The 57,671-nt window shown below is 39.6% G+C and carries 52 protein-coding genes and 1 pseudogene (1 of these 53 running past the window's edge); 49 read left to right on the forward strand and 4 right to left on the reverse strand.

What is annotated here, in order from left to right; genetic code table 11:
- The 13 genes and pseudogenes from MLE14_RS12425 to MLE14_RS12485 form a co-directional block, all read left to right on the forward strand.
- Positions 1-192: pseudogene (locus tag MLE14_RS12425) on the forward strand (group II intron reverse transcriptase/maturase); the annotation flags it as partial.
- Positions 193-369: 177 nt separating this feature from the next.
- Positions 370-759 carry a transcription antitermination factor NusB gene (nusB, locus tag MLE14_RS12430; protein ID WP_243298701.1) on the forward strand — a complete coding sequence of 130 codons (390 nt, stop codon included), beginning with the start codon at positions 370-372 and terminating at the stop codon, positions 757-759.
- Between the two features lie 15 nt (positions 760-774).
- Positions 775-1,623 (forward strand): bifunctional methylenetetrahydrofolate dehydrogenase/methenyltetrahydrofolate cyclohydrolase FolD, encoded by an 849-nt coding sequence (gene folD / locus MLE14_RS12435; RefSeq protein ID WP_243298702.1) that lies wholly within the window; start codon positions 775-777, stop codon positions 1,621-1,623.
- Between the two features lie 118 nt (positions 1,624-1,741).
- Positions 1,742-3,103: an exodeoxyribonuclease VII large subunit gene (gene xseA / locus MLE14_RS12440; protein ID WP_243298703.1), complete on the forward strand. Its 1,362-nt coding sequence runs from the start codon at positions 1,742-1,744 to the stop codon at positions 3,101-3,103.
- Positions 3,087-3,323: an exodeoxyribonuclease VII small subunit gene (xseB, locus tag MLE14_RS12445; protein WP_243298704.1), complete on the forward strand. Its 237-nt coding sequence runs from the start codon at positions 3,087-3,089 to the stop codon at positions 3,321-3,323. Before xseA ends, xseB begins: the two co-directional genes overlap by 17 nt.
- Entirely contained in the window at positions 3,320-4,213 is an 894-nt protein-coding gene (locus MLE14_RS12450; RefSeq protein ID WP_243298705.1) for a polyprenyl synthetase family protein, read from the forward strand. Before xseB ends, MLE14_RS12450 begins: the two co-directional genes overlap by 4 nt.
- 177 nt (positions 4,214-4,390) lie before the next feature.
- Positions 4,391-6,283, forward strand: a complete 1,893-nt coding sequence (gene dxs / locus MLE14_RS12455; RefSeq protein ID WP_243298706.1) for a 1-deoxy-D-xylulose-5-phosphate synthase — start codon at positions 4,391-4,393, stop codon at positions 6,281-6,283.
- A gap of 3 nt (positions 6,284-6,286) precedes the next feature.
- Positions 6,287-7,114 carry a TlyA family RNA methyltransferase gene (locus MLE14_RS12460; RefSeq protein WP_243298707.1) on the forward strand — a complete coding sequence of 276 codons (828 nt, stop codon included), beginning with the start codon at positions 6,287-6,289 and terminating at the stop codon, positions 7,112-7,114.
- A 100-nt stretch (positions 7,115-7,214) separates the two neighbouring features.
- Positions 7,215-7,664 (forward strand): transcriptional regulator AhrC/ArgR, encoded by a 450-nt coding sequence (gene ahrC, locus MLE14_RS12465; protein ID WP_243298708.1) that lies wholly within the window; start codon positions 7,215-7,217, stop codon positions 7,662-7,664.
- A 15-nt stretch (positions 7,665-7,679) separates the two neighbouring features.
- Complete coding sequence (recN, locus tag MLE14_RS12470; protein WP_243298709.1) at positions 7,680-9,395, forward strand: DNA repair protein RecN; 1,716 nt, start codon at positions 7,680-7,682, stop codon at positions 9,393-9,395.
- A gap of 537 nt (positions 9,396-9,932) precedes the next feature.
- Positions 9,933-11,216, forward strand: a complete 1,284-nt coding sequence (spoIVB, locus tag MLE14_RS12475) for a SpoIVB peptidase (protein ID WP_243298710.1) — start codon at positions 9,933-9,935, stop codon at positions 11,214-11,216.
- A gap of 264 nt (positions 11,217-11,480) precedes the next feature.
- Positions 11,481-12,272 (forward strand): sporulation transcription factor Spo0A, encoded by a 792-nt coding sequence (gene spo0A, locus MLE14_RS12480; protein ID WP_243298711.1) that lies wholly within the window; start codon positions 11,481-11,483, stop codon positions 12,270-12,272.
- A gap of 178 nt (positions 12,273-12,450) precedes the next feature.
- Complete coding sequence (locus MLE14_RS12485; protein WP_243298712.1) at positions 12,451-13,185, forward strand: glycerophosphodiester phosphodiesterase; 735 nt, start codon at positions 12,451-12,453, stop codon at positions 13,183-13,185.
- A 55-nt stretch (positions 13,186-13,240) separates the two neighbouring features.
- On the opposite strand, the gene MLE14_RS12490 is transcribed toward MLE14_RS12485, so the two are convergent.
- Entirely contained in the window at positions 13,241-13,471 is a 231-nt protein-coding gene (locus MLE14_RS12490) for a DUF2627 domain-containing protein (RefSeq protein WP_243298713.1), read from the reverse strand.
- A 236-nt stretch (positions 13,472-13,707) separates the two neighbouring features.
- On the opposite strand from MLE14_RS12490, the gene MLE14_RS12495 reads away from it, so the two are divergent.
- From MLE14_RS12495 to MLE14_RS12545, 11 genes are all read left to right on the forward strand, one after another.
- Positions 13,708-15,768, forward strand: a complete 2,061-nt coding sequence (locus MLE14_RS12495; protein ID WP_243298714.1) for a sigma 54-interacting transcriptional regulator — start codon at positions 13,708-13,710, stop codon at positions 15,766-15,768.
- A 238-nt stretch (positions 15,769-16,006) separates the two neighbouring features.
- Positions 16,007-17,104: a Leu/Phe/Val dehydrogenase gene (bcd, locus tag MLE14_RS12500; protein WP_243298715.1), complete on the forward strand. Its 1,098-nt coding sequence runs from the start codon at positions 16,007-16,009 to the stop codon at positions 17,102-17,104.
- A gap of 62 nt (positions 17,105-17,166) precedes the next feature.
- Positions 17,167-18,588 carry a dihydrolipoyl dehydrogenase gene (gene lpdA, locus MLE14_RS12505; RefSeq protein WP_243298716.1) on the forward strand — a complete coding sequence of 474 codons (1,422 nt, stop codon included), beginning with the start codon at positions 17,167-17,169 and terminating at the stop codon, positions 18,586-18,588.
- A 28-nt stretch (positions 18,589-18,616) separates the two neighbouring features.
- A complete protein-coding gene (locus MLE14_RS12510; RefSeq protein WP_243298717.1) occupies positions 18,617-19,615 on the forward strand; it encodes a thiamine pyrophosphate-dependent dehydrogenase E1 component subunit alpha in 999 nt (332 codons plus the stop codon).
- A 12-nt stretch (positions 19,616-19,627) separates the two neighbouring features.
- Positions 19,628-20,611, forward strand: a complete 984-nt coding sequence (locus tag MLE14_RS12515; RefSeq protein WP_243298718.1) for an alpha-ketoacid dehydrogenase subunit beta — start codon at positions 19,628-19,630, stop codon at positions 20,609-20,611.
- A gap of 26 nt (positions 20,612-20,637) precedes the next feature.
- A complete protein-coding gene (locus tag MLE14_RS12520) occupies positions 20,638-21,912 on the forward strand; it encodes a dihydrolipoamide acetyltransferase family protein (RefSeq protein ID WP_243298719.1) in 1,275 nt (424 codons plus the stop codon).
- A gap of 132 nt (positions 21,913-22,044) precedes the next feature.
- Positions 22,045-22,473, forward strand: a complete 429-nt coding sequence (locus MLE14_RS12525; RefSeq protein WP_243298720.1) for an OsmC family protein — start codon at positions 22,045-22,047, stop codon at positions 22,471-22,473.
- Between the two features lie 212 nt (positions 22,474-22,685).
- Positions 22,686-22,985: a DUF4212 domain-containing protein gene (locus tag MLE14_RS12530; RefSeq protein ID WP_243298721.1), complete on the forward strand. Its 300-nt coding sequence runs from the start codon at positions 22,686-22,688 to the stop codon at positions 22,983-22,985.
- On the forward strand, positions 22,982-24,667 hold the full coding sequence (locus MLE14_RS12535; RefSeq protein WP_243298722.1) for a sodium:solute symporter family protein: 1,686 nt from the start codon (positions 22,982-22,984) through the stop codon (positions 24,665-24,667). Before MLE14_RS12530 ends, MLE14_RS12535 begins: the two co-directional genes overlap by 4 nt.
- A 74-nt stretch (positions 24,668-24,741) precedes the next feature.
- Positions 24,742-25,173 carry a hypothetical protein gene (locus tag MLE14_RS12540; protein WP_243298723.1) on the forward strand — a complete coding sequence of 144 codons (432 nt, stop codon included), beginning with the start codon at positions 24,742-24,744 and terminating at the stop codon, positions 25,171-25,173.
- 22 nt (positions 25,174-25,195) lie between these two features.
- The gene (locus MLE14_RS12545; protein WP_243298724.1) at positions 25,196-26,788 is read left to right on the forward strand and encodes a long-chain-fatty-acid--CoA ligase; all 1,593 of its coding nucleotides are present in this window, start codon (positions 25,196-25,198) and stop codon (positions 26,786-26,788) included.
- Between the two features lie 108 nt (positions 26,789-26,896).
- On the opposite strand, the gene MLE14_RS12550 is transcribed toward MLE14_RS12545, so the two are convergent.
- Complete coding sequence (locus tag MLE14_RS12550; protein ID WP_243298725.1) at positions 26,897-27,610, reverse strand: NAD-dependent protein deacylase; 714 nt, start codon at positions 27,608-27,610, stop codon at positions 26,897-26,899.
- Between the two features lie 192 nt (positions 27,611-27,802).
- Here MLE14_RS12550 and MLE14_RS12555 point away from each other — a divergent pair, with 192 nt between their 5' ends.
- The 13 genes from MLE14_RS12555 (at position 27,803) to MLE14_RS12615 (ending at position 42,445) form a co-directional block, all read left to right on the forward strand.
- On the forward strand, positions 27,803-29,572 hold the full coding sequence (locus MLE14_RS12555; RefSeq protein WP_243298726.1) for a methylmalonyl-CoA mutase family protein: 1,770 nt from the start codon (positions 27,803-27,805) through the stop codon (positions 29,570-29,572).
- On the forward strand, positions 29,572-31,725 hold the full coding sequence (gene scpA / locus MLE14_RS12560) for a methylmalonyl-CoA mutase (RefSeq protein ID WP_243298727.1): 2,154 nt from the start codon (positions 29,572-29,574) through the stop codon (positions 31,723-31,725). Before MLE14_RS12555 ends, scpA begins: the two co-directional genes overlap by 1 nt.
- Positions 31,726-31,909: 184 nt before the next feature.
- A complete protein-coding gene (meaB, locus tag MLE14_RS12565; protein ID WP_243298728.1) occupies positions 31,910-32,929 on the forward strand; it encodes a methylmalonyl Co-A mutase-associated GTPase MeaB in 1,020 nt (339 codons plus the stop codon).
- A gap of 228 nt (positions 32,930-33,157) precedes the next feature.
- A complete protein-coding gene (locus MLE14_RS12570; RefSeq protein ID WP_243298729.1) occupies positions 33,158-33,595 on the forward strand; it encodes a BrxA/BrxB family bacilliredoxin in 438 nt (145 codons plus the stop codon).
- Between the two features lie 161 nt (positions 33,596-33,756).
- Complete coding sequence (locus MLE14_RS12575) at positions 33,757-34,749, forward strand: aromatic acid exporter family protein (protein WP_243298730.1); 993 nt, start codon at positions 33,757-33,759, stop codon at positions 34,747-34,749.
- Between the two features lie 45 nt (positions 34,750-34,794).
- Positions 34,795-35,337: a L,D-transpeptidase gene (locus MLE14_RS12580; RefSeq protein ID WP_243298731.1), complete on the forward strand. Its 543-nt coding sequence runs from the start codon at positions 34,795-34,797 to the stop codon at positions 35,335-35,337.
- A gap of 228 nt (positions 35,338-35,565) precedes the next feature.
- The gene (locus tag MLE14_RS12585) at positions 35,566-37,695 is read left to right on the forward strand and encodes a BglG family transcription antiterminator (RefSeq protein ID WP_243298732.1); all 2,130 of its coding nucleotides are present in this window, start codon (positions 35,566-35,568) and stop codon (positions 37,693-37,695) included.
- A gap of 25 nt (positions 37,696-37,720) precedes the next feature.
- Entirely contained in the window at positions 37,721-38,164 is a 444-nt protein-coding gene (locus MLE14_RS12590; protein ID WP_243298733.1) for a PTS sugar transporter subunit IIA, read from the forward strand.
- Positions 38,161-38,424, forward strand: coding sequence for a PTS sugar transporter subunit IIB (locus tag MLE14_RS12595; protein WP_243298734.1), 264 nt, complete (start codon positions 38,161-38,163; stop codon positions 38,422-38,424). Before MLE14_RS12590 ends, MLE14_RS12595 begins: the two co-directional genes overlap by 4 nt.
- A gap of 23 nt (positions 38,425-38,447) precedes the next feature.
- Complete coding sequence (locus MLE14_RS12600; RefSeq protein WP_243298735.1) at positions 38,448-39,743, forward strand: PTS ascorbate transporter subunit IIC; 1,296 nt, start codon at positions 38,448-38,450, stop codon at positions 39,741-39,743.
- A gap of 82 nt (positions 39,744-39,825) precedes the next feature.
- Complete coding sequence (locus tag MLE14_RS12605) at positions 39,826-40,818, forward strand: phosphotriesterase family protein (RefSeq protein ID WP_243298736.1); 993 nt, start codon at positions 39,826-39,828, stop codon at positions 40,816-40,818.
- Between the two features lie 13 nt (positions 40,819-40,831).
- Positions 40,832-41,575 carry a creatininase family protein gene (locus MLE14_RS12610; RefSeq protein ID WP_243298737.1) on the forward strand — a complete coding sequence of 248 codons (744 nt, stop codon included), beginning with the start codon at positions 40,832-40,834 and terminating at the stop codon, positions 41,573-41,575.
- 135 nt (positions 41,576-41,710) lie between these two features.
- Positions 41,711-42,445, forward strand: coding sequence for an SIS domain-containing protein (locus MLE14_RS12615; RefSeq protein WP_279326830.1), 735 nt, complete (start codon positions 41,711-41,713; stop codon positions 42,443-42,445).
- Between the two features lie 238 nt (positions 42,446-42,683).
- On the opposite strand, the gene prli42 is transcribed toward MLE14_RS12615, so the two are convergent.
- Entirely contained in the window at positions 42,684-42,779 is a 96-nt protein-coding gene (gene prli42 / locus MLE14_RS12620) for a stressosome-associated protein Prli42 (RefSeq protein ID WP_243298738.1), read from the reverse strand.
- A gap of 177 nt (positions 42,780-42,956) precedes the next feature.
- Between prli42 and mce the strand changes: the two genes are divergently transcribed.
- The 5 genes from mce to MLE14_RS12645 all read left to right on the forward strand — a co-directional run bounded on the left by mce (position 42,957) and on the right by MLE14_RS12645 (position 48,026).
- On the forward strand, positions 42,957-43,352 hold the full coding sequence (gene mce / locus MLE14_RS12625; RefSeq protein ID WP_243298739.1) for a methylmalonyl-CoA epimerase: 396 nt from the start codon (positions 42,957-42,959) through the stop codon (positions 43,350-43,352).
- Between the two features lie 20 nt (positions 43,353-43,372).
- Positions 43,373-44,923: an acyl-CoA carboxylase subunit beta gene (locus tag MLE14_RS12630; RefSeq protein WP_243298740.1), complete on the forward strand. Its 1,551-nt coding sequence runs from the start codon at positions 43,373-43,375 to the stop codon at positions 44,921-44,923.
- Between the two features lie 265 nt (positions 44,924-45,188).
- Positions 45,189-46,304, forward strand: coding sequence for a tripeptidase T (locus MLE14_RS12635; RefSeq protein ID WP_243298741.1), 1,116 nt, complete (start codon positions 45,189-45,191; stop codon positions 46,302-46,304).
- Positions 46,305-46,324: 20 nt separating this feature from the next.
- Positions 46,325-46,762: a chemotaxis protein CheW gene (locus MLE14_RS12640; RefSeq protein ID WP_243298742.1), complete on the forward strand. Its 438-nt coding sequence runs from the start codon at positions 46,325-46,327 to the stop codon at positions 46,760-46,762.
- 82 nt (positions 46,763-46,844) lie between these two features.
- Positions 46,845-48,026: a DNA polymerase IV gene (locus tag MLE14_RS12645; RefSeq protein WP_243298743.1), complete on the forward strand. Its 1,182-nt coding sequence runs from the start codon at positions 46,845-46,847 to the stop codon at positions 48,024-48,026.
- A gap of 46 nt (positions 48,027-48,072) precedes the next feature.
- On the opposite strand, the gene zwf is transcribed toward MLE14_RS12645, so the two are convergent.
- The gene (gene zwf, locus MLE14_RS12650) at positions 48,073-49,572 is read right to left on the reverse strand and encodes a glucose-6-phosphate dehydrogenase (RefSeq protein WP_243298744.1); all 1,500 of its coding nucleotides are present in this window, start codon (positions 49,570-49,572) and stop codon (positions 48,073-48,075) included.
- A 261-nt stretch (positions 49,573-49,833) separates the two neighbouring features.
- Here zwf and MLE14_RS12655 point away from each other — a divergent pair, with 261 nt between their 5' ends.
- The 7 genes from MLE14_RS12655 to MLE14_RS12685 all read left to right on the forward strand — a co-directional run.
- Complete coding sequence (locus tag MLE14_RS12655; protein ID WP_243298745.1) at positions 49,834-50,535, forward strand: ABC transporter ATP-binding protein; 702 nt, start codon at positions 49,834-49,836, stop codon at positions 50,533-50,535.
- Positions 50,536-50,547: 12 nt separating this feature from the next.
- On the forward strand, positions 50,548-52,812 hold the full coding sequence (locus MLE14_RS12660; RefSeq protein ID WP_243298746.1) for an ABC transporter permease: 2,265 nt from the start codon (positions 50,548-50,550) through the stop codon (positions 52,810-52,812).
- 80 nt (positions 52,813-52,892) lie between these two features.
- On the forward strand, positions 52,893-53,813 hold the full coding sequence (gene rnz / locus MLE14_RS12665; RefSeq protein ID WP_243298747.1) for a ribonuclease Z: 921 nt from the start codon (positions 52,893-52,895) through the stop codon (positions 53,811-53,813).
- A 311-nt stretch (positions 53,814-54,124) separates the two neighbouring features.
- On the forward strand, positions 54,125-54,832 hold the full coding sequence (locus MLE14_RS12670; protein WP_243298748.1) for a response regulator transcription factor: 708 nt from the start codon (positions 54,125-54,127) through the stop codon (positions 54,830-54,832).
- Complete coding sequence (locus MLE14_RS12675; protein WP_243298749.1) at positions 54,822-56,243, forward strand: sensor histidine kinase; 1,422 nt, start codon at positions 54,822-54,824, stop codon at positions 56,241-56,243. The genes MLE14_RS12670 and MLE14_RS12675 overlap by 11 nt, the downstream gene beginning before the upstream one ends.
- 191 nt (positions 56,244-56,434) lie before the next feature.
- Positions 56,435-57,385 carry a hydroxyacid dehydrogenase gene (locus tag MLE14_RS12680; RefSeq protein ID WP_243298750.1) on the forward strand — a complete coding sequence of 317 codons (951 nt, stop codon included), beginning with the start codon at positions 56,435-56,437 and terminating at the stop codon, positions 57,383-57,385.
- Positions 57,386-57,499: 114 nt separating this feature from the next.
- Positions 57,500-57,671, forward strand: the 5' portion of a protein-coding gene (locus tag MLE14_RS12685) for a UxaA family hydrolase (RefSeq protein WP_243298751.1). 170 nt of this gene lie beyond the right edge of the window; the window shows 172 of its 342 coding nt (coding positions 1-172); it begins with the start codon at positions 57,500-57,502; its stop codon lies off the right edge, out of view.

Consider the following 57,671-nt stretch of genomic DNA (forward strand, 5'->3'; position numbering starts at 1 on the left):
ACGAGGATTAAAAGACTGATTACCTTAGGGGTTCCACCACATAAAGCATACGAATGGGGGAATTCTCGGAAGAAATACTGGAGAATCGCTTGTAGTCCAATCTTAAACAAAACCCTCCATAACTCCTATTGGAGAAATCGAGGGTTGAGAAGTCTAGCGGAACGATATGAATTTTTGCGTCAATCATCATAATTGAACCGCCGTATACCGAACGGTACGTACGGTGGTGTGAGAGGTCGGGGGTTAGTCACCCCCTCCTACTCGATTGAGCAGATAAAAGTCACTCATTGACAAGTTTTCTTTAGTTCTTTTCATATGCTATGATAGTGTCTATGTAAAAATAATTTTCATTATTGAGAGGTACGGTATATGAAAAGGAGAACAGCACGGGAAAAAGCATTGCAGGCACTTTATCAAATTGAAGTAAGTAAAGCGTCCGCAGATGAAGCGATTGAAAACATTTTGGAAGGAGAAGAATCAGACGATTATTTAACCTTTTTAATAAATGGTGTAGTAACCCATCAGTCTGAGATTGATTCCACAATCGAAAAGCACTTGCAAAAATGGAGACTAGACCGCTTAAGTGTAGTCGACCGAAATTTATTACGTCTAGCCACTTTTGAGCTTCTACATAGTGAAAGTGTACCTTCTAATGTTGTACTGAATGAAGCGATCGAAATTGCCAAGATATACGGGGATGATAACTCCAGTAAATTTATCAATGGCGTTTTGTCCAATATAAAGCAGAATAATGAATGAAGAGGGGGAAACATGATGACTGCAGAAATTATAAGCGGTACTGCAATTGCACAGGAACTGCGGAATCAATTATTATCCGACATCAAAAGCCTAGCTAATCAAAGCATTGTGCCAGGATTGGCTGTAGTTTTAGTTGGGAATAACCCAGCGTCCAGAACCTATGTTAAAAATAAACAAAAGGCTTGTGAAAAGCTAGGGATTGAGTCGCGATTAGTGGAACTGGAAGAAGCAGCATCCGAACAAGAACTGCTAGAGGTTATCAAAGAATTAAATAATGATAAGGCAATCGATGGAATATTGGTTCAACTTCCGCTTCCCCCTCACATCGATGAAACGAAAGTAATAGAAGCCATTTCTCCGGAAAAGGATGTAGATGGATTTCATCCGATTAATATTGGCAGGATGATGACAGGGCAAGCTTGCTTTTTGCCATGTACGCCATTTGGAATTATAAAAATGTTTGAATCAATCGATTATTCGTTGTCTGGCAAACATGTAGTGGTAATAGGCAGAAGTAATATTGTTGGCAAACCGATGGGACAACTTTGCTTAAGCAAGAATGCAACAGTAACATATTGTCATTCGAAGACTCCAGACTTAAAAGAGTTTACCACTCAGGCGGATGTAGTGATTTCAGCGGTTGGAAAAACCGGATTAATTACAAAAGATCATATTAAAGAGGGAGCCGTTGTCATTGATGTTGCGATGAATCGCGATGAAAACGGGAAGCTTTGCGGGGATGTCTTATTTGATGAAGTTAAAGAAAAAGCAAGCTACATTACCCCTGTCCCTGGCGGAGTAGGGCCGATGACGATAACTATGCTCCTTTATAATACAGTTCAATCAGCTAAAGCAAAGCTATAAGTGAATCTGCAGTCATCACTAAATAATATGGGGTGACTGCTTTCTTTTTGTTTTATATAATGAAGACAAGCCAATTATAGGATTTTAGTCTTAATAGCATGCCTTAAAGGAGCTTTTTATGGCACAAACAAAGTATTTAACAGTTTCTGCATTAACTAAATACATAAAACGAAAATTTGATTTTGATCCTTATCTTCAGGATTTTTATCTTAAAGGTGAGATTTCCAATTTAAAAAAACATTCGAGCGGACATCTTTATTTCACATTAAAGGATGACCAGGCAAGGCTGCTTGCTATTATGTTCGCAAGTCAAGCCCGGAGTGTCCCATTCACTCCCGAGAATGGAATGAGCGTTTTAGTAAGAGGGGAAATTTCAGTTTACGAAGCAAACGGGCAATATCAAATGTATGTGAAAGAAATGAAGCCAGATGGAGTAGGCTCACTGTTCTTGGCATTTGAACAATTAAAAGAAAAGCTTGAAAAGGAGGGGTTATTTTCTCAGGAGAGAAAGAAAAAAATCCCTCTTTTCCCTAAAACCGTTGGGGTCGTAACTTCACCGACCGGGGCAGCGGTGCGTGATATTATAACGACGATTCAAAGACGTTTTCCAATAGGGAAAGTAATTCTTTTTCCTGCACTTGTGCAAGGAGAACAGGCGCCACCTTCGATTGTAGAGGCGATTGAAAAGGCTAAGAATTATAAGGTCATTGATGTTTTAATTGTCGGCAGAGGCGGAGGCTCGATTGAAGAATTATGGGCCTTTAATGATGAAAGGGTTGCAAGGGCGATTGCCTCCTCTCCGATTCCGATTATTTCGGCAGTTGGGCACGAAACTGACTTTACAATCAGTGATTTTGTTGCAGATCTTCGTGCCCCCACGCCAACTGGGGCGGCTGAATTAGCGGTACCATTGCTTGAGGATTTATATCAGAGGATTCATGATAAAAAATTAAGGCTAACCAGGGCTATCGGAAACAAACTGAAGGTGGATCGGATTCATTTAGGAAAATTGACGAATTCATATGCCCTCCGATCACCCAGAAGACTGTATATACAAAAGATGGAAAAAATGGATCGCCTTCATGAAACCTTGCATCGGGAAATGCAAAGACTTATTGGAAGCAATCATGACAAGCGCGCAGTCTTACAAAACCGATTGCTCCGTTCTGCACCATTAGCAATGATAAAACGAAAAAGTATTGAACGGGAAGTTTTACAAAGAAACTTGCAAAGAAATATGCTGGTACATTTAGAAAAACAAAAGCAAACTTTTTCAGTCGTATTGCACACGTTACAAGCCTTAAACCCACTCTCTATTCTTGAAAGAGGATATAGTGTCACATATAGTGAAACCGGCCAGCTTGTAAAAAGCATTCATTCAGTAGAAAAGGGAGACACCATTAGAGTGAATGTAAAAGACGGGATTTTACATTGTGAAATTCATGAAAAGGAGAATATAGGTCATGAAGGAAGATCGTAAATTTACATTTGAAGAAGCCATGCATGAATTAGAGAAGATAGTGGAGAGACTTGAGGAAGGGGAAGTTCCGCTAGAGGAAGCCATTTCTATTTATAAAAAAGGCATGGAATTATCTAAGTTTTGCCATGATCAGCTTAAACTGGCAGAAGAGCAAATGGTCAATATTATGACTGAAGAAGGAGAGTTAAAACCATTCACCGTAGAGGAGGAAAATCGTTGAAGTGCCTTGAATTTGACCAATTTTCACTAAAGGCTAAAAAAATACTTGAAGCAGAGCTTTCAACGATTATGGATGAAATAAAGTGTCCTGGCATTTTAAAAGAAGCCATGCATTATTCATTACAAGCTGGAGGAAAAAGGATCAGACCATTGTTATTATTTGCAACAATGGATTCGCTTGAGGCGGATTGGCAGAAAGGTGTGAAAGTTGCCGCAGCCATCGAAATGATTCATACCTATTCTTTAATTCATGACGATTTACCGAGTATGGATGATGATGATTTAAGAAGAGGAAAGCCTACCAACCATAAAGTATTTGGAGAGGCTATTGCAATCTTAGCGGGTGATGCACTTTTAACGCAAAGTTTCCGGGTCCTTTCCGCACTTGACTCGGCCCTCTTTTCAGATCGCCAAAAGCTTGAAATAATTGCCTGCTTGTCCCAATCAGCAGGTGCGGAAGGAATGGTTGGCGGACAAGTAGCTGATTTATTAGGAGAGGAGCAACAAGTTTCGTTAGAGGAGCTCGAATCCATTCATATTCATAAAACAGGAAAGCTTTTAGCTGCCTGTGTGGAGGCAGGATGTATTCTTGCAGATGTGAATGAACCAATCCGCCAATTATTCCGAAGTTTTTCATATCATTTAGGTCTTTCCTTTCAAATAAGAGATGACATTTTGGATCAGGTCGGTGACGAGCAAACGATTGGAAAACCTGTAGGAAGTGATCTTTCGAATAAGAAAAGTACTTATCCATCTATTCTTACGCTAAAGGGCGCAGAAGAAAAATTGTCATATCATATTGATGCAGCGAAAAGTGCATTGCAAAAGATTGGCGGAAATCCTCATTATCTAAATATGATTACGGATCTAGTTGCAACAAGAGATCATTAATAATAAGTTCTTGATTTCCCCATGCATTTTCGTTGTAAACGTCTATTTCTTGTAGAATATGTATAGAACGTTATAATAAAGAAAACAACAAATTGTTCAAATGGGATAAAAGGCAGATTATTAATTTCTTTGACCTTATTCAAATGAGGTTAAATCTGATGAAAGTGAGTGTTAACATTGGATCTCTTCAATATAAAGGATCCTTCTTTTCTAAAGTCGATGACAACGTCAGAGTTGGAAGCGCTTAGTAAAGAGATCCGAACTTTCCTCATTGAAAATTTATCGAAAACGGGCGGACACATTGGGCCCAATCTTGGTGTGGTTGAGCTTACGATTGCTCTTCACAAATGCTTTGACAGTCCTAAAGATAAATTGATATGGGATGTAGGGCACCAATCGTATGTACATAAAATACTGACGGGCCGTGCCAAAGATTTTGAAACCTTAAGGCAATATAAAGGGTTAAGCGGTTTTCCTAAAAGAGATGAAAGTGAACACGACGTGTGGGAAACTGGGCATAGCTCTACTTCTCTTTCGGCTGCAATGGGAATGGCCATTGCCCGTGATTTGAAGAAAGAAAAAAGCTTTATTATTCCGATTATCGGAGACGGTGCCCTAACAGGCGGGATGGCGCTTGAGGCACTCAATCATATTGGGGCGGAAAAAAAGAACATCATTGTGATTTTGAATGACAATGAGATGTCGATTGCGCCAAATGTAGGAGCCTTGCATAATATTTTAGGAAGACTGAGAACGGCTGGAAAATATCAATGGGTTAAAGATGAATTAGAATACGTTCTGAAGAAAATTCCTGCAGTCGGTGGACGCTTAGCATCTACAGCAGAGAGAATTAAGGATTCATTAAAATACTTGGTAGTTTCAGGGATATTTTTTGAGGAATTAGGATTTACGTATCTCGGCCCCATTGATGGTCATTCATATCATGATCTGTTTGAAAATATTCAATACGCGAAAAAAACAGAAGGACCTGTTTTACTGCATGTTATTACGAAAAAGGGTAAAGGTTATCAGCCTGCAGAAGCAGATAAAATTGGGACCTGGCACGGTACAGGACCTTATAAAATTGAAACAGGCGATTTTGTTAAGCCGACTGCAATTGGACCAGCATGGAGTAAGCTAGTTAGTGAGACAGTTCGAAAATTAGCAAGAGATGATAAAAGAATTGTCGCTATTACTCCTGCCATGCCGGTAGGCTCGAAACTTGAAGGATTTGCAAGCGAATTTCCTGACCGTATGTATGATGTCGGCATTGCGGAACAACATGCTGCAACAATGGCAGCAGGTCTTGCTACGCAAAATATGAAGCCCTTTTTAGCGATTTATTCTACGTTCCTGCAACGGGCTTATGATCAGCTTGTTCATGACATTTGCCGTCAAAATTTAAATGTTTTTATCGGCGTTGACCGGGCTGGGTTAGTCGGAGCCGATGGCGAAACACACCAAGGTGTCTTTGATGTTGCCTTTTTAAGAAATTTGCCTAATATGGTTTTAATGATGCCTAAAGATGAGAATGAGGGACAGCACATGGTTTATACTGCATTACAGTATAACGATGGTCCGATAGCGATGCGTTTCCCGCGCGGAAATGGTATAGGTGTTCCGTTAGATAAGGAATTGCAGATGATTCCGATTGGCACTTGGGAAGTATTAAAAGAGGGTAAGGATGCTTGTATATTAACCTTCGGCACCACTATTCAAATGGCGCTCGAAGCAGCTGATAGCCTTGCCAAACAGGGTATATCCGTGAAAGTGGTAAATGCACGTTTTATCAAACCGCTTGATCACGATATGCTTATGGAAATTTTGAGGGAAGAAATACCGATTTTAACGATTGAAGAAGCTGTCTTGCAAGGCGGTTTTGGAAGTGCCGTATTAGAATTTGCTCATGATCATGACTTTCATAATGCAAAAATCAGCCGAATGGGGATTCCGGATAAGTATATTGAGCATGGCAGCGTGTCAAAACTGTTGGAAGAAATCGGTCTAACTGCTGAGCAAGCGGTTAATCTATTAGCAAACATGATTCCACAAAAACAAAAAAGGGCGTAAGGAATGACTGAAAAAAAAGAAAGACTAGATGTGCTATTAGTCGAGCAAGGTTTGTTTGAAACTAGAGAAAAAGCGAAGCGGGCTATTATGGCGGGCCTGGTTTATTTAAATGAAGTAAGATTGGATAAACCTGGGGAAAAGATTCCGGTGTCTTCCAATCTTTCAGTAAAAGGAAATGTTATGCCCTATGTGTCAAGGGGCGGTCTAAAGCTGAAAAAAGCAATAGATAGCTTTGGATTAAATGTAAATAATAAAATTATGATTGATGTGGGCTCCTCCACCGGCGGGTTTACCGATTGCGCCCTTCAAAACGGAGTGATTTTGTCCTATTGTATTGACGTAGGATATAATCAGCTGGCGTGGAAGCTTCGCTCAGATGATCGTGTTGTGGTTATGGAAAGAACCAATTTTCGTTACGTTAAAAAAGAGGATTTAAAAGGTCCCACTCCTAATTTTGCAACGATTGATGTGTCCTTTATATCCCTCACACTGATTTTGCCTGTACTCAAAACATTAATTGAAGATGGGACAAATATTGTGGCACTGGTTAAACCTCAATTTGAGGCTGGAAAAGATCAGGTTGGCAAAAAAGGCATCGTACGAGATGTAAAGATTCATGTTGAAGTAATTGAAAAAATTATCGATTTTGCCCTGAATGAAGGCTATAGCGTGAACGGACTGACATTTTCCCCAATCACGGGAGGGGAAGGAAATATTGAATTCTTGCTCCTGCTTCATTGGACAAGGGAAGAAAGTAAGAATAATCTCACAGTCCCTATAGCAGAAGTCGTCCGACAAGCACATGAAACACTAAAAGGAGCTTCATCTTGAGGCTTCTTTTTTATCTTTCCATATACCTATCTTATCCATTTTTCTTCTTTATGATATGATGGTGAAAAATAGAGTCCATTAAAAATGAGGTGTTAAAGGGTTGAATAAGGGTCAGAGACAAATCAAGATAAGAGAATTTATATCCAATCATGAAATTGAAACACAGGATGAATTAGTAGATCTTTTGCGGGAAGCTGGCTTTAATGTAACGCAAGCTACTGTATCGAGAGATATTAAGGAACTCCATTTAGTGAAGGTTCCCTTAATGGATGGGCGCTACAAATATAGCCTTCCTGCCGATCAGCGATTCAATCCGCTTCAAAAACTTAAGCGAACATTAATGGATGCATTTGTGAAAATCGATTCAGCAGGTCATTTTATCGTTCTGAAAGCATTGCCAGGGAATGCACAGGCTATTGGTGCATTAATTGATAATCTAGACTGGGAAGAAATTATGGGAACGATCTGCGGAGATGATACATGTCTGATTATTTGCCGAAAACCGGAAGATACAGATATCATCTCGAAGCGATTTTTAGATATGCTGTAAAAGAGGGTGACCCAGTTGTTAGCCGAATTAACGATTCGAAACTTTGCGATTATAGACGAATTAACATTTTCATTTAAAGAAGGACTGACGGTATTAACAGGAGAAACAGGAGCAGGAAAATCTATCATTATTGATGCCATCGGTTTACTTGCAGGCGGAAGAGGTTCGACTGAGTTTATCCGTTATGAAGCTGAAAAGGCTGAACTAGAAGGTCTCTTTTTTGTGGAGCCAAACCACCCTGTTTGTGCAAAGCTAACAGAATATGGCTGCCCGGCCGAAGAAGGCAATATTATTTTAACGCGTGATATTTATAAGAATGGGAAAAGTGTGTGCCGGGTAAATGGAAAACTTGTTACCATTGCTTTGTTAAGGGAAATCGCTGCTTCGCTTATTGACATTCACGGCCAAAATGAGCATCAAATTTTATTAAATGAAGATAAGCATCTTTCTCTGCTTGATCAATATGGCGGACAAGAAATAGAAAAAGCATTACATGCTTACCAAGAGTTATTTGCAAAGTTTGAAAAAACCCAAAAACAATTAAAGCAATTAAGTCAAAACGAACAAGAAAACGCACATCGTATAGATTTATTACAGTTTCAGCTAAATGAAATTCAAAGTGCCAATTTAGCCCCAAATGAAGATGAAGAATTAAAGCTCGAAAAACAAAAGCTGATCCATTTTGAACAGCTATTCAAGCAGCTGCAGCTTACCTACGATGCCCTGCAGGGAGAACAAAAAGGAATGGATTGGCTCGGCCTAGCGATGTCGGAATTAGAACAGGTTCAAACGATTGACCCGAAAGCAAAGGAATGGTATGACACTGTAGCTAACGCTTTTTACAGCCTTGAAGATGTCGTACGTTCTGTTCGTGATCATATTCATAATTTTGAATTTGATGAAGAACGATTAAATGAAGTTGAAAGCAGATTGAATGAAATTAGCCAATTGAAGAGAAAATATGGGAAAAATGTATCGGAAATTGTGGAATATGCAGCCTCGATTGAAGATGAGCTAGACCGATTGCAGAACCGTGAAACACATATTGAAGAACTGACAAAGCATTTGCGTTCAATTGAATTAGATTTAGCCATTGAAGCAAAAAACTTACAGGAAATCCGGGAAAAATACGCAAAGCAGCTGACAGATGATATTCATCAGCAATTAAAGGATCTCTACATGGACAAAACGAAGTTTAAAGTTAAATTTAACCCATCTGCCCAGTATACAAAATATGGACAAGGTTCAGCGATATTTCTGCTTTCCCCAAACCCGGGCGAGCCATTAAAACCATTATCGAAGGTTGCTTCTGGGGGAGAATTGTCACGAATCATGCTGGCCATTAAAAGTATCTTCTCTAAACATCAGCATATTACTTCGATTATTTTTGATGAGGTTGATACAGGAGTCAGCGGAAGAGTAGCACAATCCATGGGTGAAAAGATGTATGAGCTTTCCGTCGATTCACAAGTACTTTGTATTTCGCATCTTCCACAAGTTGCAGCAATGGCAGATTCTCACTATTACATCGCTAAAAATATTGAAAATGAACGAACGACTGCGGAAGTGAAAATTTTAGCATGTGAAGAAAGAATTGATGAGATTGGCAAGATGATGTCGGGTACTGAGATTACTGAAGCTACCAGGCAGCATGCGAAAGAATTAATTGCATATGGGGAACGATATAAACAAGCATTTCTTCAAAATAGAAAGAAATCGGTTCAGGTTTAAGAAAAAGCCGCTATTATCAAGTGGCTTTTTGTTTTACCTAAAGGTCGTACGTCCCTTATACAGCTAATCATTTCGCTCCGCATTTTCTCTTTCCAGCTTCGAGGCTTAGATGCTTGATATGTCTATCTTCTGCATGGCAAAAACGCGCCATTACGAGGTTTGTCTTGTGCTTGTCGCCTCTAAACAAAGCCCCTCCGCTTTTCTTTGTCCAGCTTCGGGACTTAGAGGCTCGAGTCACAAGCCAATCCTCTGCGTGGCAAAAATCACGCCACTACGAGGCTGGTCTTGTTTGTCGCCTCTAAACAAAGCCCCTCCGCTTTTCTTTGTCTAGCTTTGGAGTCTAGCCCCTCGAGCACTTCAGCTCCTCCTTCAGAAGCAAGAAAAACGCTTCTTTGGAGGGGCCTCCAGTGCTTTTCGGGGCTGTTCAAGACTCCTCCGCTTTTCTTACTATATCCAGTTATAATTGGGTGGGTCAAAGGCAACATTAAAAATGTAGCCATTCCAAATTGTCATCTAAAGAAGCGAGGAGAGTGTGAAATGAAACGTGAGATATTTAGAATAGCAACAGGAATTCTTCTCCTTGTTTCTTTACTAGCCCTTAACTTCTTTAAGCCCTTTCAAGAATATTTATCAGTTCCACAGCAATTAACCCTGTTTCAGGGAAGCGAAGAAACATTTACGGTTTCAGCCCCTGTTTCAGTAAAGCCTGCCTCTGATGATACCGTTTCTGTTTTCAAACAACAGAACCACTTAACTGTTCAAGGTAACCAACCAGGCACACAAGAGGTCGTCTTTGAATTAGCTGGTCTGCCCATTAAACGTGTGGGAGTCAATGTATTAAAGGATTTTAAAGTAATTCCTGGAGGACAATCAATAGGTGTAAAGCTTAATACACTCGGGGTATTAGTAGTCGGATACCATCAAGTCGATACAAATAAGGGGAAAGTATCGCCTGGTGAACTTGCAGGAATCCAAGTCGGTGATATTATAACCAAGATCAACGGTGAGAAAATTGAAAAAATGTCTGATGTTGCTCCTTATGTACAGGCTGCCGGGGAAAAGGGAAAACCATTGGAGTTAGAAATTAAAAGGGAAAAGGAAACGGTTAAGACTCAATTAATGCCGCTCCAAAATAAAGGTGAATCCAATTATAAATTGGGTCTTTATATTCGTGATTCAGCAGCGGGAATCGGAACGATGACTTTTTATGACCCTAAAACAAAGAAATATGGAGCACTTGGACATGTGATCTCAGATATGGATACAAAAAAACCAATTGTAGTTGAAGATGGTCAGATTGTCCGCTCTACTGTCACTTCGATTGAAAAAGGAAAAGGCGGAGACCCAGGGGAAAAGCACGCCAGATTTACGTCTGAACATCAAGTCATTGGTAATATTACTCGAAACAGCCCATTTGGCATTTTTGGTAAATTAAACAATGATATTGAAAACGGAGTTATGGATAAAGCGATACCAGTGGCACTTTCTCACCAGGTAAAAGAAGGTCCTGCGAAAATTTTAACGGTAGTTGAAAATGATGAAGTTGAACTGTTTGACATAGAAATTGTAAGCACAATTCCACAAAAGTTTCCTGCAACGAAAGGGATTGTCATTAAAGTAACTGATAAACGCTTGTTAGAAAAAACTGGCGGTATCGTACAGGGGATGAGCGGAAGTCCAATTATTCAGGATGGAAAGTTAGTCGGTGCTGTCACTCACGTTTTTGTAAATGACCCTTCAAGCGGGTATGGTGTTCATATTGAATGGATGCTGAATGAGGCAGGAATCAATATATATGAAAAAGAAGAAAAAGCAAGTTAACAGGCGTTCAAGGCGCCTGTTTTTTTTGCCCAATAAAAGAGCATATGCATCCTTAGATAAAGATTTTTCGACAATTACACATGATAACAGGGTGTCAAATATCGAAATGGGTCGAAAATAGAAGAAAACAAGAGAAAAGAGGAGATTTAGACTATTTTTTAACATTTTTTCAAAAAAAGAAAGGATTTTTTATTGCATTGTCGAAATTGTCAGTTAGAATAGAAATCAAGTGATATTTTTTGACAAAGTTGAGGAGGAACACAGTTGAAGAAGATTAAAGTTTGCATTGTGGATGATAATAGAGAGCTAGTAGGCTTAATTGAAGAATACGTCTCCGAACAGGAAGATATGGAAGTTGTGGGAGTTGCTAATAATGGCCAAGACTGTCTGCAGCTTTTGGAAGAAACTGAAGTAGACGTTTTAGTATTAGATATTATAATGCCGCATTTAGATGGATTGGCTGTGTTAGAAAAGTTAAGAGAAAGTAAAAGATCACCATTCCCAAATGTCATTATGCTGACAGCTTTTGGCCAGGAGGATGTTACTAAAAAAGCGGTTGAATTAGGAGCGTCTTACTTTATTTTAAAACCATTTGATATGGATAACCTCACGAATCATATCCGCCAGGTTGCCTCCAAAATGAGTGTGAACATGAAAAAGTCAGTAGGACAATCAAGACCTTCTCAATCTGAATCAAAAGGTAAAAATTTAGAAGGAAGTATTACCAGCATTATTCATGAAATTGGAGTTCCAGCCCATATTAAAGGATATTTATACTTAAGAGAAGCAATTTCTATGGTTTATAACGATATTGAACTGCTTGGATCGATAACAAAGGTGTTATACCCAGATATTGCGAAAAAATATAATACAACAGCAAGCCGTGTAGAACGGGCTATTCGGCATGCCATTGAAGTGGCTTGGAGCAGAGGAAATATTGATTCGATTTCATCTTTGTTTGGCTACACAGTAAGTATGTCTAAAGCCAAGCCAACTAATTCCGAGTTTATTGCAATGGTAGCAGATAAGCTTCGCCTCGAACATAAGGCTTCTTGAATTGATTTCCAGTGAAATAAACTCTGCTAATCAGTTTATATGGAGTTGACGTGTAAGGTCTTTTCCTCTCATCATTATCTAGAATAAGTAATGTTGAACTTTCTAGGTTGATGCAGGTGGATCAGACCTTTTTTACTGTACTACTTTTTCGTATGACGGATACATGAGGAGGTGGAGCATGACGCTTATTTTTGCGCATAGGGGATCAAGTAAGTCGGAACCCGAAAATACAATGCCTGCTTTTAAAAAGGCATTAAAAGACGGAGCAGATGGGATTGAATTAGATGTACAGTTGACCAAGGATGGAGAAGTTGTTGTTATACATGACGAAAAAGTAGATCGGACCACAAACGGAAAGGGCTATGTAAAAGATTATTCTTTACAGGAATTACAGAAGCTCCATGTAAAAAGTCAGTTTCCCGTTTTACATAAGGTGACAATCCCCACTTTGATCGAAGTCTTTGAATGGTTAAGCAGAAATAATTTGCTCGTTAATATCGAATTAAAAAATGGGGTGTTCCTGTATCATTCTTTGGAGGAAAAAGTGATACAGCTGATTCGGCTGTACCGTTATGAACAAAGGGTCATTCTTTCCTCGTTTAATCATTATAGTATCGTCCATTGCTATCAGTTAGCTCCAGATATTGAAACTGCGCCGATTTATAAAAGCGGTATTTATATGCCCTGGGTCTATGCTCAAAGCATCCGTGCCAGAGGATTACATCCCCACTACTTAGCAGCACCAGATTTGATGGTTAAAGAAAGTTTAAAAAATGGAGTCTCCGTTCGCCCTTGGACTGTTAATAAAGAAAAAGATATAAAACGTTTGCTTGCAATCGGATGTTCAGCCATTATTACGGATTACCCTAAAAAAGCAGTTGAATACCGAAACCAAATAAAAAAACTTTTATAAATCGCCATAAATAAAAAACGACCCTGACAGATGGGTCGTTTTCCCTTTTTCATTGTTATCGGAAACGGTTTTGAACTTTTCGATTTTTTTTATCGCGTCGAAAGATGAAACCTGCAATAAAGCCAATACCACCTACTGTAAGGATGAGTCCTAATAAAAATTGGAGCCATAGAAAGGGAATCGGTTCGTGTAATATCGCGAAAACCGTATCTCGCATCCATTTGATTCCAACCCCAGCCAAAATCCCAGGAATCACTAAAATGATTAAAGCCACGATTCGGTCCATTTTATATCTCCTCATATGTAAAGCTTTAGCTAAAATGCCTATTCGCTGGTTATCAGACATGTTAATAAACAATGCTGTTTAACAGTCTGGATTTAAAATCTTTAATACATTTTTTAGCCAAGTTTTCTTTCATCTTATCATAGGAAGGGTGAAAAATCATTTGTAAACTTTTTGTCTTTTCATTAAAATGAAGGATATGAAAGAATTTGCAAACCTTAATAAAGGTGTGAAAGAATTTGCAGAACGTTATGATTGTTGGAGCTGGAAAGGGTGGAACTGAACTTCTTAAGATTTTGCATGAGACTGAAATTTTTACAGTAGCGGCGGTCATTGATGTGAATCGCGATGCTCCTGGAATGGTTTTAGCCCGTCAGCTTGATATCCCGGTTTTTTCAGACTGGCGCCCACATTTAACAAGTAAAATTGATATTGTGGTCGAAGTAACCGGGAAAGAGGACGTTTTTAATGAAATACGAGAAAAACGCAGTAAAGAAACAGTTGTCATTCCGGGAAGTGTAGCCTTTATTATCACGAAATTAATCAATGAAAAAAAGGATTTAATTCAGCAGTTACAGCATGAATCCGATTTACGGGATTTGATATTTAATTCAACCAATGATGGAATGATCGTCATTGATGTTGATTCGAGGATTGTCCTATATAATAAAAGTGCCGAGAAAATGGTTGGAGTCAAAAAAGAGGATGCCCTCGGCGTACCTATTCAGAACGTAATACCAGACAGCGGACTGCCTAGAATATTAACTACCAAGAAGAGCGAAGTAAACAAGGAACAAGTTTTACAAAACGGACTCAAAATCATCACTACCAGAATTCCAATGATTGATTCTCAAGGAAAGTTATATGGAGCGTTTGCTGTATTTAAAAACATAACTGAGGTTGTTCATTTAGCAGAAGAAATCACAAACTTAAAAGAAGTTCAAACGATGCTTGAAGCCATTATTCTCTCGAGCGATGAAGCTATTTCAGTGGTAGATGAACAGGGAAAAGGAATTCTTATTAATCCGGCCTATACCAGGCTTACGGGGTTATCGAAAGAACAAGTGATTGGCCAGCCGGCCACGGCAGATATTTCAGAAGGGGAAAGCATGCATCTTAAAGTCTTGCAAACGCGAAAACCGATTCGCGGAACAAAGATGAAGGTCGGCCCAGGAAAAAAAGAAGTGGTTGTTAATGTCGCTCCTATAATCGTTGACGGAAAGTTAAAGGGCAGTGTTGGTGTTATTCATGACATGTCCGAAATTCAGGCATTAACCAATGAATTAAATAAGGCAAAGCAAATCATTCGCTCATTGGAAGCCAAATATACGTTTGATGATATAATTGGACAATCGGAAGAAATGCAAATTGCGATTGAACAGGCAAAATTGGCGGCACGAACACCAATTACCATCCTCCTGAGAGGGGAATCAGGAACCGGGAAAGAGTTATTTGCCCATGCTATACATAATGATAGTAACCGCAAATTTAATAAATTTGTAAGAGTAAATTGTGCAGCGATTTCTGAGTCATTGCTTGAGAGTGAACTTTTTGGCTATGAGGAAGGGGCCTTTTCAGGAGCGAAAAGGGGAGGCAAGAAAGGTCTTTTTGAGGAGGCTCATAACGGGAGTATTTTTTTAGACGAAATCGGTGAATTATCCTTAAATACACAAGCGAAACTATTAAGAGTCCTTCAAGAGCATGAAATTATTCGAGTGGGGGGTACAAAGCCCATCCCAATTAATGTCCGTGTCATTGCTGCCACTAATCTCAATTTAGAAAAAGGGATGGCTGATGGCAGATTTCGGGAAGATTTATATTACCGGCTTAATCGAATGCCTATTCATATCCCGCCTTTACACCAAAGGAAACAAGATATTCCTTTACTGTGTGAGCGGCTATTACAAAAAATCAATCAGGAATACGGACGAAATATTGAAAATGTGAGTGAAGCGGCACTAGACAAGCTCATGGAGTATAACTGGCCAGGGAATGTCAGAGAGTTAGAAAATGTATTAGGACGAGCGGTTATTTTTATGAAATTTCACGAGAAAGTCCTGAAAGCATCTCATATCCCGACATTAGGAAACAAAGAAACAACTGCTTTCCATTCAGGTATAAACGGTGAATCAGCTGGCCAAAAAAATAAAAAATTAATCGATCTTTTAGATCAATATGAGAAAATGGTTGTTTTAGAGCGTCTGGAAAAATGTAATGGCAATAAAACAGCCTGTGCCAAATCGTTAGGCATTTCAATCAGAAATTTATATTACAAGTTAGAGAAATGGGAGCTTGAATAATTTTGCCTGCAATTCATTTCATGGTATGCAAAAAAATGCATGATTTGAAATAATTAAAATGAAGCGCTTTCATTTTTAGCGGTTGGCACGAAACTTGCAATAAAATATACGCAGAGAATTTTTTTATGAAGTTTTTCGTTTCATAAACGATTTCCTCGGGCAAAAGGATCATTCTAACAAACTGTACTATGTTTGTTTAGATAAAAATCAGGACACACAGATTGAAGGAGGAATTTGCATGGAAATTTTTAAGTATATGGAAAAGTATGATTACGAACAATTGGTATTTTGTCAGGATCAAGCGTCAGGATTAAAAGCCATTATAGCTATTCATGATACAACATTAGGCCCTGCTCTTGGCGGAACAAGAATGTGGACGTATGAAAATGAAGAGGCAGCAATTATTGATGCGCTTCGGCTCGCAAAAGGAATGACTTACAAAAACGCTGCTGCGGGATTAAATTTGGGCGGCGGTAAAACAGTTATCATAGGTGATCCAAGAAAAGATAAAAATGAAGAAATGTTTCGGGCTTTTGGAAGATTCATACAAGGTTTAAATGGCCGTTATATTACAGCTGAGGACGTAGGAACAACTGTTGAAGATATGGATTTAATCCATGAGGAAACTGATTTTGTTACGGGCATATCACCTGCTTTTGGTTCATCCGGCAATCCATCACCTGTGACAGCATATGGTGTCTATCGCGGAATGAAGGCTGCTGCTAAAGAAGCTTTTGGTTCAGACTCGTTAGAAGGAAAAGTGGTAGCTGTTCAAGGCGTGGGAAATGTCGCCTACACATTATGTAAATATTTACATGAAGAAGGGGCTCAGCTGATTGTAACGGATATCCATAAAGATGCAGTTCAACGAGCAGTTGAAAATTTTGGAGCTAAAGCAGTTGATCCAAATGAAATTTATTCAGTTGAATGCGATATTTTTGCCCCATGTGCATTAGGAGCCATTATTAATGATGAAACAATCCCGCAATTAAAAACAAAGGTTATTGCAGGAGCTGCTAATAATCAATTGAAAGAGACCCGCCATGGAGACATGATTCATGAAATGGGGATTGTGTATGCGCCAGATTATGTTATCAATGCGGGCGGTGTCATCAATGTGGCTGACGAACTTTATGGGTATAACCACGAACGTGCGATGAAAAAGGTAGAGCAAATTTATAACAATATAGAAAAAGTATTTGAAATATCAAAACGTGATAACATCCCAACTTATATGGCTGCTGACCGTATGGCAGAAGAACGGATTGAAAAACTGAAAAAGTCAAGATCAACCTTTCTGCAAAATGGTCAACATATTTTAAGCAGACGGAAGTAGGACTAGGCAAGGTCCCATTGCCGAGAGAATGAAGCACGTTATTTTTAAGGAGAGTGATAATAGTGGCTACAGAATATGATCTTGTGATTTTAGGCGGAGGGACTGGCGGTTATGTTGCGGCAATTCGTGCTTCACAGCTCGGTTTAAAAACAGCAATTGTGGAGAAAGGGAAGCTCGGTGGAACGTGCCTGCATAAAGGCTGTATCCCTTCTAAAGCACTTTTAAGGAGTGCTGAAGTTTATCGCACAGCTAGAGAAGGCGATAAATTTGGGGTTGAAATAAATACTGTGACACTAAACTTTGCCAAGGTACAAGAAAGAAAGGCTTCAATTGTTTCCCAGCTTTATAAAGGAGTTCAGCACCTGATGAAACAGGGGAAAATTGATGTGTATCAAGGTTTTGGAAGAATTCTCGGTCCTTCTATATTTTCTCCAATGCCAGGATCGATTTCGGTTGAATATGAAGAGGGAAAAGAAAGTGAAATTTTAATTCCTAAAAATGTAATTATTGCAACTGGTTCAAGGCCGAGAACTCTCCAGGGACTTGAAGCTGACCATGAATATGTGCTTACTTCAGATGAAGCGCTTGAACTCGAACAATTGCCAAAATCTATTATCATTGTTGGAGGCGGTGTAATCGGGATCGAATGGGCATCGATGCTTCACGATTTTGGGGTTAAGGTTACTGTTCTGGAGTATGATGATCGCATTATACCAACTGAAGACGAAGAAATATCAAAAGAAATGCACAGGTTAATGAAGAAAAAAGGCGTTCATATCATTACAAAAGCGAAAGTCCTTCCTGAAACGCTTATTAAAGATAACGGAGTTCGAATTGATGCGGAAGTAAAAGGAGAGCAACATACTTTTACAGCGGAAAAGATCCTCGTTTCAGTCGGAAGAGAAGCAAATGTAAATGGAATTGGACTAGAGAATACAGAAATTAAGGTTGAAAAAGGTGTTATTGTAACGAATTCTTTTTATCAGACGAAAGAATCTCATATTTATGCTATCGGTGATTGTATTGGCGGCCTTCAGCTCGCCCATGTAGCCAGTCATGAAGGTATTGTGGCAGTTGAGCATATCGCTGGGAAATCACCTGATCCTTTAAATTATAATCTTATTTCAAAATGTATATATAGCAGTCCAGAGGTTGCTTCTGTTGGTCTCACTGAGCAACAGGCTAAGGACCAAAACTATAATATAAAAGTAGGGAAATTTTCTTTCAGAGCCATCGGAAAAGCTTTGGTTTTCGGTGAATCTGACGGTTTTGTCAAAATTATAGCCGATCAGGATACAGACGATATTCTCGGTGTTCATATGATTGGGCCACATGTTACCGATATGATTTCAGAGGCTGGATTAGCTAAAGTACTAGATGCGACGCCTTGGGAGGTTGCTCATACGATTCATCCTCATCCAACCCTATCAGAAGCAATTGCCGAAGCTGCTTTGGCTGTAGATGGCTTAGCACTGCATGCTTAAATTTCATTTAATAAAGGGGGTAATTCGAATGACTGAAAATCGCCACAAAAGATTAGGACTTTCTGATGAAACAGTTTTAGAGATGTATGAAACGATGCTCCTTGCAAGACGATTAGACGAAAGACAATGGCTGTTAAACCGATCTGGAAAAATTCCGTTTGTAATCTCATGTCAGGGTCAAGAAGGTGCACAGGTCGGGGCTGCTTTTGCTCTGGACCGTGCAAAAGATTATGTGCTTCCTTATTATCGTGATTTAGGTGTTGTTCTTTCGTTCGGAATGACAGCAAAGGAAGTCATGCTTTCCGCTTTTGCCAAAAAAGAGGATCCAAATTCCGGTGGCCGGCAAATGCCAGGACATTTCGGACAAAAGAAAAATAGAATTGTTACCGGGTCTTCCCCTGTTACCACTCAGGTTCCACACGCTGTAGGAATAGCATTAGCAGGGAAAATGGAGAAAAAGGACTTTGTCTCATTGGTTACTTTCGGAGAAGGTTCTTCCAATCAGGGAGATTTTCATGAGGGTGCTAACTTTGCCGGTGTTCATAAATTGCCTGTTATTTTTATGTGTGAAAATAATAAGTATGCGATTTCCGTACCGATTGAGAAGCAACTAGCCTGTGAAAAGGTTTCGGATCGGGCGATTGGCTATGGAATGCCGGGTATCACTATAGATGGAAATGACCCACTTGAAGTTTATGCAGCTGTGAAGGAAGCCGCTGAACGAGGCAGACGCGGTGAAGGACCTACTCTGATCGAAGCTGTTTCCTATCGTTTAACTCCTCACTCCAGTGATGACGATGATCGCAGCTACCGTGCGGCTGAGGAAGTTTCAGAGGCAAAAACAAAAGATCCTATTCTCACTTTCGCTGCGTATTTAAAAGATGCGGGTGTCATGGATGAAGAAAAAGAAAAGGCCATTCAGGAAAAAGTGATGCAAATAGTAAATGAAGCCACAGATTATGCAGAGAATGCACCATATGCCGAACCAGAACATGCATTAAAGTATGTTTATGCAGAAGCGGAATAGGGGGAAAGGAAAATGGCTGTAATTTCATTTATTGATTCAATAAAAATGGCAATTAAAGAAGAAATGGAAAGGGATCCAAAGGTTTTTGTACTAGGAGAAGATGTAGGCAGAAAAGGTGGCGTGTTTAAAGCAACTGAAGGTTTATACGAAAAATTTGGAGAAGAGCGTGTCATTGATACCCCTTTGGCTGAATCTGCGATTGCTGGTGTTGCGATTGGAGCAGCGATGTACGGGATGCGACCGATTGCCGAAATGCAATTTGCTGATTTTATCATGCCAGCCGTGAATCAGATTATTTCAGAAGCGGCCAGAATCCGCTACCGGTCTAATAATGACTGGAATTGTCCCCTTGTTGTGAGAGCTCCATTTGGCGGCGGAATTCATGGTGCTTTATATCATTCTCAATCGGTGGAAGCCGTGTTCGCTAATCAGCCAGGTTTAAAAATTGTCATCCCATCTACTCCTTACGATGCAAAAGGACTCTTAAAAGCAGCAATTCGAGACGAAGACCCTGTTCTCTTTTTTGAACATAAACGTGCCTACCGCTTAATTAAAGGAGAAGTTCCTGAAGACGATTATGTTTTACCGATTGGAAAAGCAGATATTAAACGTGAAGGCGAAGATATTACTGTCATTACATATGGTCTTTGTGTCCACTTTGCGCTTCAGGCAGCGGAAAGACTCGCTGAGGACGGAATCTCGGCACATATTTTAGATTTAAGAACCGTGTATCCGCTGGATCGGGAAGCGATTGTTGAAGCGGCTTCTAAAACCGGAAAAGTATTGCTTGTGACAGAGGATAACCTGGAAGGCAGTGTGATGAGTGAGGTTTCTGCGATTATTGCAGAGGAATGCTTATTTGAATTAGATGCTCCGATTAAACGGTTAGCAGGTCCGAATGTTCCTGCCATGCCTTATGCACCAACTATGGAGAAGTTCTTTATGGTAAATCCTGAAAAAATTGAAAAAGCGATGCGAGAATTAGCTGAATTTTAAAATTTGTAGCAAAGGAGGTTAAGTACATGGCAATAGAACAAATGAAAATGCCTCAGCTCGGGGAAAGTGTGACAGAAGGGACGATTTCCAGATGGCTTGTATCTGTCGGAGATCATGTGAATAAATACGATCCCATTGCCGAGGTGATGACAGATAAAGTAAATGCAGAAGTGCCTTCCTCCTTCACTGGAATCATTAAAGAATTAGTGGCAAATGAAGGAGATACACTGGCGGTTGGCGAAATCATCTGTACCATTGAGGTGGAAGACGGAGCAGCTGACCAGGTTTCTGGCGCGGAATCTGAAAATAAGCTGACTGAGGAAAAAGAAGCTGAATCCAATGGAGAAGAAGCTTCTGCACCGAATAAAGCTAGATATTCACCCGCTGTTTTGAAACTATCGCAAGAGCACGGAATTGATTTAACTCAAGTAAAGGGCTCTGGAGCGGGCGGACGTATTACACGTAAGGATTTACTGAAAATCATTGAATCTGGAAATATTCCTGTTCCTGGGACAGCTCCGTCCACTCAAGCCCAAGTCAAAACGCAAGAAATGGATAAACCACAGCCAGCTGCAGCTCCTGCACCAACAGCAGCCCCTGGTGACATCGAGATTCCTGTAACTGGAGTTCGTAAAGCGATTGCGGCTAATATGGTGAAGAGTAAACATGAAATTCCGCATGCTTGGACAATGATGGAAGTAGATGTAACAAATCTCGTTGCTTACAGGGATTCGATTAAACAGGAATTTAAGCAAAGGGAAGGTTTTAATTTGACCTATTTTGCTTTCTTTGTAAAAGCTGTGGCGCAGAGCCTAAAAGAGTTTCCGCAGATTAATTCGACTTGGGCAGGAGATAAGATCATCCAAAGAAAAGATATTAATATCTCGATTGCGGTAGCAACGGAGGATGCCCTGTATGTCCCAGTCATTAAACATGCCGATGAAAAATCTATAAAAGGAATCGCAAGAGAAATTAATGAACTGGCTGCAAAGGTTAGGACAAATAAGCTAACAGCAGATGATATGAAGGGCGGAACCTTTACTGTCAATAACACCGGATCATTTGGTTCGGTTCAATCGATGGGAATTATAAATCACCCGCAAGCTGCCATTCTGCAAGTAGAATCCATTGTTAAACGGCCAGTTGTTATGAATAATGGCATGATAGCTGTTAGAGATATGGTTAATATTTGTATGTCATTGGACCATCGCGTGTTAGATGGATTAATATGCGGCAGATTCCTGCAGCAGGTGAAAGAAGTTTTGGAAAATATTGATTCGAAGACAACGTCTGTTTATTAAGAAATATACGATAGGCACCGCTAAAGCCTATCGTTTTTTGTTTTTCGATTTGATTAAGAAAAAGATTCAAACAATAAGACATAATAATCAGGGAATAGTATACAGAAACATCATTTAAAAGGAGGAGTAATGATGGAGTTTACCGTAAAGTGGAATGATAAAATGTCTTTTAGCGGACAAACTACTTCTGGCCACGAAGTCAAAATGGATGCTGCCGAGGAAGTAGGCGGAGAGAATGCAGGTCCCAGGCCAACTGAACTTCTTCTCAATGCAGTGGCCGGATGTACAGGGATTGATATTATTTCCATATTGACGAAAATGAGGCTCCGGCCTACTGCGTTTCAAATGGACGTTAAGGGGGAGCGGGCTGATGATCATCCTAAACGGTTTACAGCGATTCATATCCACTATGCTCTAGATGGAGACTTACCTGAAGATAAAGTCATTCGTGCAATACAATTATCAAAGGATAAATATTGTTCAGTTTCCCATTCACTTAGTGCAGAAATTAGTGTCAGCTATTCTATTAATGGTACCAAAGGGGACAAAACAATCGAATAAAAAGCTCCCGAAAAAGCAGGATGTCAGATTTTGATATCCTGCTTTTTGCCTATTCATGTGTGCAAGCACTTACATTTTTTAGAATATTTAGTAATTAGATTTAATACCTATTAATAGATATGTAGACAGGGGGTGAGATTGTCCGTTCCTGATTACTAGGATTTGTTGGTGTCCCTTTGTGTTTTAAGAAACATAATGTGGAGGTGTTAAGCGTGAGCAATGAACAGTTAAGCGAAAAACAGAAGGTGTATTGGAAAAAGAACCTTCGCTTGATTACTTCGTTACTGGTGGTTTGGTTTTTGGTTTCATTATTCGCGGGAATTATTTTAGCTCAGCCGCTCGGTAATATTTCGTTTTTCCAATTGCCCTTATCATTTTGGTTTGCCCATCAGGGATCCATTATTGTGTTTATCATCCTTATCTTTATATATGCCGTCAAAATGGACCGGCTTGACAAGGAGTTTGGAGCAGAAGAAGTGATTTTGACAAAAGAGAAGGGGGATGAGTCATGAGCGTTGAAGCACTGACACTCACCCTGGTTTTGATTACGTTCGCCATTTATCTGTACATAGGATGGTGGGCAAAAGTTAAAGACACCAGTAATTTTTTTGTAGCAGGTAAAGAAATTCCGGCTGTGGCGAATGGTGCTGCGATTGCCGCTGACTGGATGTCTGCCGCATCCTTTATCTCTATGGCTGGGTTAATATCATTTCTGGGATATGATGGAACTATTTATTTAATGGGCTGGACAGGCGGATATGTGTTGCTTGCACTGTTACTGGCTCCTTATCTTCGTAAGTTTGGGCGGTATACAGTTCCCGATTTTATCGGTGACCGTTACTACTCAAATGGAGCAAGAGCAGTTGCGGCTATTGCGACCCTATTTATTTCATTAACCTATGTAGCCGGACAAATGCGCGGGGTTGGAATTGTTTTTAGCCGTTACTTACAAGTTGATATTGCTATGGGAGTATTAATAGGAATGGCAATAGTTGCCTTTTTCGCCGTATTAGGCGGCATGAAAGGGATTACCTGGACACAAGTCGTTCAATACTTCATTCTAATCATCGCTTTTATTATTCCTGCAGTTGCTATTTCCCTGCAATTAACAGGTATACCGATTCCTCAAATTGCATTTACCTTTTCCGATATCGCCCAAAGGTTAAGCAGTTTACAAGTCGAACTTGGGATGGCTGAATTTTTAGCTCCGTTCCAAAATTTATCAGGCCTTAATGTTTTTGCTGTTACATTGGCTTTGATGCTTGGTACAGCAGGTCTTCCTCACGTTATCGTCCGTTTTTATACCGTTAGGGATGTTCGTTCCGCACGCTGGTCAGCTGGGTGGGCATTAATTTTTATTGCATTACTGTATACAACAGCACCAGTGGTGGGTGTGTTTGCAAAATTTAACTTGATTGAAAGTTTACATGATCAGCCGATTGCTGATGTTAGGGAAATTAGCTGGGTAAGTAAATGGGAGGAAACAGGTCTGCTCACATTAGATGACAAAAATGGAGACGGGGTCCTTACATTTGCAAATGCTACTTCACCAGAAAATGAAGTACAGATTGATCAGGATATAATCGTTCTTTCTACACCGGAAGTGGCTGACTTATCTCCTTTTGTCATTGCATTGGTGGCAGCTGGAGGATTAGCAGCAGCCCTGTCAACGGCGTCCGGATTATTGCTCGCGATGTCTAGTGCCATTTCACATGATTTATATTACCGGATATTCAGACCTGGTGCTAGTGAAGAACAGCGGTTAAAGGTAGGCCGAATCATGATATTCCTGGCTGTTCTTGTTGCAGGCTACTTTGGCATAAATCCGCCGGGCTTTGTTGGTGAAGTTGTAGCCTTTGCTTTTGGACTTGCAGCATCCAGTTTATTTCCAGCTATTTTACTGGGTATTTTCGACAAACGCATGAACCGGGAAGGGGCAACCTGGGGAATTATCGTTGGTTTGGTCTTTTCATTAACAATGATATTACTGATGCGTTCCGTTCAAATTTTTGGTACCGAAACTCAATTAGTAGAAAGTTTCTTCGGTATTAATGCGCAAGGAATTGGGGTTGTAGGGGCATTGCTTAACTTTATCGTAGCTTTCTCAGTGTCCAGAGCAACAAAAGCTCCGCCAGAAGAAATTTCAAAAATGGTTGAAGATATACGGGTTCCTCGCATTACAAATGAGGAATAACATTTGACTTTTAAGAAAGGGGAGGGCAGACCCTCCCTCTCCATATACATTTCATAACAGGAAGGATAGGAATCATGACTATTTTCATTCTTTTAGGTCTAGTTATAGCTTTATATATTCTACATCCCTATCTCAGTATCATGGTCCTGAAAAAAGTAATGGGAATTACGCTGTTTATAGAAGCTTTTTATTTAATTGGCCATTATATGTCGGGCTGGCCATTCCCGACACCAGAAGTGATTTTAGAAATTGCGATAGTAGTTGCTTCAGGGGTTGCTCTGGGTGTTATCTTTTCAAGGATCTGGCCATTGCCGGAAAATAAGGGATTTGAGCGAATCTTTCGAACGGTGTTAGTTGTTGTCCCTTCGCTTGGAATTGGTATAGGCTTTCAAGTTTTGCTTCAGGGGCAATATGCAACACAAGCACTTTATCTTGTTTTTGCCTTATCCGCTTGGCTTGGATCTGGCCATTTTATCAAAAGAGCAGAAGCATCCGTCAAATTTTAAAATGGAAGGGAGTAAATGAAAAATGATTACCCCATTAACTCCATTAGATTGGAAACGAAGAGCGGTTAAATATTATCCGAAAAAAGTAGCGGTTATCGACGGAGAGAAGCAATTTACCTATGAAAAGTTTGGCAACCGGGTAGACAGGCTGTCTGTTGCCTTGCATAAAACGGGGATCAGAAAGGGCGATCATGTGGCTGTTATGCTGCCAAACACTCATTATATGCTGGAGTGCTTCTATGGAATCAGCCAGCTCGGGGCCGCAATGGTACCATTAAATTACCGCTTATCAGCCAACGATCTGGAATACATCATTAATCATAGCGATGCGAGGATGCTAATCGTTGATGCACAATTTGCGGGATCCATTGAAAAAGTTGCTGATCACCTCTCACTTGAACAAATCATAATTGTCTCTGCAGAAGATTATCAAACTTCATTAGAGGGGATTGATTATGAAGCTTTTCTTGAAAATACGGCTGAAAATGAAGCTCCGCCGGAAGTGGAGATTGATGAAAACTTGCTTTTAACAATCAACTATACAAGCGGAACAACATCAAAACCAAAAGGGGTTATGCTCACCCATCGGGCTAATTATTTGAATGCAGCTAATTTTATGTATCATCTTCAGGTCAAACATGATGACGTCTACCTCCATACGCTTCCGATGTTCCATGCTAATGGATGGGGCGGCGTATGGGCGATTACAGCAGCAGGAGCAACCCATGTCTGCTTAAGAAAAGTAGCACCTCCAGTTATCCTGGATTTATTTGAAACAAAAAAGATTTCGCTTTTGTGCGGTGCACCTACTGTAATTAATATGCTCGTCAATGATCCAAAAGCAAAAGAAACCCATATCAAAACGAATCCGCGCATGGCAACAGCAGGAGCCCCTCCGGCAGCAGCGCTTATCCAAAAAGCTCAAGACATTCTGGGATTAAATATAATCCATGTCTATGGGCTAACGGAGACCTCTCCATTTATCCTTTATTGTGAATGGAAAAAAGACTTTGACACAATGTCCCCAGATGAACAAGCTACAATCAAGGCTAGACAAGGGATCGAATTAGCCTTTAATGGGGAGACAAAGGTTGTTCGTCCGGATGGTGAAGAAGTAGCATGGGATGGAGAAGAGCTGGGAGAAATTATCACACGGGGAAATGTAGTGATGGCGGGGTATTATAAAAATCCGGAAAGGACAGCTGAAGCCATTAAAGACGGCTGGTTTTATACAGGAGATTTGGCTGTCACCCATCCGGACGGATATATTGAAATTCGCGACCGTGCTAAAGATTTAATTATTTCTGGCGGTGAAAATATTTCTTCCACAGAAGTAGAGGGTGTCCTATATAAGCATCCAGCAGTCAGGGAAGTGGCTGTGATTGCAATCCCAGATGAAAAATGGGGTGAGGTACCGAAGGCGATGATTGTGCTGCAGCCAGATGTCCATGTTACCGAAAATGAAATCATCGACTATTGCCGTTCCAATATGGCTCACTATAAAACGCCAAAGGCAATTGAATTCGTGGATTCCCTTCCGAAAACTGCGACAGGAAAACTCCAAAAATATGTTTTAAGAGAAAGGCATTGGAAAGGGAAGAAAAAAGTCAATTAAAGAGTGAGGGGTGGGATTGGATATATATCGATCCCACTTTTGTTTTTCTAAACATAAAAATAGATAAAATTGGTTCATAATAGCCCGGATTCAAGCTCGCTCATAATCTTACATATCAAGTTCTTGATCCAATTCCTTCAGCAGCTCACCAATTTTTCGATCATGAAATACCAGATCTGCATAAAAATCTAGAGCAGTGGGCTCCTGATTCACGATAACAAGCTTCGCCCCATTTTCTTTTGCAAAAAGCGGGAGCTGATTGGCAGGCGTTACAGAAAGGGACGAACCAAGTACAATGAATAGTTCAGCTTTCTCCGTCTCCCTCAAAGAAAAATTAAAAGCTTCCTCTGGCAAGGCTTCACCGAATAGTACGATGGATGGACGCAGGATTCCGCCACACTTACAATAATAGTCCTCCTTGATATATTCTTCACTGCTGTATTCCTTGCCGCAGGACTGACAGTGAAGTTTTTGCAAAGTCCCATGCAGTTCTGCTACACGCTTTGAGCCGGCGAGCTGATGAAATCCGTCTACATTTTGCGTAATAATCGATTGTATGATCCCGATATCTTCCCATTTTGCTAGGATATAATGCCCTCTATGAGGTTTATATTCCTTTACTCCGAGTACGCGGGTCCGATAAAATTCAATAAAGTCTTGAACATTTTCATTCAAAGCCTGTATACTGGCAATTTGACTGGGATCCTTTTGCTTCCACAGTCCTCTTGAGGAACGAAAATCCGGGAGACCGCTCTCCGTCGACATGCCAGCCCCCGTGAAAATAACCGTATATGCTGAATCGAGAATCCATTGTTTTAGCATAATCATCCACCCTGTCAAAAAAATGTATCAGGAATATTTGCTATTTCATATGTAAAATTTATCATACCAAAAGCAAGAGGGAAACGATACGAAAGCTATTAGAGTTTTTGTAAAATTTATATTAAAATAAAAATATGCAATTATCATTTTTGTAAGCGATTCCACAGATGGAAGGGAGGACCTTCTTCTCTATTGAAGAAGCAATTGATTATGAGTAAATTAATGAAAAACTCATTCCCGGCTTTACCCGTAGAAGCATGGGAAACGCTTTCTCTAAAGACTTTAAATAAGGAAACTCTTGAAGATTTGCAAACCAAAACATATGAAAATATGATTCTTTCGCCATTATATACCTCAAATGACAAGGGGATGGAGGGAGCACAGATTCCACCAGGGTTAGCCCCTTTTATTAGAGGAGTAAGGGATGCAAGTGTTTTAAATAGACCGTGGAAAATAGCACAATGGGTTACTTCTTTACCAGCGGGACTTGACGATATCAAAACGCTTGAACAAAAAGGGCAGGATGTGATTTCCTTTCAAACTAGTTTATTTTCAGAATCAGAGCTCGAGTATTGGAAAGAAATCTTGGCTCAATTACCACTAAAGGAAGTATTTATAGAATTGGACGAAGAAGAGCATGACTGGCTTACAAACTATGATTTTTTACATTCTACAAAGGGGTTTATAGGCTTTGATCCTATTAAATATATGATTGAGAGCGAAAGCAGCCAGGATAACCTAAAGCAATACTATGCAGTGCTGTCTAATGGGATTAAGCTTTCTTCTGCTGATCAGAAAAATATTTTAATAGATAATACGATATTTCATAATAGCGGAGCGGACATTATTACTGAGCTTGCAAGTGTATTAGCAGTAGCTGCTGAGCATATAGACCGGCTTGAGGGAGCGGAAGCAACTGCAGATTCGATTTTATCTAAAATGATTGTTCGAATCGGAGTAGGAGGCAGCTTTTTCTTGGAATTGGCTAAAATAAGGGCTCTTCGCTACCTTTGGTACAAATTTACTTCAGCATACGAGCTTAAGAATGAAACCTGTAAAAAAATCACAATTGCGGCAGAAACGTCACTTGTGACCAAAACAATTTATGACCAATATGTCAATGTCCTTCGCTCAGGCAATGAAGCTTTTGCGGCGGTTACAGCAGGCGTGGACTATCTCACTATTACGCCATTCGATGTGTGTCTACAAGAAAAAACAGAACTGGCCGTTCGGATTGCAAGAAATACACATCATTTATTAGCCGAAGAATCCCACATCAATCGGGTATTGGATCCAGCAGGCGGCTCATGGTATGTGGAATCCTTAACAAAAGAAATAATTGAAAAAGCCTGGGAGCTTTTTATTGAAATCGAAGAGCGCGGCGGTATTCTTGCTTGCATCGAAACCGGGTGGATGCAACATCTCATTAAAAATACCAGGGAAGCAAAAATCCAAGCCGTTAAAGAGAGAAGAATGGAGATTATCGGTACGAATATGTACGTAGATGTAAATGACCGGAAACCAGATGAAAAGCTGCCTTCATCAGGCACACGATTAGGATTTCCATCCTTCCGCTTATCTGAAGCTTTTGAAAGGTGGAGACTGTACTTCGACCGGCATCCGGTTAAGGTTGCGATTATCGGTTTAGGAAACATCAAAGATTACAAGGTGCGCCGGGATATGGCAAGAAATTGGTTTGCTTCTGTCGGTATTAGAACCGATTTCTTTGCTGGAGTTGATTCGTTCAGCAAAACTATCGAAAAGTATAAGGCTGTTTGTATTTGCGGAACAGATGAGTCTTATGAAACGTGGGATATAGAATATGGGGACATTGCCAAAAAATTTCCAGTATTTGCTGCAGGCAGACCCCGTAAAACTGACTCCATGATTGCCTGGATTTATCCTGAACTTGAGGCTGACCACATTGTCAGCGGTTTTGCAGCAGAAGGTGAGGTTTTATAATGACTAAACCAAATTTTAAAAATGTAACAATAAATAGTAATGAATTTCAAGAACTCATGAACCAAGAAGTTCAATCCACAATGTCTCATGAAAATATTTTAATTAAAAAATATTATACGGTGCAGGACATAGAACATCTGCAGCACCTACATGATCTTCCGGGGCTGCCTCCTTATACGAGAGGACCCTATCCAACGATGTACGTCACTAAACCGTGGACAATTCGGCAGTATGCCGGTTTTTCCACAGCAGAGGAGAGCAATGCTTTTTATAAGCGGAACTTAGAGATGGGGCAAAAAGGACTTTCTGTTGCCTTTGATTTGCCAACTCACCGCGGTTATGATTCTGATCATCCCCGTGTTGTAGGAGATGTAGGGAAAGCTGGGGTAGCTGTTGATTCGATTATAGATATGAAAATATTGTTTGATGAGATTCCCCTCGATAAAATGAGTGTCTCGATGACGATGAATGGGGCCGTATTGCCGATTATGGCTTTCTATATTGTTACAGCAGAGGAACAAGGGGTCGCTCTTAAAGATTTATCCGGTACGATTCAAAATGATATTTTAAAAGAATATATGGTCCGCAATACTTATATTTATCCGCCAGACGTATCAATGCGGATCATCTCAGATATTTTTGCCTATACAGCAAAACATATGCCAAAATTCAACTCCATCAGTATTTCTGGCTACCACATGCAAGAAGCAGGCGCTCCAGCAGATCTCGAACTCGCCTATACCCTTTCCGATGGACTTGAGTATGTCCGAACAGGATTAAAAGCTGGAATTGATATAGATTCATTTGCCCCAAGACTGTCATTTTTCTGGGGAATTGGCATGAATTATTTTATGGAGGTAGCAAAGCTTCGGGCTGCCAGAAGAATTTGGGCGGAGCTGATGAAGCAGTTTGAGCCGAAAAATCTTAAATCGCTAGCTTTAAGAACGCATTCTCAAACCTCGGGCTGGAGTTTAACAGAACAGGATCCATTTAACAATATTATCCGTACTTTAATAGAAGCACATGCTGCAGTAATGGGTCATACTCAGTCTTTGCATACTAATGCCTTAGATGAAGCAATTGCGCTTCCGACTGATTTTTCAGCAAGAATTGCCCGTAACACCCAATTATATTTACAAAAGGAGACATATCTGTGCAATGTGATTGATCCATGGGGCGGGTCTTACTATGTTGAAACTCTAACAGATGAACTGATGAGAAAAGCCTGGGAGCATATTGATGAAATTGAACGTCTTGGCGGTATGACAAGGGCGATCGAAGCAGGTCTTCCCAAGCTGAGAATTGAAGAAGCTGCAACAAAGCGGCAGGCAAAAATTGATTCTGGAACAGAAGCGATCATTGGCGTAAACTGCTATAAAGTAGAGAATACGGATCCCTTTGAAATTTTGGAAATCGATCAGGAAGCAGTGAAGCAAAAACAAATAGAAAAGCTTAAACAACTAAAGGCAAGCAGAAATCAAGAACGAGTTGCAGAAGCCTTAGAACGTATTACACAGGCAACTGCAACAGGGGAAGGAAATTTGCTCGAGCTGGCAGTTGAGGCTGCGCGGGCACGTGCCACACTTGGTGAGATTTCGATGGCTATTGAAAAAGTGACCGGCCGGCACCGGGCTGTGATTAGGAGTGTTTCTGGCGTGTATTCATCCAATTATGAAAATGAGGAAAGCATGCAAAAAGTCATTCAAATGACTGAGGAATTTTTACAGCTGGAAGGCAGAAGACCAAGGATGCTGGTGGCGAAAATGGGTCAAGACGGACATGACCGGGGAGCAAAGGTAATTGCCACAGCATTTAGCGATCTTGGCTTTGATGTCGATGTAGGTCCGTTATTCCAAACCCCTGAAGAAACGGCGAAACAAGCCGTTGAAAATGATGTTCATGTCATTGGGGTAAGCTCACTGGCTGCAGGGCATAAAACATTGCTTCCAAAGCTTGCGAGTGAACTAATAAAACTAGGAAGAGAAGATATCATGATTGTTATTGGCGGAGTGATCCCTGTCCAGGACTATCCTTTCTTGCTTGAAAATGGAGCATCCCACATTTTTGGTCCTGGAACAGTCATTCCAGTTGCAGCAGAAAAAATTTTACATGAAATTTACGTCCGATTAGGCTATGAAAAGGTAGATGAATAAAGGACCGACACGAAAATATCAAGCCATAAATTGTACGGATCGGTCAATAAACGGAACGAATCGGTCCATAAATGGACGGAACAGTTCTTAAACTGCACGGATCGGTCCATAAAACAGCTCGGAACCTCACACGAACAGATCGCATCAAGAAAGGAGGAGAGGTAAGATTTTAAGCGATGATAAAATGCCAAAATATCGAAAAGTAAAAGATCAAAAGCTAGAAGTTTGTGACTTGAAACAGGCGATATTAGCCGGGGATCGAAAAATATTAGCCCAGGCCGTAACCTTGGTTGAAAGTCAGGCGCCAGATAAACAAAAGCAGGCACAAGAATTGCTGCAAGAACTCCTCCCCTTCACCGGAAACTCGATTCGAATCGGCATTACGGGAGTACCCGGAGCGGGTAAAAGTACTTTTATCGAGGCGTTAGGATTAAAACTATGTGAAAAAGGTCATCGTTTAGCTGTTTTGGCAGTGGACCCCAGCTCAAGTGTAAGCGGCGGAAGCATTCTAGGGGACAAAACCAGAATGGAGGAGCTCTCCAAGCATCCAAACGCATTTATCCGCCCTTCTCCTTCGGGGGGGACACTTGGCGGAGTTCACCGCAAAACAAGAGAATCGATCATTCTCTGCGAGGCAGCCGGGTTCGATATTATTTTTGTTGAAACCGTTGGGGTTGGTCAAAGTGAAGTGATTGTCAGAGAACTGGTTGATTTCTTCCTTCTTCTCGTGATTACCGGGGCAGGTGATGATCTGCAAGGTATGAAAAAGGGAATAATGGAATTAGCAGATGCCATCGCAGTCAACAAAGCCGACGGAGAGAATGAACGACAGGCAGAATTAACGAGGAAGGAATACAACCAGATTTTGTCCATGGTGCAGCCTGCAACACAAGGTTGGAAAACAAGAGCATATACATGTTCGGCCCTTCATCATAAAGGGTTAGACGAATTATGGGAGGTTATCCTGGCATTTATAGAAACGACCAAAGCATCCCAGGTTTTTTATGACCGGAGAAAGTTACAATCCAAACAATGGCTTTTGCAATCCATTCGGGATGAATTAGAGACACGATTTTATACGAGTCCAGAGATTCGCTTACTTGTTCAAGAGTATATAAAACAGGTAGTGGAAGGGAAAGTAACGGTAACACAAGCAGTTAACTCCCTCTTTTCAAAGTATGAAGATAATATCCTGAAAAAATAAAAATGGGATAGCGCATTCGCTATCCCATAGATCCAGGGAGTTTAGGGGTATGGATCTAGATGTAGTTTTAGGATACCCATTTTCTAAAATGTCTAAACCTCTAAAACATAAAAATTTGAAATTTAGAGCAAGAACTTGTTATGATTATGATAAAGTCCGTAATAGTTATCGAAATTTTGGAAGTAATGTTAGTGGATTTTGATTAATCTCTAAAAAGGAGAGAATGATATGAACATCGATTTTAATCTTTTGATGAATGATGTAGTTCGTCAAGCTCGCGAAGAAATTGTAGCAGCGGGATATACTGAATTAAGAACACCTGATGAAGTTCGGGAAGCCTTTAGTAAAAAAGGAACCACTTTAGTGATGGTCAATTCTGTATGCGGATGTGCAGGCGGCATTGCAAGACCTGCTGCCAGTCATGCTATTCATTATGATAAAAAACCGGATCAGCTAGTCACTGTTTTTGCCGGTCAAGATAAAGAAGCAACGGAAACAGCAAGAAGCTATTTCGAAGGCTATCCTCCATCTTCCCCTTCCTTTGCGCTTCTAAAGGACGGAAAAATCTTAACCATGGTAGAACGCCATGAAATTGAAGGCCATGACCCAATGTCCGTTGTCGCCAAGCTTCAAGAGTATTTTGATAAATATTGTGATGAAGTATAAGGTGCAGCTCCCAAATATCGTCGGACAGATGTGTTTGACAAATAAAAGTTCCACAGAAAAAATCTGTGGGACTTTTTATTTTGTGGTATTCTTGTAGCAGATTAGACAAGAATATTGATATTGTTAGAGCAGGGCATATTTTATAATTTGAGGGGTAACACATGTTTAAAATTGGTTATCGTACAATCAAGACAGCGGTGGGTGCCGTGGTATCAATCATGATAGCTCAACTGTTTCAGCTGGAGAATTTTGCTTCAGCCGGGATCCTCACCATTTTATGTATTAAGCCAACCAAACGGAAATCTCTTAAAGCTGCCATAGATCGATTTGTAGCTTGTTTTATTGCTTTATTATTCGCAAGTCTCTTTTTCGAATTGATTTCTTATCATCCGATTGTAATCGGAATTTTATTATTAGTCTTTATCCCTGTCACAGTAAAGTTAACCGTTCAGGACGGTATCGTAACGGCAAGTGTTATTATTTTACATGTATACATGGCTGAAAAAATAACGGTGTCCTTTCTATTGAATGAGGTTTTTCTTATTGTCATAGGCCTGCTTGTCGCACTTCTGTTAAATCTTTATATGCCATCTCTTGATAAAAAACTATTAGAAATTAGGGATGAAGTGGAACTCCATATTTCAAACATTCTGCGTAATATTGCCAACTATCTGAAAATCAATGATGAGGGTTTGCTTGCAAGTGAAATTACGGGACTGGATCAGGCAATTCAGCGAGGCAAAGCGTTAGCTTTTAAAGATTATGAAAATCGTCTTCTCCAAGAGGAGAATCTTTATTTTACTTATTTTGCTATGAGGGAAAAGCAATTTCATATTATTGAGCGTGTTCTTCCATTATTAGCATCGTTCCAGTTTAATACGTCCCAGAGAATCAAAGTTGCCGATTTTATTCAGGAATTAAGCGACCATGTTCATTCGGGTAATACAGCCCATCATTTTTTGTATAAATTGTACCGGTTAAAGCACGATTTTGATCAAATGGAGCTTCCGAAAAGCCGCCAAGAATTAGAAGAACATGCCGCTCTTCTGAATTTTGTCAGAGAAATGGAACAATATTTACAAATTAAAAGCCATTTTAAAGGTTTATATGATCCTGGCCAAAAGATGCGGAGAAAAAAAGAAACAGCGGAGTGAATGGAATCTGAATTGTTCATGCACACTATAAATAGGTGATGGACTATGAAAATACTCCTTGCATTCATATTAGCTGTTATGTCACCAATATGGCCGATTGGAGAGAATCCATTGCCGGGTGACCCCTTTATCATCGTTAATAAAAAGTTCAATAAACTCGCTTTTGTACTTGATGAAAAAATTGAAGTCTATCCAATCGCTACTGGGAAAACCGAAGATTTAACGCCAGAAGGACTATTTACAGTGACTGTAAAAGCAATTAACCCTTATTATCGAAAATTAAATATTCCTGGGGGCCATCCGAAAAACCCTTTAGGAAGCAGATGGATTGGGTTTGATGCATTGGATACAATCGGAAGAACCTACGGAATTCACGGTACCAATCGTCCTGAATCGATTGGCATGTATGTTTCCAACGGCTGTATTCGGATGAGAAAAGAAGACGTGGAGTCCTTATTTGATCGAGTTCCAATTGGAACAAAGGTGCTGGTTGTTTCCACCTATAAATCATTTTATGATTTAGCCGTTGAAGCTGGGGCAATCATGGATGAATCGCAAAAATTAAAGTGGCCATTAGTGATGAATTGATACTCACTAATGGCCACTTTTTTAATGAAACCACTACAAAACCAAGGTTCCCTGTTTGAATTTGAATAAAAAAGATTAATCGATTCAGTCCAATTTTGCACAAAACAATTGCGCGGGATTTGGTCTTTTAAATAAAGCATTACAAGCAGTATAGTATATGTAAGCCATTTACCTATTAAAAAGTGAACACTTTTTTGCACATACTAAAGTGCAAAGGAGGTATGAAACATGTCATTAGATAAACGAAGTATTGCGATTTTATCGTATCTTGTAGATGCAAAATCCTATGTGTCTGTAAAGGAACTGATGGAAAAATTCAAGATTTCCAGGCGAACAATATACTACGATATCGAAAAGGTTAATGGCTGGTTAAAAGAAAATAAATTAGAACCGGTTAAACATGTAAGAGGGGAAGGGTTTAAACTCGAGGAACATACATCCTTACAAATTCCTGAAAAAATTGAATTATTCAGGACTTGGCAATATGAATATTCTGCAAAGGAACGAAAAGCTTGGATAGCCCTATATTTACTGGGAAGTGATACTTCATTTTATTTGGATGATTTAATGGAGAGGACTCGTGTCAGCCGAAATACTACACTAGATGATTTAAAGGTATTAAAAGAGGAGATAGAAAGATTTCACTTGTCCTTAGAATTTAATCGTAAAACAGGTTATACCATTATAGGAGCAGAGGATGAAAAGCGAAAAGCAATCGTATATTATTTGTCCCGTGTCCTCCCTAATGAAGGCTGGCAGACATTGCTGGCAAAAATACCTTTTATTTTGAATCGTACCGATACAAATCTAGAAGATCATGCAGATCTTTTTAGCGCAGAAGAAATGAAAGCGGTGCAGCAAATTGTCGCAGAAAGCGAAAAAGATCTTCATATACAATTTACAGATGAATTTTTCTATAGCTTGACCTTACGCTTAATGTTTTTTGCAAGAAGGTTAACGCAAGGAAAAAAAGTAAAAATCAATGAGGTAGAAAAAGAAGTCCTTAGTGAAACGAAGGAATATCAAGCTGCTAACAGACTATCGAAAAAACTGTCGATTGTGTTAAATGTAGATTTCCCAGAAGATGAAATTTTTTATATAACGAAACATTTACTAAGCTCAAGGGTTCAATTTTCTGAGCGATTATCTTCGGAATGGGAGAAATCTGAGACTCAAATCTTAGCAGAAGTTGTTTCTAATATGGTAACTGACTTTCAGAAGTATGCATGTGTATTTTTTAAAGACAAAGAACTATTAGAAAAAAATTTACTGGTTCATATAAAACCTTCCTTTTATCGAATTAAATATGGTCTTGAAGTAGAAAATCAGATAGCTGAATCATTGAAAGAGAAATATCCAGATATTTTCCTTCTTACTAAAAAGGTAATTCATCATCTTGAAAAAGTCGTTGGGAAACGTGTTCATGAAAATGAGATTGCTCTTATTGCTATGTACTTTGGCGGTTGGATGAGAAGAACTGGGGTCAAACCGGCAAATCGGAAAAAGGTCATCATTGTTTGTGCAAGCGGATTAGGAACTTCAAAGCTGCTTGAGTCACAGTTAGAGGGACTTTTTTCTACTATTGATATTATTGGAAGCGTTTCACTGAGGGAATATGAAAAAAACGATTATAATGTAGACTTTATTTTTTCAACAACACCCGTACAAAAGAAAAATAAACCTGTTTTCATAGTTAGCCCGATTTTAACAGATGCGGAGAAGGAAAGCCTTTTAAAAAAAGTAAACGCTTTATTGGACACAAATGTATTGCAGAAGCAGAATTCTGTGGATGCATTGATGGAAATCATAAAAAAACATGCAACCATTAGTGATCAAGCAAATTTGGAAAAAGAGTTGAGACAATATTTAACAAAGCCAAAATCCAAATTGCAAGCTGCTGCTAAACCATCATTACAAAACTTACTCCAGAGAGAAATGATCCAATTGGAAAAAGAAGTCACGGACTGGCAAGAAGCGATCCGAGTCGGTGCGATTCCATTATTAAAAACGAATCATATACTTGAGAATTATGTAGATGCGATGATTGATTCCGTTATCAAAAATGGTCCATATATAGTGGTTGCGCCAAAGGTAGCAATTCCACATGCCAATCCTGAGGATGGAGTAAAAAAATTAGGAATGAGCTTACTATGTTTAGAAAAAGGGGTTCGTTTTTCTGACTCACCAAAACATGATGTGCAGGTAATGATAGTTCTGGCTCCCATTGATGGAGAAACCCATTTAACCGCTTTATCACAATTAACCAAAATGTTTTCAGAGCCAGAAAATCTAAAGGAAATCATTCAATGTCGTTCCGTCGAGAGAATACTTGAAATAATAGAAGCCTATTCGAATTAATGTAAAGAAAAGGAGTAACTATTTTATGAGGTTTTTAGATGAAAGCCTAGTTGCCTTAGATGTGGAAGTAACATCTTCATACGAAGCTATTAAAGCTGCGGGAGCTTTGTTAGTCAATGAAAGGGTTGTTGAAGAAACCTATGTTGAAGCGATGCTTCAATCCTATCAAAAGAACGGACCATATTTTGTATTAGCGCCTAAGGTTGCTTTACCTCACGCAAGGCCAGAGGATGGAGTAAAGGAGGCATCTGTGTCATTTATTCGGCTCAAAAATCCAGTCGAATTTGGAAGTAAATTGAATGACCCGGTTAAATTTGTGTTTGCGCTAGGAGCTTCTTCAAGTGATGAACATATTCAAATATTACAAAAACTAACATTACTGCTGAATGATCCAACTAATCTAGAACAATTGGAACTAGCTATAAGTTATCAGGATATTAAAAAAATTATCGGAGGGAAACAAGGATGAAAATTTTATGTGTATGCGGATTAGGTCAAGGAACTAGCTTAATTTTAAGAATCAATGTCGAAACCGTTTTAAGAGAACTAGGGGTACAAGCTGATGTGGATAACACAGATGTTTCAAGTGCATCAAGTGAAAACCCAGATTTTATCATAACAAGTAATGAATTAGCTCAATCCTTAGAGGGGCATTCTTCAAAGATTATTATTGTTAATAACTACTTTGATATGAATGAGATTAAAACGGCTCTTAAAAGCAACCTATAAAACTTATTAATGGGGGAAAAATAATGGAAGCTATTCAATGGATTGCAACAAACATATTTGGGGTTCCAGCTATTTTATTAGGTTTTATCGTTTTACTAGGTTTACTGTTACAAAAGAAGTCTACGAGTCAGACGATTAGCGGAACTTTTAAAGCCATGATCGGATTTTTAATTATCAATGCAGGTGCTGGTGTAATTGTTGGCGCATTAACTGTATTTGAACCGATGTGGAAGGAAGTATTTGGTTTAGAAGCAAGCTCATTTGGCAACTTCTTAGGTCAAGAAGCCTTTGGGGTGAAATACGGCTCTGCTGTAACTCTTGCGATGTTTATTGGTTTTATTATTAACGTATTGTTAGCGCGATTTACGAAATTTAAATATATCTATTTAACCGGACATATGATGTTCTGGACGACTACGATTTTTGCAGGAATCATTATTGATGCAGTTGGAGATGTTTCATTTGGAAAGCTTGTTCTTTTCTTATCTATCTTCATGGGACTATATTGGACACTTCAGCCAGCACTCGTTCAGCCTTTTATGCGTAAAGTTACAGGAAACGATAATATTGCATTAGGTCACACGTCAGCAGTTGTCGCTATTTTAGCTGCATTACTCGGTAAAGTACTAGGTAATAAGGAAAATGATTCTGAGAAAATCAAACTGCCAAAAGGTCTCGAATTTTTAAGAGATTCAAACGTAATTACAGCATTAACAATGGGTATTCTTTTCTTTGTTGGAGCCATCATTTTAATTGGAAAAGGCACTCCTGGTGCTGATGAGCTGATCGCTCAGGCTGGTGACCAAAACTTTATTATTTACTCTATTATTCAATCATTAACATTCGCTGGCGGTATTGCCGTTGTACTACTTGGGGTTAAAATGTTCATCGGTGAAATTGTACCTGCATTTAACGGGATTGCTACTAAACTAGTTCCTGGTGCAAAGCCTGCGCTAGATTGTCCAGTAGTCTTTACATTTGCTCCAAACGCAGTTATTTTAGGTTTCCTTGGAGCATTTGCTGGTGCGCTAATTTGGCTAGTGATTTTAGGAAATACCGTAGCTTATGTATTTGTTCCAACTATGATCGTATTATTTTTCCATGGTGCAACAGCTGGTGTGTTCGGAAACTCAACTGGCGGGGTGAGAGGTGCACTGCTTGGCGGTTTCGTCACAGCTACGATTGTTGCATGGGGACAGTATATTACCGTTAAATTTTTACTTGATTCAACGATTCCAGACACAGCCATGTGGGCTGCAGACTCTGACATGTTTGTTTTAGGTCCAATTGTAAGATGGATTGGTCAATTATTATTCTAATACCGGAAAGGGTCTGACCTGCTTATGGCCAGCCCCTTTTTGCTCATATGAATACACTACATTACATCGGAGGTTATTTAAAATGAGCTTTATTCGTACATTTAATGGTGATATCAGGCCTGAGGAATTAGGTTTTACGTATTCACATGAACATATTGTTTGCCGCCCGGATTATTGGCTTCAACGCGGTGAGGACGATCTTCTTTTAGATGATAAGGAAAAATCACAAAAAGATGTTGAAGATTTCAAGCGCCACGGTGGAAAGACGATCGTCGATGCAACGGCGATTGATTACGGGCGTGATGTTAAAGCGGTTAAGCAAATCTCTGATGAAACAGGTGTCCAAATAATTGGGACTGCGGGGTTTAATAAAAGCTTTCTGTGGGATGCAAGAATAAAGCCAGAATTAAAACCAATCATTGGTCACTATGAAACGTATGCTGAATGGATTGACAATACTCCCATAAATAAGCTAACTGAGTTTGTCATTCGTGAAGTAGAAGAAGGTCTTGAAGGGACACCTTTTAAAGCTGGACAAGTAAAATTTGGTACAGGATATAACAGAATCACTCCACTAGAGGAAAAAACACTGAGGGCAGTGGCGAGAGCACACCATGAAACAAAGGCACCTGTCCATTCACATACTGAGGCAGGAACGATGGGTCTAGAGCAGCTTGAACTCTTGAAAAGTGAAAATGTGAACCTTGAATTCTTAAGTCTAGGTCATATGGATCGTAATCCTGATCCGTATTATCACGAACAAATTGCTTCGACTGGTGCTTATTTAAGCTTCGATGGTATTGCAAAAATAAAATACGCTCCAGAAAGCACGCGAATTCAATGCATTTTAGAGCTTGTTAAAAAAGGGTACGAGAATCAAATCTTAGTTAGCGGGGATACGGCAAGAAAAACGTATTATAAACACTATGACTATGGACTTGGGCTTGAATATATTATTGCGAAGTGGGTTCCGCGCTTTATAGATGATGCAAACCGTCAAGGATTTGATGGAGAGAAATTAGTTCATAAATTTTTTGTTGAAAATCCGGCACGTTGCTTTGCATTCAAAAAATAAGAGGTGTATCAGGTTGAAGTTTCAAAATGAAAATTCATATGAGGTCAAAGAAAAAATAGAAAAGAGTAAGGTTGCGATTTTACCAATTGGGGCTGTTGAAGCTCATGGTCCCCACCTTCCGCTCGGAACAGATAATTTTTTAGCTGAAAGGCTGTCGGAACGGGTTGCAGAAAAAACAGGAGCATTGGTTTTGCCAACCTTGCCTTATGGACAAGTGTGGAGTCTGAGAAAATTTCCGGGCAGCATTAATATTAGTAATGAATCTTTAATTTCTTTATTAGTAGATATGGGAATTAGCTTATATGAACAGGGTTTCCGAGTTTTTGCAATGATTAATGGTCATTTAGGAAATGCTGTTGCTTTAAAGGAAGCTGCGAGAAAGCTTTATCACCAATATCCTGATTATAAGATACTTTATTTGTTTTACCCAGGGACAAAAAGGGTGATTGAGGAAGTGAGAGAGACAAAATCCTCACATGCAACGTATTTCCATGCTTGTGAAATCGAAACCTCCTACATGCTTTATTTAGCTGAGGAGTACGTCGATATGACGAAAGCCATTACTGACATCCCTAATATTCCCATGAGTGCCGATGTAACACCAACCCCTTGGGAGGAATTTACAAGCACAGCGGTATTAGGTGATGCAAAAATTGCAACAAAAGAAAAGGGGCAAAAAATTATAGAAGCCGCTATTGAAAATATGGTGAAGTTAATTGAAGGTGCGAAAAGTGAAATGAATGCCACAAAAAAATAGATTGTAGACGCAGTTTGTGATACAGGTATTCATGTTTTGAAGCCGCATGTCTTTGGCTCTGCCATCGATAAAGTAACCGAAGGTATGATTCCAAATGCAAAAAAAAATTATTCAATCGGCAAGGAGATAAATGAGATGCTTTTACATTATTTTGATATGGCCAAAGAAAGAATTGAACTCGTCGAAAAGACAGAAAAAGTTAAGTTGCAGGAAGCTGCAATAAAAGTGGCCGAGGCAATCCAAAATGGTGGGATCATTCAGTTGTTTGGCTGTGGACACTCACATATTTTAACAGAGGAGGTATTCTATCGTGCAGGTGGATTAGTTCCTATTAAACCGATTTTTATCGAACCATTAATGCTTCACGAAGGGGCATTGCGTTCTTCGCAGCTAGAAAGACAAAATGATTATGTCGGCGAATATTTAAAAGATTACGAGATAAAGCCGAATGATGTTGTTTTTGTATTATCAACATCAGGAAGGAACCCGGTGCCAGTTGATGTTGCTAATGAAGCCAGGAGTAAGGGTGCATTTGTAATAGGCATAACTTCTCTTGAATATTCACAAAGTCAGCCTTCGAGACATAAGAGCGGTAAGCATTTATTTAACTCAGTCGATCTTGTGATTGATAATCATTCAGTCAAGGGTGATGCCATATTATCCTATGAAAAGGTTAAGGTTCCATTTGGTCCGACTTCTACGGTGGTAGGTGCCGTAATTTTAAATGCTATCTTTGCAGAAGCAATTATGATCATGGCTGATAATGGCTATGAACCTCCCATTTTTTTAAGTGGGAATATTGATGGTGCAGATGAACATAATGATAGAATTATAAAAAAATACAAAGAAAGAATTCCGTTATTATCTTAAATAATAGAATGGCCAGAGACAGACGCTAAATGTCTGTTTCTGGCCATTTGTTTTTTTATACTTTCAGATCAAATAAAAATTTATGTTGAAGCATATTCGACGCAGTCAAAATTTTTAGGATTAAAGTGCGACGGGCAAGAGACATAGTCAAGCTATGCATCAGGACGTGGCGTTTTGAGCGTGATAAGCGCAACTAGGGATCGCCTGAGCCTATCCTAAAGCGCTAGCCAAGTTTTCTTTATAAAAACCAGCTGACTCCCATTAGCAAAGTAGAAGCAATCATAGCAAAAAGCATTAAATAAACTACTATTTTTCGTATCTTTTTATTTCTCATAGAAGGCGCTCCTTTCTACAAACTCCTTTTTATATTGTACAAAGATTTCAAGCTTTCAACAAGTACACCAAATATGGGAAAGCAGAGGTATTTCATATTTGGTGCAGGAATTTCGACAAAAATAGAGAATGTATTCCAGTAAAATAGAATCGTCGTTTAGCAAAAGGAGGAGTCAGCTTGGAAAAGGTAGATCATATTGGTATTGCCGTGCGCTCAATTGAAGGGGTTCTCCCTTTTTATAAAAATGTTATGCAGCTAGAACTGATTAAAACAGAAGAGGTTGAATCTGAAGGGGTACGTGTTGCTTTTCTGCAGGCTCATAATACAAAAATTGAACTGCTGGAACCATTGCATAAGGAGAGTCCAGTAGCAAAGTTTATTGAAAAAAGAGGAGAAGGGATTCATCATCTTGCCTTTCTTGTTCAGAATATTGAAACCGAGATCCAAAGATTGAAATTTCAGGGAGCACAATTGCTTCAGGAGCAGCCTAAGCGGGGAGCCGGAGGAGCCAAGGTTGTATTCTTGCACCCAAAACAAGCCAACGGAGTGTTATACGAGATTTGCGAAAGATAAAATAAGGGGAGAAATCTGATATGGTGGACATTTACGAAAAAATTAATGAACTTTACGATAAGCGAAGAGAAATAGAGCTTGGCGGTGGAGACGAAAAAATTAGAACACAGCATGAAAAGGGAAAACTGACTGCAAGAGAAAGAATAGAGCTGCTTTTAGATGAAGGAAGTTTTGTGGAATTGAATCCATTTATTGAACACCGGGGTCATGATTTCGGTCTAAATGGAACCAAGGGACCAGGTGACGGAGTGGTGACTGGCTACGGGAAAATCCATGGGCGTCCCGTTTATCTATTTTCCCAGGATTTTACTGTATTTGGCGGGGCATTAGGAGAAATGCATGCGAAAAAAATTGCCAATGTAATGGATTTGGCGGCCAAAAATGGAACCCCTTTCATCGGGTTAAATGATTCAGGTGGAGCACGTATACAGGAGGGAGTCGTTTCGCTTGACGGATACGGCCACGTTTTTTACCGTAATGCGATTTATTCTGGGGTAATTCCGCAAATCTCAGTAATCATGGGACCTTGTGCGGGTGGAGCTGTTTATTCGCCAGCGATTACAGATTTTGTTTTTATGGTCGATGAAACCAGCCAAATGTTTATTACAGGTCCTAAAGTGATTGAAACGGTAACAGGAGAAAAAATATCGTCGGAGGATTTAGGCGGTGCTCATGTCCATAACTCCATCAGCGGCAATGCCCATTTCCGCGGACAAACAGAAGAAGAGGTATTGGAGAAAGTAAGGGCCTTGCTTCGATACCTGCCTCAGAACAACGAGGAAAAAGCGCCAATCGAAAAGACGGCGAACGGGGATGACTACCGGTCTAACTTAACTGATCTAATCCCGTTTGATCCAGTCCGTCCTTATGATGTCCGTGATGTTATCGCTGAAGTGGTCGATCCTCATACTTTTTTTGAGGTGCATAAAGAATTTGCAAAAAACATTGTCGTTGGATTTGCCAAATTGAAAGGAGAAACAGTAGGGCTTGTTTGTAATCAGCCGAAAGTGATGGCAGGGGGGTTAGACATCGATTCTTCTGATAAAGCAGCCCGATTTATCCGCTTTTGTGACTCATTTAATATTCCGCTCCTTACATTTGAGGACGTTACTGGTTTTTTCCCTGGCGTGAAACAAGAACATGGGGGCATTATTCGCCATGGGGCAAAGATTCTTTATGCTTATTCTGAGGCCACTGTTCCAAAAATAACAGTGATTTTAAGAAAAGCATATGGGGGAGCATATGTAGCTTTAAACAGTAAATCAATTGGGGCGGATCTGGTATTTGCCTGGCCAAATGCTGAAATTGCTGTAATGGGTCCACAAGGAGCGGCAAATATTATCTTTGCAAAAGAGATTGCATCCAGTCCAAACCCTGAAGCCACTAGGAGAGAAAAAATTGAAGAGTATCGGCAAAAATTTGCAAATCCTTATGTGGCAGCTAGCATGGGTATGGTCGATGATGTGATTGACCCTCGCGAAACGAGAATTAAATTAATCCAGGGTTTAGAGATGCTTCGAAATAAAAAAGAGCAAAGACCAAAGAAAAAGCACGGGAATATCCCTTTATAATAATGCTATGTCAAAACTTAATGCTGATAAGCGGTCAAAACTGCTCGGTGCGCGGGCGAATTCAAGACACCTCCCCGCTCGACCCTCCCTGCGGGGCTCGATTGGCTCGTTTTTCCGCAGGAGTCCTCCGGTTTTGACTCCATATTAATAAAAAACGTTCAAGTGCAATTTTACACAGCCTATCAGTGCGCTTCCCCAGCTTGTATCATTCAGCTAGTGAGCGTTATACTAGAATGGAAGTGAATAATCGGAGGGAATACATAATATGAACGCAGAACGATTGCTACAGGAATTCCTTGAATTAGTACAAGTAGATTCAGAAACAGGGTTTGAAACAGAAATTGCTAAAGTTTTAAAGGAAAAGTTTTCTAGTCTTGGATTGGAGGTAGTAGAAGATGATACTACCAGCCAGACAGGCCATGGTGCAGGGAACTTAGTTTGTACACTGCCAGCTACAAAAGAAGGTGTGGATCCGATTTATTTTTGCTGCCATATGGACACAGTGGTTCCTGCCAAAGGCGTTAAGCCCAGTGTGAAGGATGGCTATGTGGTAACAGACGGAACAACCATATTAGGTGCCGATGATAAAGCAGGGATTGCGGCTATGCTGGAAGCGGTTCGTACTTTAAAAGAAGAAAAGATTGAACACGGACAAATCCAATTTATCATAACGGTTGGAGAAGAGTCAGGCCTTGTTGGAGCGAAAGCACTAGACTCATCCCTGGTAAAAGCAAAATATGGGTATGCGCTCGACAGTGACGGAGCAGTAGGAAATGTCATCGTTGCCGCTCCAACTCAAGCAAAAATCAAAGCAATTATCCGCGGGAAAACAGCCCATGCAGGAGTTGCACCTGAAAAAGGCGTTTCAGCAATCACAGTTGCGGCTAAAGCAGTGGCAAGAATGCCTCTTGGCCGGATTGATGAAGAAACGACTGCTAATATTGGCCGGTTTGAAGGCGGTACAGCTACTAATATTGTAAGCGACCGAGTAGATATTTTAGCTGAAGCCCGTTCTCTTGTTCCGGAAAAAATGGAACAGCAAGTGGCGAAAATGAAGAAAGCATTTGAAGAAGCAGCAGAAGAAATGGGCGGAAAAGCTGAGGTTGAAGTAACGGTTATGTATCCGGGATTTAAATACTCAAAAGATGATCAGGTAGTTCAGATTGCACAAAAGGCAGCTGCGAAAATTGGCCGCTCAAGTGAGCTTTTAAAAAGCGGAGGTGGCAGTGATGCCAATGTCTTCGCCGGTATGGGCGTGCCTACAGTCAACCTTGCTGTAGGATATGAAGAAATTCATACAACCAATGAACGGATGCCAATTGAAGAATTAAACAAATTGACCGAAATGGTAATCGCCATTATTCAGGAAGTCAGTCAATAAAACCCAAGGAGAGAAATAAAATGGCAACATTAGGACATGCCGTCACATTTATCATGGGTGATCAGACATTCGCCATCTCATTAGACTATATTAAATCAATCGAACCATTTAATTTAATAGAAGCTGCTAAGTCAGGCACAGGTATTATACTTGGAAAAAGTGTAATCCGTGATGAAGAGGTATTCGTACTTGATTTACAGTCTTTTTTGTTGAATCGTCCGTTTGAACCGACGGAGAATTCCCGGCTTCTATACGTCGAAGCAGAAAATGAACATTTTGCGATAGCCATTTCCGATGGAGAAGTGACGAACGGCCACAATCTTGAACTAAAACCAATGGGGTTGGCCGGAAATTCGGAAAATCAGTTTTTTACAAATGTAGTTTTACTGAATGACCAAATTATCCCAATAATCGATCCGCAAATATTGTTTGGAACTTTTAATCAAAAAGTAAGTTGACAAGCTGCCGATTCGGCAGCTTGTTTCTTTTTTGGGAGTTATTATAAGATAAATGTATATTTGATGAAAAGAAGGGTTCTCCATGGAATCTAAAGCAAGAGTTATTTTTCATATCGATATGAATAGTTTTTACGCATCGGTTGAAACAGCTTTTCATCCTGAATTAAAGGGCTTGCCGCTCGCGATTGCCGGAAATGCTAAGGAACGGAGAGGCATTATTGTGACGTGCAGCTACGAGGCAAGGAAATTTGGTGTAAAAGCGACGATGCCGATATGGGAAGCGAAAAAGTTATGTCCTCACCTCATCGTAAGAGAACCGGATTTTGATAAATACCGTTCTGTTTCGAAACAAATGTTTCGGATTTTAGAAGAATATACAGAATGGGTGGAGCCGGTATCGATTGACGAAGGCTACATGGATGTAACGGAGGCTGAGGGAAAACTGCATCCGATTTTATTGGCGGAAACAATTCAAAAACGATTGCTTGATGAACTGCAGCTTCCTTGCAGTATTGGAATCGCTCCAAATAAATTTTTAGCGAAAATGGCTTCAGATATGAAAAAACCATTGGGAATCACCGTTCTGCGGAAAAGAGATATAAATACGAAGCTATGGCCTTTAGAAATCCAAGAAATGCATGGGATCGGGAAGAAGACGGCTGAAAAATTGCGGAAAATGGGAATGCATACCATTGGAGATTTAGCAAATCAATCGGAGTTGACCTTAAAGGTAGCTCTTGGTATTAACGGAAAAAAATTATGGGAACGAGCAAATGGAATTGATCGGAGAAAAGTCGATCCCGAGAGTGTCAATGAAATAAAATCAGTGGGGAATTCAACCACTCTTCCGCGGGATACGGACAATATACAGGAGATATATCAAATTCTCGAAAGACTGACGGATCGGGTTAGCAAACGTCTAATAGCAAGAGGTTACGTCACAGAAGGAATTCAAGTAACGATTCGCTATTTTAACAGGAAAACCGTTACGAGAAGCATGACCCTGAATGATGCCCTTTATAAAACAGAGGATTTATTCTATTTTGTAAAGCAGCTATTTTCTGCGAATTGGAATCATGAACCTATCCGCTTACTAGGTGTAACCGCAAATCACCTGCTTGATAAAAAAAGCTTTGTCCAGCAGCTTGATCTATTTTCTTTTGAAAAGGAAGAAAAACAAGTTCGATTGCAGGAAACCCTGCAAAAATTAAATGCAAAACATGGAGATGCGATTATCAGAAAAGGAATAGAACGAAGGCAATAGAAAAAGAGGCCAGTTTATTAGCCTCTTTTTTGATTTATATATCCTTTTAACAATTTTCAACATCTAAATCTGTAACCGGCCACCAATGGAAACCGTCATTTTCTAATAACTCATCTGCCTTTCTTGGCCCCATTGAGCCAGCCTTATAGTTTGGAAAGGAAGGTTCTTTTATTTCTTCCCAAGCCTTGGCAATCGGATCGATATAGGTCCAGGATAAAGCTACTTCATCCCAATGGGCAAAATTGGTAGCATCTCCCCTTAAGCAGTCATATAAAAGCTTTTCATAAGCCTCTGGCGTATTCATTCCATCGGTGCTTTTATTGGAGAAATTAAGCTTTATTGGAGTGGCATCCATAAATTGGCCAGCTTTTTTGGCGTTAAGATGGAGAGTAATTCCTTCATCCGGCTGAATATGTATGACCAATAAATTGGGGTTCAGTGTTTCTTCTGTTTTCATATATAAATTCATTGGGATATCCTTAAATTGGATGACAATCTTCGTGGACTTTTCTGTAAGACGCTTGCCTGTCCGGATATAAAATGGAACTCCGGCCCATCTAAAGTTGTCTATCATGAGCTTTCCGGCCACAAATGTTTCAGTATTGGATTGAGGATCTACATGATCTTCCTCGCGATAAGCAATCACTTGCTTGCCTTTACTCTCCCCTGCATCGTATTGTCCCCTTATAAACGATTTCTCAATTTCATCTCCAGTAACAGGTCTTAATGCTCTTAACACTTTGACCTTTTCACTTCTGATTTCATTTGTGTTTAAACGAATTGGGGGCTCCATTGCCAGAAGTGCCACCATTTGCAGCATATGATTTTGTACCATGTCACGCAAGGCACCGCTGCTCTCATAATAACGTCCGCGGTCTTCAACACCCAGCGTTTCGCTGGAGGTTACCTGGATGTTTGAGATAAATCGGTTATTCCATAGAGGTTCAAAAATCGCATTGGCAAAACGGATCACCTCAATATTTTGAACCATTTCCTTGCCGAGATAATGGTCAATCCGGTAAATTTCTTCTTCATCAAAGGCTTGCCGGATATGATCGTTTAACTCCTTCGCTGATGCAAAATCATGTCCAAATGGTTTTTCAATAATTAACCGGTTAAAACCAGTTTCTGACTTTAAATTTTGTTTATAAAGGGACTCAGCAATGGTACCAAAGAATTGCGGAGCCATTGCTAAATAAAAGATGCGGTTGCCGCCGATCTCGTAATGTCCATCCAATTCATCAATCAAGGTTTTAAGCTTCACAAATTCATCTGTATTTGAAACATCCATGGGCATATAGTAAAAATGTGAGATAAATTCGTCTAGCTCATTCACTTGTCCCACATGCTCAAGAATCGATTCTTTTACTTGATTATGAAATTCCTCTGTCGATAGCTCTCTTCTTGCAGTTCCGACAACAGCAAAATTTGAATGAAGCCGGTCTTTTTTAAATAACTGATAAATAGACGGAAAAAGCTTGCGGTTAGCTAAATCACCAGTGGCTCCAAAAATAGTTATAAGTGCTGATGGTAGGTTTACGGACAATGTTGTTCCCTCACTTTTTAAATACGATTGTGATATTTTCGTTCTTATGTAAAACATGTAAAACAATTTTTTATAGGATTTCATAAAATATGACACTTATTCGAGATTTTTCCCGTATAAATGTTATCCTTTTCTCTGGATAAACGCAAATGAATTTGCATAAAAAATATTTTTTCCTAGTTGAAAAATGTGTTTGTAAAAGATGAGAAGCATTTTTGTGAATCGGGGAGCAAGCGAGTCAAATTACAAGGAGTGAATTAAATGAGTGTTCAGTTAAAAAGGGTAACGAAAACATATCAATCGGGTGAACTAAAAGTTACAGCTTTAAAAGATGTAGAAGTCGAGATTCCTGATGGAAAAATGGTCGTGCTGTTAGGCCCATCTGGATCTGGAAAATCAACATTATTGAATATAATTGGCGGAATTGATCAGCCTGACGATGGAATCGTTTCTGTGAATGGCTGGGATATTGCCAGTGCCACAGACAAAAAATTGACTCAATTCAGAAGAGAAGAAGTGGGGTTTATTTTTCAGGCTTACAACTTAATTCCTAGTCTGACAGTTTATGAGAATGTCGAGGTAGGAGCGCAAATCAGCAAAAATCCTCTAGCTATAGATGAAGTGTTAGAGTGGGTTGGATTGCTTGATAAAAAAGACAAATTTCCCCATCAATTAAGCGGCGGTGAACAGCAAAGAACCGCGATTGCCCGTGCTATTATAAAAAATCCATCTATCCTGCTATGTGATGAACCCACAGGGGCCCTTGACGAAGGAACGGGAAAAATGGTGCTGGAGTTATTGCAGAACATACAGGAGACTTATGGAACAACTATTTTAATTATCACACATAATCCAGGTATTAGCGAAATAGCTCACATCGTACTCAAAATGAAAAGCGGTGAGATCGTTTCTCAAACAGAAAATAAAGCTCCGATTCCAGCGAAGCAGGTGAATTGGGTATGAGTCTGCAGAAAGGTGTATTTCGAACGGTTTGGAAGCGAAAGGTGCAGTCTTTCGGGGCTATCCTCCTTTTTACTCATAGCTGTTATGCTTTATATAATGATGAGCAATTCTCTTTCAAGTTTAGATAAAAGCTATCAGCAATTTAAAAACGATTTTATACAGGAAGACTTCCATTTTATTGCGGCAAATCAAATAGAAGAATCGCAAGTTGACAGATTAAAAGAAGAGTTTTCGATTCAGCTTGAAGAACGTTCATTCACTGATGTGTCATTGGAAGGGGAAGAAACATTAAGAGTTTTAACCGTATCAAAAGAAGTGAATCTTCCCTATGTGTCCGATGGACTGCTGCCTGAAACAAAGAATGAAATTGCTTTATCGGAAAAATTTGCAGAAACTCTTAATGTGAAAGTAGGCGATTCTATTCGTATTAAGGGAAATTCCTATACCATATCGGGTCTCATTTTTCTGCCTGACTATGTGTACCCAATTGAAAATGAAACGAATCTTCTATCAATCCCTGGTTCCTTTGGCGTGGGTGTTATGACTGAGGAAGGAATGTCTGCTTTAGGCTTGCCCTTAATCACTCAATATATGGGCGTCACAGAACAAAATTCAGACCTTACTGAATTGAAACAGGAAATGAACCAGGTTGTCCCGGTTCTAAAATGGGTCAATGCTAGCGAAAACCCTGGGATTTCTACTTTTGAAACAGAGGTGGAAGGCTCCAAAAGCTTTTCAACGGTTCTTCCTCTTTTCATTACTCTATTGGCGATTATGATGGTTACATTACTTGTAACCAAACAGATTGAATGGGAACGAAAACAAATAGGAACTCTAAAGGCCCTAGGGTTTAGTAAAGGAGAATTAGTTAATGCTTATATCTCTTTACCGTTATTAGTAGGACTTACGGGTACAGTATTAGGCAGTATAGCAGGATGGCTGCTTTCTGCTCCGATTCAAGCTTTGTACACCGATTATTACCATATTCCGTCTCTCACTACAGTCGGAAACCCGCTTATATTTGTATGGGCGATTGCAGTCCCTGTCTTTTTAATTCTTATCATTAGCGGGATTGCAATTCATCGAAAAGTATCCAGTGATCCGCTCACATTAATGCACGGAGCTGCTATAGGCGAGCTGAAGCATTACAGGACAGTGGGAAGTCGGTTTGTATCACGCTTTTCCAATTTTCAAACGAAGTATCGTGTCCGTGCCATGCTTCGCAGCAAGAGCCGAATGTTTTATATGCTGATTGGTTCAATTTTTTCATCTGTTACCCTATTATTTGGATTTTTAAGCATGAATTCGTTGGATACCCTTTTTACTGATACCTATCAAAACGTAAATAAGTATAACTATGCTGTTCATTACAACAGCATTCAAACTGAACAGGATGCAACAGGGGGAGATCCTTTTGCGCTAATCCAAGCTGAAATAGGGACAATCAATGTAAATGATAAGAAGAAAGCCGTTGCAGATCAGACCGTAACTCTCTACGGGGTGGATCCTGAGGTTACTTTAGTGGACCTTTCCGTTGGTGAAAATAGCGGCAATATTTCGGCGGCTTTAAAGGATGGAGTTATCATCAATCAGGTAATTGCCTATACTCATGATTTACATTTGGGTGATGAGATCACGTTAATCAGCTCAACCAATGGAGAAGAGATGACTTTTCAGATTAATGGGATCGTAGATTCTTACACCGGTGCTTCTCTTTATACAGACATAGCTATCCTTAATGAAATGGCTGGATTTCCTGAGCATAGCTATACAGGAATCTGGACCATGGAGGAGCCAAAAGATCAAAGTGAGATTTTTATGATGGAAGATAAGTCCAAAATTGTGGATTCATTTGAAAGTCTAATCGGTCCATCGCGATTCTCGATTTTAATTACTGCGGGCATAGCAATCTTTATTGGGGTATTAATTATGTCATTGTTGACAAATATGATTTTAGAAGAAAATACGTATACGATTTCCATGCTGAAAGTTCTGGGATATGAAAACAAAGCAATTGCAAAAATGGTATTAAACCTGTATACGGCAGTAGTCATTGTCGGATACCTTCTTTCGATTCCGCTTTCGCTTGCAGCCATGGAGAGCATTGTAAAATATTTGGCAGGGGAAACCAGCTTCGCCTTGCCAGTTGAGTTAAGTCCAATCTCGTTAATCGCCGGGCTGCTCATTATGCTTGTAACCTATCAATTATCACTATTTGTTTCTAAACGAAAGGTTGCTAAAATTTCACTTCAAGAAGTTATGAAACGTCAGGACTAATGCAATATGGTATGATGATTACAAGCCGGGCTCATCTAAGAGTTCGGCTTGGTTAATATAGGAAAGTTGAGGTATTTCGGATGGAGTTATTATTTTTAGGAACAGGCTCTGGCGTTCCTTCAAAAATGCGTAATGTTACCTCTATCGCACTGAAGCTGTTAGCAGAAAGAGGGACAGTCTGGTTATTTGATTGCGGGGAAGCAACCCAGCATCAAATTTTACATACAAATTTAAAACCAAGAAAGCTTGAAAAAATCTTTATTACCCATTTGCATGGTGATCATATTTTTGGACTGCCAGGTTTGCTCGGAAGCCGATCATTTCAGGGAGGCGTTGGTCGCCTGACCGTTTATGGACCTATTGGGATTAAAGAGTATATTGAAACAAGTCTTCGTCTTTCTGGAACACATCTTAAATATTCGCTGAAAATAGAAGAATTTACGGGTGGGGTTATTTTTGAAGATGAAAATTGGCAAGTAGAGGTGTTGCCCCTTCAGCATGGAATGCCATCGTATGGGTTTCGGATCACGGAAAAGGATCAGCCCGGACCGCTATTAATTGAAAAATTGAAAGAAATTGGAATTAAACCAGGACCTCACTTTCAAAAGCTAAAAAATGGGGAGACGGTCGAATATGATGGCCAAGTTCTGAACGGGAAAGATTTTGTCGGACCGCCCATTAAGGGACGGGTTGTTGCCATTTTGGGAGATACAGTTCCATGTCAAACAGCGGTTGAGTTAAGCCAAAATGCCAATATTGTTGTACATGAAGCAACATTCTCCGAACATGAGGAAGAGATGGCCAGAAACTATTTTCACTCTACAACAAAGCAAGCAGCCTTGCTAGCCAGAGAAGCCAATGCAAGACAACTGTGTATGACTCATTTTAGTGCCCGTTACCAATATGAAGATTTGGCTGAATTAGTGAAGGAAGCAAAGCAATATTTTCCGAATGTTGTTGCGGCCTATGATTTTTTGGAGATGGACGTGCCAAGAGAGTAAGCACTAAAAAGGCGATTTGTTGAAATATGTTTTTATGCGTTGATAATAAAGATCAATTCGCTGATAAAAGGTTTCAACTCATTGAAAAGGGTTGAATCTGTTGATAAACGGGGAGGCGAAAACTGCTAAATCCGCTGATATCAGGTTTATCGTATTCGAATAGTATTAGACCCGCAAAAGCCTAAATATGAACAAACTATGACCAATCGATGAATATTATAAGAAAGTTTTTGATAATAGTTGCTTCTTAAAAGTATTTATTTAAAGTTAAAAGTAGAGACCTGTTGGATGTGTGAAGGGGGAGACATCAAATGAAAATTTTAGTGATTGAAGACAATCAAAGTGTCTGCTCAATGATTGAAATGTTCTTTACAAAGGAAGGGATTGACGGTGAGTTTGTCAATGACGGATTAGAAGGGTATGAACGTTATAAAGAAGATCATTGGGATTTGCTCATTATTGATTGGATGCTCCCTGGGATGGACGGAGTTACGCTTTGCCGGAAAATAAGAGAGGAAAATAAGGAAATCCCGATTATTATGCTGACTGCGAAGGACAGTGAATCGGATCAGGTGCTGGGTCTTGAAATGGGTGCGGATGATTATGTAACGAAACCCTTTAGTCCGTTAGCGTTAATGGCTAGAATTAAGGCGGTTAGCAGAAGATATAAGCATTCCAATCATGAAGAAGAAATCAGCCCATCTCCTTATAAAACGAACTATCTTAAAGTCAATAAAGAAACGAGAGAGGTATACCTTAATAATCAGCTGATTACAAATCTGACCCCAAAGGAATTTGATTTGCTTTATTTTTTTGTGCAGCATCCACGGCAGGTTTTTTCTAGGGAACAGCTGTTGGAAAGAGTATGGGGCTATCAGTTTTATGGAGATGAACGAACTGTAGATGTCCATATAAAACGGCTTCGAAAAAAATTAGAGAATGACACCTATACCCTATTCCATACGGTTTGGGGCGTTGGCTATAAATTTGATGAAGCGGTTGAAAAGGATGAAAATTAAATATTTTTATCAGCAATTTATTAGTCATATTAGTGTGATTGTTGTCGCATTTTTAGTTTTAAGCCTGCTCTTTACCCAATACATGGAGAGAATTGTCTATCAAAATAAAGCAGACGAATTAATTACGTATGGAGAAAATATTCTTCGGGAATTTGATAGAACGGTATTCGGAAGAGAGAATATTTTAAATCAGTATTACAATGTACTTAATGACCGTGATATTTTATTTGCGGTTTTTGATGATAAAAGCTCAATCCTTTATGCGGGAGACTGGTTTATCACGCAAGACAGACTTACCGAGAGGGAATGGAATCTATTAAAATCCGGAAAAATTGTTGAAGTCAGACAGGATCTTAAACGATTCGAACAAGATGTCTCTCTTGTGGCAGTACCTTATTTTGATAATGGAGCGTTTATCGGCGGTATATTATTAATCTCCCCGATTAGCGGCATAAGAGAAATCATCAGTGAAATGAATCAGTTTTTATCGATTGCTGTTTTAATTGCGTTAGCTGCTTCATTATTGCTAAGCTCGGTGTTATCTTATATTCACGTGAAACGAATCACACGAATAAGAAAAGCGACCTCTTTAGTTGCATCGGGTGACTATTCTGTTCATCTTCCATCCTCGACCTTTGATGAAATTGGGGAGTTAGCTAATGATTTCAATCAAATGGTGAAAAAGTTAAATGACTCGATGGAAGAGATTAAAAGCCTAGAAAACAGAAGAAGACAATTTATGTCGGATGTATCGCATGAATTAAGAACACCGCTAACTACGATTCGAGGCGTGATAGAAGGCTTGAAAAATGACATGATCCCTGAAGAGAAAAAGGAGAAGGGGATTCAATTAGTAAGCCAGGAAACAAATCGTCTGATCCGCCTTGTAAATGAAAATCTGGATTATGACAAGATCAGGTCAAATCAAGTAACGCTTTTTAAAGTAGATATTCAGCTGTCTGAAGTGATGGAAATAATAAAAGAGCAATTACAGCTTCAGGCGGATGAAAAAAACAACCAAATCATTGTGGATGTTGAAGAAGGTCTGATTGTTCATGCTGATTATGATCGCTTGATTCAAATCTTAATTAATATAACGAAAAACAGTATTCAGTTTACGGATGACGGAAGCATTTTCCTGCGAGGAAAATCCGCTGAAAACGAGACCATCATTGAAATCGAAGACACAGGTATTGGAATCGATCCGCAAGAGGTAGAAAAAATATGGGACCGTTTTTATAGAGCGGATATATCGAGAAAAACAAATCCGTATGGAGAATTTGGGTTAGGTTTATCAATTGTGAAACAACTGGTTTTGCTTCATAATGGCAAGATTGATGTAACCAGTGAGAAAGGAAAGGGAACGAAGTTTGTCATTCGTTTTCCATTAATAAAAAGCAACTCGATATAATAAAAGCTGTTGGGCTGCCCAGCGGCTTTTTTCTGTAAGGAGATGCATAACCTAAAAAACTATTGACCCGGATTAGAGTGTTATCATAATATAAAAGTGGTTGGGTCACCATGCCATCCGAAAGAAATTTTTGTTTTGCTTAATGATTATTGTAAATTTTTCTAATCTCCATTATACGAAGGAGGATATTCATGAGAGTTTTAGTTACAGAAATGATTTGGAAAGAAGGCATAGAGGAACTTGTCAGAAAAGGAGTACAGGTTGACTGCGATGATCATTTATGGAACAACCGGGAAAAACTTCTTGAAATTATAAAAGAATATGACGCGATAATTGTCAGGAACCAGACAATCGTAGATCAGGAACTGTTAGAGGCTGGGAATCGATTAAAGGCAGTTGGAAGACTGGGTGTAGGTTTGGATAATATTAATCTAAAACTGGCAAAACAAAAAAATGTTAAAGTCGTGTATGCCCGTCATGCGAATGCTACTTCAGTTGCGGAATACGTAATGGCAGCAATACTTAGTGCTGTCAGACCTCTTCACTTAGCTGATATGGATGTCAGAAAGGGTAATTGGAATCGAATAAAGCATACAGGTGAAGAACTGGCCAATAAAACTATTGGTTTAATAGGACTAGGAGAAATTTCGCACAGGGTTGCGAAAAGAGCAAAAGCATTCGGTATGCAGGTCATTGGCTATGACCCATTCATCACTCCCTATGACTATATTGTTGCTGAAACCGGTGTAAGCGTTTGCGATTCATTAGACGAATTATTAAGTGTTTCAGATTTTGTTTCCTTACATGTACCTCTTACAATCGACACTAAAAATTTGATCTCTGAATCTCAACTAAAAAAAATGAAACCGACTGCATACATAATTAATTCCTCTAGAGGCGGTATCATTGATGAAAATGCACTTGCCTACGCTTTAAATCATCACATTATTAATGGAGCATTTATTGATGTTCTCGAGGATGAGCCTATTTCTTTACAAAATCAGCTTTTGTCGACTGAAAAAGCCGTCATCACACCACATATAGCCGGACTTACCAACGAATCACAGGTAAGAACCTCAGTGTTAGTAGCCAGAGAAGTAATCAAGGTACTAAACGGTGAACCATCCCTGTGTATTGTTTAGTAAAAATTATCGGAAAATTAAAATATTATGATTGACTATTAGATCATTAGGTGATTTAATAAAAGTATACGATATTGGTTGGGTCACTCAACCACGTAAAAGGAGGTATTAGTTATGAGTCACAGTCAAGCAAATACTCTCACAGAAAAACAGCATGAGGACTCAAAGCCTGTCAGCACTCATAAGTTTTTAATCCATCATAGGGGTGATCATGTAGGAGTTGCAATTAGCCCGATTCAAAAAGGGGAAGAAGTAGTAGGGGTTTATATGGATGATGACTCGCAAA

This window comes from Bacillus litorisediminis, assembly GCF_022808645.1.
Classification (GTDB): domain Bacteria; phylum Bacillota; class Bacilli; order Bacillales; family JC228; genus Bacillus_BF; species Bacillus_BF litorisediminis.

Excerpts from the sequence above, each read along its gene's own strand:
- MLE14_RS12540 (WP_243298723.1), top strand. The coding sequence starts at position 24,742 with ATGACTATTTTCATTCTTTTAGGTCTAGTTATAGCTTTATATATTCTA.
- MLE14_RS12605 (WP_243298736.1), top strand. The coding sequence starts at position 39,826 with ATGAGCTTTATTCGTACATTTAATGGTGATATCAGGCCTGAGGAATTA.
- rnz (WP_243298747.1), top strand. The coding sequence starts at position 52,893 with ATGGAGTTATTATTTTTAGGAACAGGCTCTGGCGTTCCTTCAAAAATG.
- MLE14_RS12635 (WP_243298741.1), top strand. The coding sequence starts at position 45,189 with ATGAACGCAGAACGATTGCTACAGGAATTCCTTGAATTAGTACAAGTA.
- prli42 (WP_243298738.1), bottom strand. The coding sequence starts at position 42,779 with ATGAGAAATAAAAAGATACGAAAAATAGTAGTTTATTTAATGCTTTTT.
- nusB (WP_243298701.1), top strand. The coding sequence starts at position 370 with ATGAAAAGGAGAACAGCACGGGAAAAAGCATTGCAGGCACTTTATCAA.
- bcd (WP_243298715.1), top strand. The coding sequence starts at position 16,007 with ATGGAAATTTTTAAGTATATGGAAAAGTATGATTACGAACAATTGGTA.
- MLE14_RS12670 (WP_243298748.1), top strand. The coding sequence starts at position 54,125 with ATGAAAATTTTAGTGATTGAAGACAATCAAAGTGTCTGCTCAATGATT.
- MLE14_RS12655 (WP_243298745.1), top strand. The coding sequence starts at position 49,834 with ATGAGTGTTCAGTTAAAAAGGGTAACGAAAACATATCAATCGGGTGAA.
- MLE14_RS12570 (WP_243298729.1), top strand. The coding sequence starts at position 33,158 with ATGAACATCGATTTTAATCTTTTGATGAATGATGTAGTTCGTCAAGCT.
- scpA (WP_243298727.1), top strand. The coding sequence starts at position 29,572 with ATGACTAAACCAAATTTTAAAAATGTAACAATAAATAGTAATGAATTT.
- MLE14_RS12525 (WP_243298720.1), top strand. The coding sequence starts at position 22,045 with ATGGAGTTTACCGTAAAGTGGAATGATAAAATGTCTTTTAGCGGACAA.
- xseA (WP_243298703.1), top strand. The coding sequence starts at position 1,742 with ATGGCACAAACAAAGTATTTAACAGTTTCTGCATTAACTAAATACATA.
- MLE14_RS12520 (WP_243298719.1), top strand. The coding sequence starts at position 20,638 with ATGGCAATAGAACAAATGAAAATGCCTCAGCTCGGGGAAAGTGTGACA.
- MLE14_RS12675 (WP_243298749.1), top strand. The coding sequence starts at position 54,822 with ATGAAAATTAAATATTTTTATCAGCAATTTATTAGTCATATTAGTGTG.
- MLE14_RS12580 (WP_243298731.1), top strand. The coding sequence starts at position 34,795 with ATGAAAATACTCCTTGCATTCATATTAGCTGTTATGTCACCAATATGG.
- MLE14_RS12645 (WP_243298743.1), top strand. The coding sequence starts at position 46,845 with ATGGAATCTAAAGCAAGAGTTATTTTTCATATCGATATGAATAGTTTT.
- spoIVB (WP_243298710.1), top strand. The coding sequence starts at position 9,933 with ATGAAACGTGAGATATTTAGAATAGCAACAGGAATTCTTCTCCTTGTT.
- MLE14_RS12640 (WP_243298742.1), top strand. The coding sequence starts at position 46,325 with ATGGCAACATTAGGACATGCCGTCACATTTATCATGGGTGATCAGACA.
- MLE14_RS12550 (WP_243298725.1), bottom strand. The coding sequence starts at position 27,610 with ATGCTAAAACAATGGATTCTCGATTCAGCATATACGGTTATTTTCACG.
- MLE14_RS12630 (WP_243298740.1), top strand. The coding sequence starts at position 43,373 with ATGGTGGACATTTACGAAAAAATTAATGAACTTTACGATAAGCGAAGA.
- MLE14_RS12590 (WP_243298733.1), top strand. The coding sequence starts at position 37,721 with ATGAGGTTTTTAGATGAAAGCCTAGTTGCCTTAGATGTGGAAGTAACA.
- MLE14_RS12510 (WP_243298717.1), top strand. The coding sequence starts at position 18,617 with ATGACTGAAAATCGCCACAAAAGATTAGGACTTTCTGATGAAACAGTT.
- folD (WP_243298702.1), top strand. The coding sequence starts at position 775 with ATGACTGCAGAAATTATAAGCGGTACTGCAATTGCACAGGAACTGCGG.
- MLE14_RS12680 (WP_243298750.1), top strand. The coding sequence starts at position 56,435 with ATGAGAGTTTTAGTTACAGAAATGATTTGGAAAGAAGGCATAGAGGAA.
- xseB (WP_243298704.1), top strand. The coding sequence starts at position 3,087 with ATGAAGGAAGATCGTAAATTTACATTTGAAGAAGCCATGCATGAATTA.
- MLE14_RS12485 (WP_243298712.1), top strand. The coding sequence starts at position 12,451 with ATGACGCTTATTTTTGCGCATAGGGGATCAAGTAAGTCGGAACCCGAA.
- MLE14_RS12515 (WP_243298718.1), top strand. The coding sequence starts at position 19,628 with ATGGCTGTAATTTCATTTATTGATTCAATAAAAATGGCAATTAAAGAA.
- MLE14_RS12595 (WP_243298734.1), top strand. The coding sequence starts at position 38,161 with ATGAAAATTTTATGTGTATGCGGATTAGGTCAAGGAACTAGCTTAATT.
- MLE14_RS12600 (WP_243298735.1), top strand. The coding sequence starts at position 38,448 with ATGGAAGCTATTCAATGGATTGCAACAAACATATTTGGGGTTCCAGCT.
- meaB (WP_243298728.1), top strand. The coding sequence starts at position 31,910 with ATGCCAAAATATCGAAAAGTAAAAGATCAAAAGCTAGAAGTTTGTGAC.
- MLE14_RS12535 (WP_243298722.1), top strand. The coding sequence starts at position 22,982 with ATGAGCGTTGAAGCACTGACACTCACCCTGGTTTTGATTACGTTCGCC.
- MLE14_RS12460 (WP_243298707.1), top strand. The coding sequence starts at position 6,287 with ATGACTGAAAAAAAAGAAAGACTAGATGTGCTATTAGTCGAGCAAGGT.
- MLE14_RS12585 (WP_243298732.1), top strand. The coding sequence starts at position 35,566 with ATGTCATTAGATAAACGAAGTATTGCGATTTTATCGTATCTTGTAGAT.
- MLE14_RS12545 (WP_243298724.1), top strand. The coding sequence starts at position 25,196 with ATGATTACCCCATTAACTCCATTAGATTGGAAACGAAGAGCGGTTAAA.
- MLE14_RS12575 (WP_243298730.1), top strand. The coding sequence starts at position 33,757 with ATGTTTAAAATTGGTTATCGTACAATCAAGACAGCGGTGGGTGCCGTG.
- MLE14_RS12490 (WP_243298713.1), bottom strand. The coding sequence starts at position 13,471 with ATGGACCGAATCGTGGCTTTAATCATTTTAGTGATTCCTGGGATTTTG.
- MLE14_RS12615 (WP_279326830.1), top strand. The coding sequence starts at position 41,711 with ATGCTTTTACATTATTTTGATATGGCCAAAGAAAGAATTGAACTCGTC.